The sequence below is a fragment of the Microcoleus sp. Pol1C5 genome, assembly GCF_036701115.1.
Taxonomy (GTDB): Bacteria; Cyanobacteriota; Cyanobacteriia; order Cyanobacteriales; family Microcoleaceae; genus Microcoleus.
The window spans coordinates 1-57,671 of record NZ_JAUBQE010000008.1 but is presented as its reverse complement, the minus strand read 5'-3'; the positions used below and the strand labels follow the sequence as shown (position 1 = coordinate 57,671).

39 protein-coding genes and 1 pseudogene (1 of these 40 running past the window's edge) are annotated in these 57,671 nt (G+C 46.2%); 19 read left to right on the top strand and 21 right to left on the bottom strand.

Annotated elements, in window-relative coordinates; all coding sequences use genetic code 11:
• Both QUA23_RS06645 and QUA23_RS06640 read right to left on the bottom strand, forming a co-directional pair.
• Nucleotides 1-394: the beginning of a cyanophycinase gene (locus QUA23_RS06645; protein WP_333075232.1), read on the bottom strand. The gene continues 452 nt to the left of window position 1, outside the view; the window shows 394 of its 846 coding nt (coding positions 1-394); it begins with the start codon at nt 392-394; its stop codon lies beyond the left edge, outside the window.
• A 537-nt stretch (nt 395-931) separates the two neighbouring features.
• On the bottom strand, nt 932-1,129 hold the full coding sequence (locus tag QUA23_RS06640; protein WP_333070153.1) for a hypothetical protein: 198 nt from the start codon (nt 1,127-1,129) through the stop codon (nt 932-934).
• Nucleotides 1,130-1,495: 366 nt separating this feature from the next.
• Between QUA23_RS06640 and QUA23_RS06635 the strand changes: the two genes are divergently transcribed.
• The 5 genes from QUA23_RS06635 to coaBC all read left to right on the top strand — a co-directional run bounded on the left by QUA23_RS06635 (nt 1,496) and on the right by coaBC (nt 8,631).
• Nucleotides 1,496-3,406 (top strand): ATP-binding protein, encoded by a 1,911-nt coding sequence (locus QUA23_RS06635; RefSeq protein ID WP_333075230.1) that lies wholly within the window; start codon nt 1,496-1,498, stop codon nt 3,404-3,406.
• 377 nt (nt 3,407-3,783) lie between these two features.
• Nucleotides 3,784-5,892, top strand: a complete 2,109-nt coding sequence (locus QUA23_RS06630; RefSeq protein ID WP_333400751.1) for a CHASE domain-containing protein — start codon at nt 3,784-3,786, stop codon at nt 5,890-5,892.
• Nucleotides 5,893-6,258: 366 nt separating this feature from the next.
• Entirely contained in the window at nt 6,259-6,882 is a 624-nt protein-coding gene (locus QUA23_RS06625) for an alpha/beta hydrolase (RefSeq protein WP_333075226.1), read from the top strand.
• 45 nt (nt 6,883-6,927) lie between these two features.
• Nucleotides 6,928-7,140: a protein IsiD gene (gene isiD, locus QUA23_RS06620; RefSeq protein ID WP_006632739.1), complete on the top strand. Its 213-nt coding sequence runs from the start codon at nt 6,928-6,930 to the stop codon at nt 7,138-7,140.
• Nucleotides 7,141-7,431: 291 nt separating this feature from the next.
• Nucleotides 7,432-8,631, top strand: coding sequence for a bifunctional phosphopantothenoylcysteine decarboxylase/phosphopantothenate--cysteine ligase CoaBC (coaBC, locus tag QUA23_RS06615; protein WP_333075225.1), 1,200 nt, complete (start codon nt 7,432-7,434; stop codon nt 8,629-8,631).
• Nucleotides 8,632-8,647: 16 nt separating this feature from the next.
• On the opposite strand, the gene QUA23_RS06610 is transcribed toward coaBC, so the two are convergent.
• On the bottom strand, nt 8,648-9,043 hold the full coding sequence (locus QUA23_RS06610; protein ID WP_333075223.1) for a transcriptional regulator: 396 nt from the start codon (nt 9,041-9,043) through the stop codon (nt 8,648-8,650).
• Between the two features lie 464 nt (nt 9,044-9,507).
• Here QUA23_RS06610 and QUA23_RS06605 point away from each other — a divergent pair, with 464 nt between their 5' ends.
• Nucleotides 9,508-9,981 (top strand): hypothetical protein, encoded by a 474-nt coding sequence (locus QUA23_RS06605; RefSeq protein ID WP_333075221.1) that lies wholly within the window; start codon nt 9,508-9,510, stop codon nt 9,979-9,981.
• A gap of 101 nt (nt 9,982-10,082) precedes the next feature.
• Here QUA23_RS06605 and QUA23_RS06600 read toward each other — a convergent pair whose 3' ends face one another.
• From QUA23_RS06600 to QUA23_RS06575, 6 genes are all read right to left on the bottom strand, one after another.
• Nucleotides 10,083-11,120, bottom strand: coding sequence for an HNH endonuclease family protein (locus QUA23_RS06600; RefSeq protein WP_333075219.1), 1,038 nt, complete (start codon nt 11,118-11,120; stop codon nt 10,083-10,085).
• A gap of 138 nt (nt 11,121-11,258) precedes the next feature.
• Entirely contained in the window at nt 11,259-11,765 is a 507-nt protein-coding gene (locus tag QUA23_RS06595) for a DUF262 domain-containing protein (RefSeq protein ID WP_333075217.1), read from the bottom strand.
• Nucleotides 11,766-11,924: 159 nt separating this feature from the next.
• Entirely contained in the window at nt 11,925-12,995 is a 1,071-nt protein-coding gene (locus QUA23_RS06590; protein WP_333075215.1) for an aromatic ring-hydroxylating dioxygenase subunit alpha, read from the bottom strand.
• Nucleotides 12,995-13,681: a methyltransferase domain-containing protein gene (locus tag QUA23_RS06585; RefSeq protein WP_333075213.1), complete on the bottom strand. Its 687-nt coding sequence runs from the start codon at nt 13,679-13,681 to the stop codon at nt 12,995-12,997. The genes QUA23_RS06590 and QUA23_RS06585 overlap by 1 nt, the downstream gene beginning before the upstream one ends.
• A 292-nt stretch (nt 13,682-13,973) precedes the next feature.
• Nucleotides 13,974-15,926: an FAD-dependent oxidoreductase gene (locus QUA23_RS06580; RefSeq protein ID WP_333075318.1), complete on the bottom strand. Its 1,953-nt coding sequence runs from the start codon at nt 15,924-15,926 to the stop codon at nt 13,974-13,976.
• A 594-nt stretch (nt 15,927-16,520) separates the two neighbouring features.
• A complete protein-coding gene (locus QUA23_RS06575) occupies nt 16,521-16,703 on the bottom strand; it encodes a hypothetical protein (protein ID WP_333075212.1) in 183 nt (60 codons plus the stop codon).
• 250 nt (nt 16,704-16,953) lie between these two features.
• Between QUA23_RS06575 and QUA23_RS06570 the strand changes: the two genes are divergently transcribed.
• Nucleotides 16,954-18,525: a CHAT domain-containing protein gene (locus QUA23_RS06570; protein WP_333400749.1), complete on the top strand. Its 1,572-nt coding sequence runs from the start codon at nt 16,954-16,956 to the stop codon at nt 18,523-18,525.
• A 128-nt stretch (nt 18,526-18,653) separates the two neighbouring features.
• Nucleotides 18,654-20,807, top strand: a complete 2,154-nt coding sequence (locus QUA23_RS06565) for a hypothetical protein (RefSeq protein WP_333075209.1) — start codon at nt 18,654-18,656, stop codon at nt 20,805-20,807.
• A 144-nt stretch (nt 20,808-20,951) separates the two neighbouring features.
• Here QUA23_RS06565 and QUA23_RS06560 read toward each other — a convergent pair whose 3' ends face one another.
• Together QUA23_RS06560 and QUA23_RS06555 are read right to left on the bottom strand one after the other, a co-directional pair.
• Nucleotides 20,952-21,896 (bottom strand): hypothetical protein, encoded by a 945-nt coding sequence (locus QUA23_RS06560; protein WP_333075207.1) that lies wholly within the window; start codon nt 21,894-21,896, stop codon nt 20,952-20,954.
• A 78-nt stretch (nt 21,897-21,974) separates the two neighbouring features.
• On the bottom strand, nt 21,975-22,148 hold the full coding sequence (locus QUA23_RS06555; protein WP_333075206.1) for a hypothetical protein: 174 nt from the start codon (nt 22,146-22,148) through the stop codon (nt 21,975-21,977).
• A gap of 747 nt (nt 22,149-22,895) precedes the next feature.
• Between QUA23_RS06555 and QUA23_RS06550 the strand changes: the two genes are divergently transcribed.
• Nucleotides 22,896-24,962 (top strand): iron uptake porin, encoded by a 2,067-nt coding sequence (locus QUA23_RS06550; RefSeq protein WP_333075204.1) that lies wholly within the window; start codon nt 22,896-22,898, stop codon nt 24,960-24,962.
• A gap of 163 nt (nt 24,963-25,125) precedes the next feature.
• Here the strand turns inward: QUA23_RS06550 and QUA23_RS06545 are convergent, their stop codons facing one another.
• Nucleotides 25,126-26,379, bottom strand: coding sequence for an FIST N-terminal domain-containing protein (locus QUA23_RS06545; RefSeq protein WP_333075203.1), 1,254 nt, complete (start codon nt 26,377-26,379; stop codon nt 25,126-25,128).
• Between the two features lie 740 nt (nt 26,380-27,119).
• On the opposite strand from QUA23_RS06545, the gene QUA23_RS06540 reads away from it, so the two are divergent.
• The 5 genes from QUA23_RS06540 to QUA23_RS06520 all read left to right on the top strand — a co-directional run bounded on the left by QUA23_RS06540 (nt 27,120) and on the right by QUA23_RS06520 (nt 31,393).
• Nucleotides 27,120-27,356 carry a Calvin cycle protein CP12 gene (locus QUA23_RS06540; RefSeq protein ID WP_190662788.1) on the top strand — a complete coding sequence of 79 codons (237 nt, stop codon included), beginning with the start codon at nt 27,120-27,122 and terminating at the stop codon, nt 27,354-27,356.
• Between the two features lie 402 nt (nt 27,357-27,758).
• Complete coding sequence (locus QUA23_RS06535) at nt 27,759-28,379, top strand: DUF3177 family protein (protein WP_333075202.1); 621 nt, start codon at nt 27,759-27,761, stop codon at nt 28,377-28,379.
• Nucleotides 28,380-28,668: 289 nt separating this feature from the next.
• Nucleotides 28,669-30,102, top strand: coding sequence for a hypothetical protein (locus tag QUA23_RS06530; RefSeq protein ID WP_333075201.1), 1,434 nt, complete (start codon nt 28,669-28,671; stop codon nt 30,100-30,102).
• Nucleotides 30,103-30,617: 515 nt separating this feature from the next.
• Nucleotides 30,618-30,899: a peptidoglycan-binding domain-containing protein gene (locus QUA23_RS06525; RefSeq protein WP_190663498.1), complete on the top strand. Its 282-nt coding sequence runs from the start codon at nt 30,618-30,620 to the stop codon at nt 30,897-30,899.
• 221 nt (nt 30,900-31,120) lie between these two features.
• The gene (locus QUA23_RS06520; protein WP_333075199.1) at nt 31,121-31,393 is read left to right on the top strand and encodes a peptidoglycan-binding domain-containing protein; all 273 of its coding nucleotides are present in this window, start codon (nt 31,121-31,123) and stop codon (nt 31,391-31,393) included.
• Between the two features lie 48 nt (nt 31,394-31,441).
• On the opposite strand, the gene QUA23_RS06515 is transcribed toward QUA23_RS06520, so the two are convergent.
• Both QUA23_RS06515 and QUA23_RS06510 read right to left on the bottom strand, forming a co-directional pair.
• On the bottom strand, nt 31,442-34,837 hold the full coding sequence (locus QUA23_RS06515; protein WP_333075198.1) for an ATP-binding protein: 3,396 nt from the start codon (nt 34,835-34,837) through the stop codon (nt 31,442-31,444).
• A 258-nt stretch (nt 34,838-35,095) separates the two neighbouring features.
• Nucleotides 35,096-35,401, bottom strand: a complete 306-nt coding sequence (locus QUA23_RS06510) for a hypothetical protein (protein WP_333075196.1) — start codon at nt 35,399-35,401, stop codon at nt 35,096-35,098.
• A 406-nt stretch (nt 35,402-35,807) separates the two neighbouring features.
• Here QUA23_RS06510 and QUA23_RS06505 point away from each other — a divergent pair, with 406 nt between their 5' ends.
• Nucleotides 35,808-36,107 (top strand): DUF7734 family protein, encoded by a 300-nt coding sequence (locus tag QUA23_RS06505; protein WP_333075195.1) that lies wholly within the window; start codon nt 35,808-35,810, stop codon nt 36,105-36,107.
• Between the two features lie 89 nt (nt 36,108-36,196).
• Here the strand turns inward: QUA23_RS06505 and atpC are convergent, their stop codons facing one another.
• From atpC to QUA23_RS06490, 3 genes are all read right to left on the bottom strand, one after another.
• Nucleotides 36,197-36,604, bottom strand: a complete 408-nt coding sequence (atpC, locus tag QUA23_RS06500; protein ID WP_006635885.1) for an ATP synthase F1 subunit epsilon — start codon at nt 36,602-36,604, stop codon at nt 36,197-36,199.
• A 183-nt stretch (nt 36,605-36,787) separates the two neighbouring features.
• Nucleotides 36,788-38,245 carry a F0F1 ATP synthase subunit beta gene (atpD, locus tag QUA23_RS06495; protein WP_006635884.1) on the bottom strand — a complete coding sequence of 486 codons (1,458 nt, stop codon included), beginning with the start codon at nt 38,243-38,245 and terminating at the stop codon, nt 36,788-36,790.
• Between the two features lie 138 nt (nt 38,246-38,383).
• On the bottom strand, nt 38,384-39,184 hold the full coding sequence (locus QUA23_RS06490) for a PEP-CTERM sorting domain-containing protein (RefSeq protein WP_333075193.1): 801 nt from the start codon (nt 39,182-39,184) through the stop codon (nt 38,384-38,386).
• 908 nt (nt 39,185-40,092) lie between these two features.
• Here QUA23_RS06490 and QUA23_RS06485 point away from each other — a divergent pair.
• A complete protein-coding gene (locus tag QUA23_RS06485; protein WP_333075192.1) occupies nt 40,093-49,569 on the top strand; it encodes a CHAT domain-containing protein in 9,477 nt (3,158 codons plus the stop codon).
• 285 nt (nt 49,570-49,854) lie between these two features.
• Here the strand turns inward: QUA23_RS06485 and QUA23_RS06480 are convergent, their stop codons facing one another.
• On the bottom strand, nt 49,855-50,268 hold the full coding sequence (locus QUA23_RS06480) for a hypothetical protein (protein ID WP_333075191.1): 414 nt from the start codon (nt 50,266-50,268) through the stop codon (nt 49,855-49,857).
• A 12-nt stretch (nt 50,269-50,280) separates the two neighbouring features.
• Between QUA23_RS06480 and QUA23_RS06475 the strand changes: the two genes are divergently transcribed.
• A complete protein-coding gene (locus QUA23_RS06475; RefSeq protein ID WP_333110326.1) occupies nt 50,281-50,523 on the top strand; it encodes a hypothetical protein in 243 nt (80 codons plus the stop codon).
• Nucleotides 50,524-50,647: 124 nt separating this feature from the next.
• On the opposite strand, the gene ligA is transcribed toward QUA23_RS06475, so the two are convergent.
• The 3 genes from ligA to QUA23_RS06460 all read right to left on the bottom strand — a co-directional run bounded on the left by ligA (nt 50,648) and on the right by QUA23_RS06460 (nt 55,094).
• The gene (ligA, locus tag QUA23_RS06470; RefSeq protein ID WP_333075189.1) at nt 50,648-52,672 is read right to left on the bottom strand and encodes an NAD-dependent DNA ligase LigA; all 2,025 of its coding nucleotides are present in this window, start codon (nt 52,670-52,672) and stop codon (nt 50,648-50,650) included.
• Nucleotides 52,673-52,913: 241 nt separating this feature from the next.
• The gene (locus QUA23_RS06465; protein WP_333075188.1) at nt 52,914-53,978 is read right to left on the bottom strand and encodes a vWA domain-containing protein; all 1,065 of its coding nucleotides are present in this window, start codon (nt 53,976-53,978) and stop codon (nt 52,914-52,916) included.
• Nucleotides 53,979-54,113: 135 nt separating this feature from the next.
• Nucleotides 54,114-55,094, bottom strand: coding sequence for an Npun_R2479 family HD domain-containing metalloprotein (locus QUA23_RS06460; protein ID WP_333075316.1), 981 nt, complete (start codon nt 55,092-55,094; stop codon nt 54,114-54,116).
• A gap of 474 nt (nt 55,095-55,568) precedes the next feature.
• Between QUA23_RS06460 and QUA23_RS06455 the strand changes: the two genes are divergently transcribed.
• Nucleotides 55,569-57,314: an alpha/beta hydrolase gene (locus QUA23_RS06455; RefSeq protein WP_333075315.1), complete on the top strand. Its 1,746-nt coding sequence runs from the start codon at nt 55,569-55,571 to the stop codon at nt 57,312-57,314.
• A 196-nt stretch (nt 57,315-57,510) separates the two neighbouring features.
• Nucleotides 57,511-57,671, top strand: a pseudogene (locus QUA23_RS06450) (photosystem II q(b) protein); the annotation flags it as partial.

Genomic DNA, 57,671 nt, shown 5'->3' with positions numbered 1-57,671 from the left:
TGGTGCCGCCAATGATAATCCCTTCAGAGTAGCGTTTGTGCATAGCTGCGTCGAGTTGGGTGTCTTTCAAGCAGCTAATAATCCGCGCTTGATCTCCGCCGGTAAAGAATATGCCCGTGGCTTGTTCGATCGCTTCTAAATGCTCTGGATCGCTGGCATCTTCGGGTCTCTGGGTGTCAACAACTCGCACGTCTTCAGCGCCAAGTCGCTCAAACACTCGGATGTAATTATCTCCCACTTCTCCCGGTAGGCTTGTTGCAGCGGTCATTACTACAATGCGGGCTTTAGTGCCTCCGGCGCAGCGCAAGAATTCCCGCAAAATTTTGCAGTCCCCCTCTTTGTCTTCGGCGCCACCAATAATTAGCAACTTCCCCTGAACTTCGTTGCTCGCCATATTATCTCCACTTTTAATTTATTAAATTTCACTAAAACACAAAATTCCTTTTTCCGAAAACTGCCAAAAGGTATATATAAATACAAAAAAATTTCAGACTGCTACCCCTCCAGGACGCACACAGCAAGGGTGATATGGGTGTTTACTCTTGCTCGTGGCTGTAACGATGTTTTTGTTCAACAGTCCAGGAGGTACTAGGCTAAAGAAACCCGAAATAGAAACGAAAATTCTGCGTGTGAACCGAAAACCTTAACTGAGAAACCCCGGTTTTTGAGAAAGCTTTTGCGTCCGGGACTGGTAAAAAAACCGGTTTCTGCGTCTAGGACTATCTATTTAGCTCATCCTCGACGATCGACAAAACAAACTTATCCCCCCCTAACAGGAGATAGGAGGGGTCAAGAAATGAGCTTAAATTACAGGGTTGACGCGCGCGAGGTGATCAATCCGGTTTCTGCTCCGATTCTTCGCTAATCCTCCTCTGATTGCTCGTAGAAATCGGGTTGATGAGCGTAAGTCTTCAATTGGTCCGATCGCCCCTTAGTGCGATCGCTCGATCAAATTGCTCAATATGGTACTCGCCCGTTCTAAAGGTAGGTGTCTGGGTTTGCCGTTCCAGACAATCTGATATTCGTTGCTGTTTTGACCATCGCCGTAGCCAGAAATTAGCTTCCGGTGAAATGCTTCCTCAGCTAATTGGTGAACTTTGTCCCTGAGAGCAGTTTGTGCGATCTTCATAATTTGCTGCCTCTTAAATTTTCTTTCACTGTCATAAACAATTATAAGTACAGAGTGTACCTCTCAAAAGTTATAGCTTTTTTGGGGAGGGGGGAAAGAAGTAGTCATTAGTCATAAGTGCTTAGTCATCAATGCTTAGTCATCAATGCTTAGTCAGATCTTGAAGGAACAAGAAATATTTTCCCACTCTCACCCTCCCACCCTCTGCCCATCTGCCCTACTATCCCACTCGCCCTCTCTGGCAATACTAAAGACAGAATTGCTCGGAGTATTTGTCTGACTGCTGGAATATCTATGCCCGCAGGTAGTATCCCATACCCCGACTATAAAGTTACCGTAAAAATTTAACTCAAAGGAGGTTAGAAAATGCTGCAAGAAAAAAGCACCGAAACAGCCCGCGTCAATGCTCGAAAAACCGATGTTTTTGATGTTTTCAACTTCAAACACTATATGGGGCCAAACCCTTATTTAGACACCGCCGCTTTAGTTTTCGATTTAGCGGTAACGGGGGCGAGCGAACCTTTGCCGATCGCACATTACCATAAAATTATTAGCGATCGCTACCCGCAACTGCTGCACGAAACTTTCTCGAACCATGCCCAACTGTTCGGGCGTACCGCCTCAGAAGTAGCAAAACTCGACATGGGTTTGCACTTCCAAGAGTGGAACGTCAAGCCATGTTCTCACTTTCACAGAATCAGCATAGAAGCACTTCACGCCCGCACCGGCAGAGCAGTAGTGTACGCAGTTTGGGATTGGTTTGAAGCCATCAATCAAAATCAAGACTTTCCCTTGGAAGCACAAATAGGCGCGCTGCAGAATATGTTCCGGCAGTCAGTCTACGGAGGCCCGACAGTTTATTCGTTAATGCGATCGGCATCCCAAAAAGGCATTCCCGCATTTTATTTGTGGGATGAAGGACTAATGCAATATGGGTACGGCAAAAAACTTGTTCGCGGCTCTGCAACTACCTTTGATTCTGACAGCCACTTAGACTCAGATTTTACCACGCGCAAAGACGATTGTAAAGCTTTTCTCGCTACATTAGGATTCCCTGTTCCCAAAGGCGATATTGTCTCCACAGAAAACGGAGCTCTGGCAGTTGCTAGAGAAATTGGCTACCCAGTTGCTATCAAACCAGTAGTCGGTCATAAAGGAATTGGCGTAACAGCAGATGTCCGAGATGGTGAGGAATTGCAGGCAGCTTTTAAAAGAGCAGTTAAGGCAATTCCCGAAACAGACCCGGTGCGAGTAATTGTGGAAAACAGCATCAAAGGATCTGATTTTAGGCTGCTGTGCGTTGACGGCAAGTTTGTGTCTGCAACTGAACGCCGGCCCGCGTCGGTAACAGGTGATGGCGACTCAACAATTCGCGAATTGATCCGCCGTGAAAACCGCAAACCAGAACGTTTGGATACGCCAACTTCGGCAATGAGCAAAATTCAGTCCGACGAAGCGATGGAAATGTATCTGGAAGAACAAGGGCTGTCATTGGAGAGTGTGCTAGAGCGCGATCGCACTGTGTATCTACGCAAAGTCGCTAATCTTTCCGCAGGCGGTGTCAGCATCGACGCTACCCGCACTATTCACCCGGATAACATTGTTTTGGCTCAAGATATCGCCCTACATTTTCGGTTAACTTGTTTGGGGATTGATGTGGTAACAGAAACTCTCGCCAAATCTTGGAAAACAGGCAATTTTGGGATTATCGAGATCAATGCCGCGCCGGGAATTTTTATGCACCTCAACCCCGCTGTCGGCGAAGGGGTTGATGTGCCTTCCCATATTATCGAAACTTTCTTTGACTCCGGAAAATCCGCCAGGATTCCGATTATTACTTTCAACAGAATTTCGGTACACGACCTACAAGAAACTATCGACCATATTCTGTTGCAGCATCCCGATTGGACAATCGGTGCTGTTTGTCGCGGTGGACTTTTTGTTAACCGTTCTGAAAAAGTTTTGAATAAGAATTACCATCTGAACTTGCAAAGTTTGCTCCGGAATCCCAAGCTCGATTTGTTAATAGCTGAATATCCCGAAGATATTTTGGAAGCTGAGGGAATGTTTTATCGGGGCAGCAATATGGTGGTGCTGGACAATCCCGGAGAAACTGAGATGATGTTGGTCAGAGAAAGCACTGATGACGATACTGTTGTGGTGAGGGAAGGAAGTAGTATTTCTATTCGCCGCCAGGGGTTGATCGAACAGTATACTCTGGGGGATGATGAACCGTTTACACGGGTTTATTTGAAGGAAATAGGGACTGTTTTGTAAGCTGTTCCAAATTTAAGTTGGCTTTGTGGGGCGGGTATTGAGTACCCGCCCCACCAGATTAAGGTTTTTTGTCGTTCCCCGGTTCTTGCGGGGCAGGAACTTGGGAGCACCCAGATTTGAATTCGCTTCGCTACACTTAGTTGCAATGGGTGGCAATTCCTCAGTCGTGGATGCACTATTCCTAAGAAACCCGGTTTCTTGCCAGATTTCTCGTTACCACACCAATATTTTCGTAGAAATAGGGTTTCTGAGGGTGAGCCCTATTCCTGCGATCGTAAATTTTTAGAGAATTTAGTTTCTGGGCGGTCTCTTGTGTTATCAAGGAATTTCACCAGTCTTTAAACTAATTGCACTCCGGTGGCAGAAGGTGTGGAAATATGAATGTTGGGAGTCATTGGTTTAATTCGCTGACGGAAAGTTTACTGTCGCACCGTCGGTACATTCCACCAGCGCTTACTCTTTGGATAGGTACGAGCTTGTCATTGGCAGCCTCCGCCCTTGTGTGGCATTCGGAAAACCAACGAATGCAAGTTCAATTTGATGAGCAAGCCGATCGCCTGAATGTGACTTTGCAGCAAAGCATCAATAACAATTTAGAAGTTCTTTACTCACTTCAAGCATTCTACAACGCATCTACTGAAGTTAGCAGACAAGATTTTAAGCAATTCCTTCAACCTGCACTTTCCCGACATTCTGCCATCTATTCTGTTAACTGGAGTGTGCGCGTGCCTGCTGCCCAAAAAGCAGCTTACGAAGCCGCAATTCGAGCCGAAGGTTTTCCGGCATTTCAAATTTACGAGCGAACTCGTGACCAAAAGCCGATCGAAGCAAAAGTGCGATCGGAATACTTTCCAATTATTTACAGAGAAGCACTAGAAGAAGATAACAAAGCGATCGGTTTTGATGTTGCCTCCAGCCCCGAGCGCAAAGCAGCTTTAGAGAAGTCGGTGAATACCGGGAAAATAGCTGCTTCCGCTCGGATTACATTAGTCACCAACGATCGACCGGGATTGCAAGTATTTCTGCCAGTACCCCGTCGCACAACTTCTCTAGATAACTCGGTCAAGAACCGCGAAAATCTCATGGGAGTTATTGGGGGTCTGTTTCAAATCACCCATATGGTCGATTCCTCTTTAGAATCGCTAAATTTAGACAACATTAATTTTTACCTCTATGATAACTCTGCTATAGAGAAAGAACGCTTTCTGGTGCGCTACGACTCACAAGCTAAGCAGTTGATAGATAACCCAAAACTAGAAAAGCCAGAGTTAACTAATGTTCGGGGGAAAATCTGTCAAAATCCTAGTGCTTGCACTCGCTTATTGAACGTAGCAGACCGCCAGTGGATGCTGCTAGTTTTGCCCGGGAAGGAGTACAACGGTCTGATGACGCATCAGGGTTCCCTGGCTATTTGTGCGATCGGGCTATTGATGGCTGGCAGCTTGACGATTTACCTGTTGATGTCTCTAGAACGTACCGCCAAAGTAGAACAGCAAGTGTACGATCGCACAATTCAACTAAAAGAGCGCACGGCTGAACTAGAAACAGCACTAAAAAAGCAGGAAACTCAATTTAAACTAATCCAAACTGAAAAAATGTCCAGCTTGGGACAGTTGGTGGCTGGAGTTGCCCACGAAATTAACAATCCTGTCAACTTCATCTCTGGGAACCTGATCCATACAGGCGAATATACTCGAAACTTGCTGGAACTTGTGGAAATATACCAGCAGCAATATCCGAACCCAACGCCAGAAGTGCAAGCCAAACAAAAAGAGATCGAATTGGAGTTTATCATTGAAGACTTGCCTAAAATCCTAAAATCTATGAATTTGGGAGCTGAACGCATCCGCCAGATCGTGCTTTCTCTGCGGAATTTTTCGCGATTGGATGAAGCTGAAATGAAGTCTGTTGACATTCACCAAGGCATTGACAGCACCTTGATGATTTTGGATAGTCGGCTGAAACCCCAAGCTAATTTTCCGGGCATTCAAGTCATCAAAGAATACGGAAATTTGCCCTTAGTGGAGTGTTTAGCGGGACAATTAAATCAGGTATTTATGAATATTTTGATAAATGCTATTGATGTTTTATATGACGCACAAAATCAAAAAAAGCTGCTGGGGCCAAGTTTTTCAAATTCGCCATTTTTACCTACAATTCGGATTCGCACTGAACTTTTAAGTTCTAATTATGTATGCGTGCGAATCTCTGACAATGGAACGGGCATGACGGAAAATGTCAAAAAACGTTTGTTTGAGCCGTTTTTCACTACCAAGCCTGTAGGCAAAGGTACTGGCTTGGGATTGTCGATCGGCTATCAAATAGTGGACAAACATCAAGGTTCGCTCAGGTGCGTATCGGCTCCGGGAGAGGGAACTGAATTCTGGATTGAGGTGCCGGTGCGGCAACAGTCCGAGCAATCTGTTTCTCAGGTTTCACCTGCGGTAGGTGTTAGTTGGAATGAGCGGGAGAAATCTCGCTTCTAGCTGAGTCTTACTGGGAGCATCTCAAGGAAAGCAGCCCAGCTAGAAATTGGAGTTTGGAGGCAGGAGGCAGGAGGCAGGAGGAAAGAGGAAGAAGAAAGGAGGAAGAAGGAAGGAGCCAGAAAAAGTGTTTTTACAAATACGAGATGCTCCCTAATTCCTGTTTAGAAAAGGTGAAGTATCCGCACTCTAATTGGGAAAGGTGCGGATTTCGCACTCTATTTTCAACTGTTAACTGTTAACTGTTATAGTTATTGGCAAGCGCGTGCTAATTTCCAGTGAAATATTGCCGAAAACAAATATATGGGGTTTTACCCGTCGTGACAATTTATAATTGTAGCAAGGCCAGATTACCAATTATTAACTACGATGTCTTTACAATCTATTAGCATTCCGCCCACAACCGATCGCAAACCTGTCGCTTTAATTGTCGCTTTGCATGGATGGGGTGCTAATGCTCGGGATTTGACTCCCTTAGCACCAGCTTTCAATTTGCCGGATTATCAGTTTGTGTTTCCCGATGCCCCCTTTCCCCATCCGCAAGTAAGCAGCGGCAAAGCGTGGTATAACCTTCAAAGCAAAGACGCTCAGGGATTGGTAGAAAGCCGGCAATTGCTGAGGGAATTTTTGCTGTCTTTGGAAAGCAGCACGGGCGTGCCTTTGTCTCGCACGATTTTAGGTGGCTTTTCTCAAGGCGGAGCGATGACTCTAGATGTGGGATTGACTTTGCCCGTAGCCGGCTTAATTTGTCTGAGCGGTTATTTACATCCGATTTCGCCAGTTGCTGGGAGTGCTTTGCCACCTGTTTTAATCGTGCACGGTACTCAAGATACTATTGTGCCTGTTAGTGCTGCTGTGCGATCGCGCGAGAGTTTGACGGCTTGGGGAGCTGCGGTGCAGTATCAAGAATTTAACATGGGACACGAGATTCTGCCGGAAGTTATAGATGTAATGCGAAGTTTTGTTGTAGAAACTGTGTCGAAATCTGATTAAAGGTTTAGTATATAGTATGGCGGAAGTCTCGGGCAGGGGAAAAAAATGAAAACTTTAACCAAAGCATCGCGCGATATTGCTGTACTTACTTCTCAGGACGTGGCAGAATTGGCTGTCCGTTTGGAAGTTGACGATTATACAGATCCTTTTGAGGGATTGAATGATTGGCATTTGTTGCGATCGCTTGCCTTTCAGCGGCCGGAACTGGTTGAACCTTATCTCCACCTTCTGGATATGGAAGCCTACGACGAAGCATAGACTTAAAAAATCTAGCTCAAAAATTTCGACGGAATTGAGAAAGAAGTTAGCAGCATATTTTGTTGCGGATTAAACAGATGAATTAGGGATTTTAGCCTGTTTTTATCTTAATTTCTTTCTTGATTCTTTTTTATGGCTGAAGGAAGAAGGAAGAAGGAAGAAGGAAGAAAGAATGAGGAAGAAGGAAGAAGGAAGAAAGAATGAGGAGATGCGATCGGGCAATTCTTCGCACTGGTTTCAGGAATTCATCAAGTTCTCATAACCTCGAAGGTTGCTGTATTACCAAAAATCATGAAAGGCAGACGAATTTTAATCGGCGTTACTGGCGGGATTGCGGCTTACAAAGTTTGCGAAGTAGTTTCAACTTTAGCGAAAGCTGGAGCGGAAGTTAAAGTTATTCTTACTGATGCGGCAGGGGAGTTTGTAACGCCTTTGACTTTTGCTACTCTGTGCCGCCATCCTGCTTTTACGGACAAAGATTTTTGGCAACCAAGTCACGGCCGCCCCCTGCACATTCAACTGGGAGAATGGGCGGAAGTTTTTGTGATTGCTCCTTTGACAGCTAATACTTTGGCTAAGTTGGCGGGGGGTTTTGCTGATAATTTGTTGACTAATACTGTCTTAGCTTCTACTTGCCCTATTTTGCTGGCACCGGCGATGAATACGGATATGTGGGAACAGCCGGCGGTGCAGCGGAATTGGCGGGAAGTATTGAGTTATCGGCGCTATCATGCTGCGAATCCGGGGGCGGGTATGCTGGCGTGCGATCGCGCGGGTGTCGGCCGCATGGCAGAACCTTATGAGATTTTGCCTCATATTGAATCGCTGTTGTATGCGAAGGGCGATCGAGATTTAGCGGGCATTCGGGTGTTGATCAGTGCGGGAGGAACGCGGGAACACCTCGATCCGGTGCGGTTTATCGGCAATCCTTCCACTGGCAAAATGGGTATAGCTTTGGCGCAAGCTGCACAGCACCGCGGCGCGACAGTGACGCTGGTACACAGTATAACTGGCGAATTGCCGCTCTCAGGTGTGCGGGCGATCGCAGTTACGAGTGCACAAGAAATGCGGCAGGCGATGCTGCAATGCTTTCACGAAGCGGATTTGACGGTGATGGCTGCGGCGGTAGCGGATGTGAAGCCGGCTGAGTACAGTAGTGAGAAATTGCCGAAGCGATCGCTCCCGAATTGTTTACCGTTGGCACCAGTAGCCGATATTGTGGCAGAGTTGGGAATTTTGAAACAGCCGCACCAAAAATTAATCGGGTTTGCAGCACAAACTGGCGATATTGTCAAGCCAGCTTTGGAGAAATTGCGGACAAAGAAACTGGATGTAATTGCCGCAAACCCGATCGATCAAATAGGTGCCGGTTTCGGCAGCAATACCAATCAAGCAATATTAATTAATGCCGCCGGCAAGCAAGTAGAAATAGCACCTTGCAGCAAGCTAGAAATGGCTCACCGATTGTTAGATTTTGTGATGAACGGGTGAGGGCGCGATTTACTCATTAACTGGGATTAATTACTACTGGTTCGGGCGATAATTCTGATTCCCCACAATCTGTTGATTCCGAGTCAGCCGACAACTCAGTCTCTGCGACAGTAATTTCTAGTTTAAATCCTAATGCTTCGAGCAATTCTACCAAACTATAGATTTCCGAACCTTCACTTTCACTCAGCATCTTGTCGAGTTTTTCGTGATGCTGTTTTGCTGACTCCGAAAGAGTATTCATCTTGATTCGAGCCTCAATCACCTTTTGGATGGCATTTCTCAAAAGGGCGGGTTCAGGGTTTTTTTCTTCCAAAATAGCGCCGATAAAACCAGCAGCTTCTTCCGGCTCGTGGAGAGATTCAATTAGGTACTCGCGGTCGCTATCACTTGTCGGTGCTTTCACGTTTTTCATAATCTGTCCAGTATTTTATAGCTTATCGAATGTTATATTCTTGGGTGCTTTTATCCCCAGCAATGAGGATTACCACAATTGTCAAGCCGACTTGGCCGAAGTAGAGGCGGTAGCGCGGGCCATAATTAATTCTGAGTTCAAAAACTCATTGTCCCGCTGAGTTGAAATCTCCGAGATTACCTTGCTCAACTTCGGTCAAGCCTAGATTTGATTCTAACTCTAACATTCCGCGGAGGGCATCAAGCCACTGGCTGAATAGTGCCCTACCCACTGCTGTAGTGTAAGGTCGAATTTCCCTGGGTTGTACTTCGATGATTTTATCGTACTTGATTAACAATTTCTATAGAAAGGGCGATCGACAGTGCATTAAGTGGACAAATCATACTTAAGACAGAGGCATTTGCTCGACAAAATAGTAAACCTTGTTTGAGGAAACAAAGTTTAAATCAAACAGGGCATTGTGAATGAATTGTAAATCGATCGCAACAACCAATCTACTATTCGGCAGCCTGATAATTAGCCTCGGATTGCAATCACTTCCAGCAGCAGCGCAATCAGTCACCGACGCGCAAGTTTCCGCCCTTGTAGAAGCAATGCGACAAGCCGCACCGCCACAAACTGCAAATGACGGAATGTACAGTCAGTGGCAAGTTTTACCTGGCAATATTTCCCGCTGGGCAAAATTCTGTACCAAACAAGATTTAACACCCCAACAATTTGAAGCCGACGCGACAAAAGCAAAATCAATTGTTACCTGTATCGTGGGCGATTTGCTGCGCGACGAATACAAAGCTAGCAGCAACAATGAATTAACCGCTGTACGCCGCGCCGCTTGCTGGTGGATGACAGGGGACTCCGCAGCTTGCAAAAGTGGCGCAACTGCTACTTATGCGGATAAGGTTGTCAGCGTTTACCAGCAGCAGCGGCCTAAAAAGTAAGGTTTTTGCTGCGGGATTTAGCTTTTTTTGACCGCAGATGGACGCAGATGGTTTTGTGCTGATGGACAGATAATAGGAATTGGATATCAAATTCAATTATCCTATAAGCGCCAAAGATTCTTGAGAACATTAATCAGCTCTTTCTGTCGTCGAGCGATTACTTCTGGCGTCCATTCCTGTTCCCGCAGCACTTGGGTAGTAAGCACAAAGGGTGAAACGCCCGTTTTAGTAGTGAAATACTTCTGCTTTTTTACCTCAAAATCATAATTTTGGGCTAGACTGTTTTTCGCACAAGATAGCAAAACTAAGTTGCCAAGACGATGCACATATTGCTCGCGCTCTTGCTGACTAGGAAACGACTTCATCCACTCACTATTAGGCCCTGGATTTTGGGGAAGTACGTGCTCGACAGTAATGTTGGAGAAGTTGTAAGATGCTTCACCTTCTGACAGAGCAGCATCTAAGCGCAGCAAAACATAACGACGAATTTTTTGAATTAGGTAAAGGTCACTATCGAGGACTCTAAGGATATTGTTTGACTCTTCAGGAGTAAACTGGAGCGGTGAATTGGAATTGAATAAATCTTCCTCTTGCTCAATAGCAGTAAGCAATTTGCTGTAACGTTCAATGCGCTCATTGATATTGGCGCGGACAATCATTAAACCTGCAGCTAGGCGGTCTAAATCTATAAAGAAACGCACCAAATTATCGGGGTTATTACGGTTGCGCGATAGGTAGAAAATGGCAGGTGGTATCCAGTCGAAATTATCAATTCTGTCTAAATATTTAAAGAGTTGATTTATTTCTTCTGCACGCCAAACGCTTTCATACCTTAAGTTCTGAATTTCCCAAAAAGCCTTAGCATACGGATCTAAAATTTCATCAATGAATTGCTGAGGCCCAGCCGCAGGATTGATGTTTTCCTGAAAATCTTTAAGGACGCTCTTGTTGAGTTTTTTCTTTTCCTTAATCATGCGAATATGAGAAAACAAATCTTTGAATAAGTCGCGTCCCAGCTCCTCCTCGGTATCTTCCCACTTTTTAGTATATTTTTCTTGTTGGCTTTCCGGTATTTTTCCGATAATGTCAGCTTTCAAGATATCAGTTAGAGAGAGATCCAATCCCCTATTGTTCAACACAGAAAATATCCGATATGCAGAGTCAAAGTCAGGCGTAGAAACCACTACCAAGAAGCACTGAGTAATGATGAACTGGGCAAGGCGTATACAGCACTGTTCGCCTATCGCCTGCAAACGTTGCAAGAATAAATGTGCATTTTATTGAATCAGCTTCTGACTATCCATCAGCTCAGCACTGTTCAATTCCTTGAGCTTGTTAATACCACCTTCATTTTGAATATATGCCTTGAAAAAGTCTGCATCTCGCTCGCGCAAAGTCAGACGGTAACGATTAGGAGTACCCGCAATTAAACTGCCTTTTTGGTATAGAAAAGTCGTCAAGTCATTGGCGTGTTCTTTTGGCAATGATGCCCTGAGAGCAGCTAGTAGTATCGTGAGCGTGGTTAGACGTTGCTGACCATCTACAATTTCAGCGGCTGGTTGCTCCGATTTAATCAAAACAATGCTGCCTAGAAAGTAGGGGTTGAGTTCATCAATCGTCTCGTTACCTTCTCCCAAGAATGTTAGCAAGTCTTCCAGCAGTTCCCCAGCTTCCTCCTTTGTCCAAGCATAGGGACGCTGGTAGAGGGGAATGGTGAACACAAAGTCATCGCTAAAGATTTTCTTAATGGGGTGTTCCTCACCCTTGATGCTGACACGGTTCATGCTTGGTTCCTGTGTTAGGTGTGGTTGGTAATTGCTTCCCGAAAGTCAATTTTCCCTGTTGCTAGAATACCATGCTCAAGCTTGGAAAGGCGAACTCTCAACTTAGCCTGTGGAGGCTGGTTTCATTCGTCCCGCCGCAGGTTTCAATCCGATCCTGAATTACCCATTTTCTGCCTGACTTCTCATCAACTTTTGCACGCTGGTTAAAGCCCGATTTAATTCATAATTCTTTCTTTCTGAATTCTGCAAAAAAGCCTGCTGTTCTTCTTCAATCATTAACACATCCTGCCGCACCAAACCATCTAATAACTTTTGAGCAGCACCGAAACAACTATCTTTGATCAACTTGCGAAACCATACAGGCAATTTGTGCAGCCGCCAAAACGCATTTAATGAGGTAAAATGAATTAAATAAGCCCGAGTTGCTGTCTCGCTAACCGGACAAACCAAGCAGTAAATCTTAAAGTCGCTCCCCAAAGTTGAAACCCAGTGCGGGTAAACATAACTCACCTCTAGCGGTTCCGGGTGCAGTCGGCGCAGAGATTTAAAAAACAACTGAGAAATTGACCAAATTTTATCTATTTTGTAATAACTTTGTGCCTGATAGCGAGCAGTTACTTGATGCTCGTTTTCTTCTAAAGTATCTAACACTGGATTTGCCCAAGCTTGCCAATCATCGTGCAAGTGTCCGTGGTACATATCCATCAAGTTTTCAATTAAAAATGAATAGTGTGCCTGACAGTCGATGACTGAAACTGTGGCAATATAATTTAGATGTTCCCACTCTGGCAATTCCAATAAATCTATTTTTTCGGCTTGGGTTTCGTCGCCGGGAAACAGCCAGATAAAGCCGTTTTTTTCCTGGATTGGGTAGGAGCGAATTTGGCAGTTAGGTAGCTTTTGATTTTCTGCTAAATAATCGACTTCGGCGCATTCTCCCCTTGCATTTAACCGCCATCCGTGGTAAGCACATTCGATCAAATCGCCTTTAACTTTGCCGTGGCTGAGTTTAACTTGCCGGTGCGGACATCTATCTTCTAAAGCGTTGATTTTACCTGCACTGTCGCGGAAAAGTACGATCGCCCGATTCCAGATTTTTGCAGCGACAGGCTGAGTTTGCACCTCGGTGCTACGGGCGATGGCATACCAGCGATCGAGATTAATGCCTAACTGGCGGATGTGAGTTTTTTCTCCCCTTGCAGATACCGATTTTATCGCGTTGTTTTGCATTACAAATGTTCCCAAATTACGCCCATAAAACAACCCAATTTTACAAAATAACAGCCCGGAAAGCAACGACCGTAAATTTTTCTAAATCTCCGTTCTGACAAATACCTGTCGCTAGCTAAATGTTTCAACCAACTTGGCGACAGTCTAAATCTTAATAATCTTAAAGCATTGCGAAATCCGTAGGTGGAACAGTCGGGTCTAAAATCTCTCGCCGCACCTAATATGTAGCCTATTGTCGCAGGTGTTTCGACTTCCGATATATTATCTAAAAAGACGATTTTTCCGTGCGGATTTAACAATTTTTTAATTGCAGCGAGGGAGGCAGGGAGGTTGGGCAGGTGGTGAAAAGTAGTAGCACTAACTATTAAATCAAATTTGCGATCGAGTGCTAATTGACTAGCATCCATTTGGATGTATTCGATATTTGGTGCTGAGCGTTTTTGACGGGCGATGTCCAGCATTTTTGCTGACAAATCGACGGCGACAACATTATCGTAATACTGGGCTAATTCAAAAGCAAGAATTCCCGAACCGCAGCCAATATCTAATACTGCACCTTTGCTTGTCGATAGATTTTTAGTAAAGAAATCGTTCTGGCTTTGCAAGGTGGCGACGAAATCGTATTCTGTTGCAAAAGCATCAAACATTACAGATTTATTGCGAATTTTGCAGTTACTCTTCAGCATCTATTATTGCTTTATACTCATTCAATAATATTTTAACCGTATATCCACCCCCCTCAACGCAGATATTTTTTTGTTCGCAAGCTCTGCCTTTTCTCTTTAGGTAAACCACACCCACAAACCATAACTGATTTTAACAAAAGAATATAACTGTAGGAAACCTCCAAGCCCTTATTAAATCAGTCATTCTCATTGCGTAAAATCTAAAATCTAAAATCCTATGGCTGGGGGCGGGTTTCACCGAGGAGAGCAGCCGATAATTGATGATTTATAAAACCCGCCCCCGCTGCCAACCTTAGATTTTTAACACGCCTTCGGGATTTACCGTCAAGAGCGATCGCCTCTGCAAACCCTCCTGATATAAAATAGCATTAGCTGCCAACAAACCGCTGCTAACAGCCCTTTCCATTAAACCGCAAGGAAACGGCATTTTTACCCAATCTCCCGCAAACAAAAGATTGGGAACATCGCAGCAAGTTTCTGGTCGTTCTGCATAGCTACCGGGCGGGTATCCAGAGAAATTCTTTTGATTTACCAATTCCCGGTGCAGGATATTTGCCTCTTTTAATTCCGGTACAATTTCGTACAATTCTTGCTCAAAAGTAGCCAGTAAAACTTCCTGGTTCGAAAATTCCTTCTCCTTGTAACAATAAGCGTGCAGTTCCACTACACTACCGCCAGTTTTCTGATTCCACTCGATGAACTGATCCTGAATTCGGTGGTAAAGCGTAATGCTGTCAGTCAGTTTGTAGCCGGAAAGCGAACTGAAATTGCTGTGTTCCCATGGAAATTCGCGATCGAACCAAAAACGGCCCACCGCAAACGGATCGGCTATTTTCAAGCTCTCGATCCGGCTGTACACTTGCGGATTCACTTCACCGCTAGCCAAACTAAACAAATGCTGCATCCCCGGAACATCAGCCGCAAAAACATAGTAATCAGCCTTCAATGTTTCTCCCAAATTTGGAGGCTGCGATTGGTTAACCACTGCTGTTAACTGTATTTCATCTGCTTTTTCATCGACTACCTTAAATCGAGGCAAATCCCGCTGAGCAGGCCCGCTGACAACTCGTCCTTCGGCATCAAAAACAGCCCCGTGACAAGGACAGTGAAATTTACCGTCGTTCTGTTTCTGAACAGTGCAACCTTGGTGAGTACAGCTCAGAGAAATTGCCTCTTTTCCCGACGGCGTCGCGGCAAATACGCTGTCCCCAGCGCCGAAATATTCGGTAGATTTGCTGTCAGTTAACAGTGCATTTCGCTTCACCCAAAAAGGTATTTTACTTTGCACGTCTCCCGATTGGTAAGTCAAAGAATCAATCTGACCCTTTTCCCAGCGAATCTGACTGACTGCGACATCTGTCAATACTTTGCCACCTTTGCTTTCAATGGCTCTGGCAATAGGCTGCACCAAACTCGTGCCCATATCTTGCCGCGTGCCGTTGAAGGCCAAACCCTCTGGATTTCCGAAAAAGTAAAAGTGGAAAAATTGCATTAATTCTCCCGCGCTCAATTCGTCGGGAGCATTGAGGCTGGATTTGGCAAAAGGCAGAAAATACAAGTCATAAAGTCCGCGCGGGAATTCACCTTTTACCCAGTCGGCAACGGATATATTGTCTAGTCTCTCAAAACTTTTTTGAGTCTGAAAACCGCCGATTTCCCGAAATACTTGCCAGTGAGCGGGTTTTGTCAGATTGATTCCCCACTTAAGCCGATTGGGAGAAGATATCCCCAAGTCAACTATATTCCAGGGAAAAGCTGAATGGTTGGGACGAAAAACTTCGGGTTTGTATTTGCCGTCTCGAAACAGAACGGCGTAGGATTCTAAAGATACAAAGTTATCAGTAATTTCTAGTTCTTCAACCACACTTTTGAGGTTGTAGTATTGCGGAAAAAAACCGTGGAAACCGTGTTCCATCATAAAAGTTTCGTTCCCGACTTGAATCGGCCAACTAGCAATTTTGCCACCGAGTTGGGGCGATTTTTCGAGCAATGTTACGGCGAAACCTCGCTGGGAGAGTTCGTAAGCACAGGCGAGCCCGGCCAAGCCTGCCCCCACAACTGCAACGGTTTTGCGGTTATTCAGCATTCGTGGCAAGTCAAGAGAATCTTGCACAAAAATGGTGGGCTCTGGCTTGGAAAATCGAGAGTAGCCCAGCAGCCCGCCGGCGGCACCAACTCCGAGGAATTTGAGGGCGGTGCGTCGAGAAACTGGTTGGGATAGCGGTGAATTGGTTGATTGACTCATCAGCGGTACGCGGTAACGGGCTTTAAACACAAATACGCCATAAGGCATATATCATAGACTGAAAGCAGGATGTGTGAAGAAATACTAAGACACATTCCTCAGTCCGATCGCGATCGCACCGTGTCAATCGATTTTAGATTTTAGATTTTAGATTTTAGATTTTAGATTTTAGAATTGAAGCCTTGACTTCACGGATAAATTCGGGGGGCAAGTTTCATCGGATACAGGTTTTTTATTTCTCCACGGATGAATCCGGGGGCTTGTATCCTGGATGCTTTCGGTCAAGTGCGATCGCACACAATGTATAGTGGAAGGAGGCAGGCTTTAGTTATCTAGCAGAGAACCAAGAATCAAAAAGGAAAAAGCGATCGACCCCAGAGCGTAAAATCCTCTAAATAATTAAGTGTTTTTATTTATGTTGCTCAACTCTTGGCAACCGCCGCCAATGATGCTAAAAAACTAAGAGATTTTCAGGCAAAATCTTAGGCAAAAGGCAGTCTCGACTAATTGTACGAAATAACTGGAAATATCTCCGAGGCTAAACAATTAATCAGTCGATGTTTAAGTAAGTTGGCGCGAAAAGACTTAACTATGTTAAAACCAGTAAATACAGAGAATATATCTACTGAAATCACTCAATATAGGGTCGATCGGTTCATGATATTCCTCATTCAAAAACAAGAGCAAACCCGATTCAACTTGAGAAGTGCGGATGTGCCGCAAAAAGTCAAAGACGCCCGTAGAGGTAATGCCGGTTAAACTCACATCTTGCACCATTCTTAAGAACGGGCTCTGGGGCCCATTCCACAAGATATCAATTTTTTGTGGAACAGGCGGGAAAGTCTGTTCATAAAAGGATTATTGAGAATGGTGCAACATCTCAGTTAAATGCACTTGGCTGCTAGGTAAAAAACAGGACTTACTTGAAGAAACCGGGTTTTTGTGTAAGTCTTGTTTATGCAAAACCCCTGCATAATTTACAAACTTTTACATAAATCGCAAATTTCTTGGTGCGGGCACTCAGTTAGTGCTGGTGCCCACACCCTACGGTAGATATTTGCGGTTGGTCTTGAATGCTATAATCGTGCGGCGATCGCCAGCACAGTCAAAATTCCCACCCACATCCCAATTTTTGCCAACTGCTGCCGCCAACGGCGCCCTTAACCGCCCCAAAATCATGCACTACCAATCCCAGCAGCAACGCCAAAAACACACGACTCAGAAAAAAATTAAAAAAGCTATTTTTTACTGTTTGATAGCAATATTTTTCTGCTGGAGTACCGCGAACCTCGCTACAATTGCCCAAAACACAGGCCAGGGCGGGCTTAACGGGCAAGAAATGAGAAATTTACTCGATCGGGGCAACCTCACCGAAGCCGTAACCAGAATCGAAGAAAGCTGGGAAGAAGACTATCAAACATACTTTGAACAAGACTTTGGAACCCGTGCAAAAACCGCCGAAGCAATATCAAAAACTCTCTCCCGCCTAGCAGTTCAAACAAAGAAAAAACCTGCTTTAATTTACGCTATCCCCCGCACCGACCAACTAGAATTAATCTTAATATTGCCCGATCGCCCGCCTATTCACCGCAGCGTCCCGGAAGCCAAACAAGAAAAACTGCTCTCAGTAGTCAAAGAATTCAGCAGCGAAATCACCAACCCCGTAAAACTCAACACCACCACCTATCTAGAACCAGCCCAACAACTCTACAAATGGATAGTTGCACCCCTAGAAACAGATTTGCAAACAGCAAAAATTGAAACCTTGCTGTTCTGCGTCGGCGAAGGTTTGCGAACCGTACCCCTAGCAGCAATGCACGACGGACAGCAATTTCTGATCCAAAAATACAGCCTTGCCCGCATCCCCGCATTCAAACTCACAGACAGCAATTACACCGACCTCAGAAACGTGCAAGTTCTAGCAATGGGCGCATCAGATTTCGCAGAAACGGCGAACAAAGAACCGCTACCAGCAGTGCCGTTAGAATTGGGCGCGATCGCCCGACAGTGGCCCGGTCAATCCTTTCTCAACCAAGACTTCACCATAGTAAACTTGCAATCCCAGCGACTGCAACAAAAATACGGAATCATCCACCTTGCAACCCACGCCGAATTCCGCCCCGGAACCCCAAATAACTCCTACATTCAATTTTGGGACACGCAACTTAGACTAGATCAAATGAGAGAGTTAAAATGGAACAATCCCCCTCTTGAACTGTTAGTATTAAGCGCCTGTAGAACCGCCTTGGGAGACAAAGAAGCAGAACTCGGATTTGCAGGTTTAGCGCTGCAATCGGGAGCAAAATCAGCCCTCGCCAGCCTGTGGTACGTCAGCGATGCGGGGACCCTCGCCCTGATGACAGAGTTTTACCAGCAGTTAAAAATCAGCAGACCACAAGACCCTCCAATCATTAAAGCTGAAGCTCTCAGGCAAGCACAAATTGGTGCGATCGAAGGCAAAGTGACGATCGAACGCGGTCAACTGCGAAGTTCCCGGGGCGAAACTCCCTTGCCCCCGTCTATCTCGAAACTCGACAGCAAAGATTTGTCCCATCCTTACTACTGGGCAGCTTTCAGCATTATCGGCAGTCCTTGGTAAGTGGGCCTCTTGACCGAGAGTGATGATAGGCTATAAAACATAAAGTAATTCAATGCCTGTAGCTGTCGCTCAACAGCCCGCTGCCAAGCTGTGACGAATCAAGCGGGAGCCTTCAAGGGGAAACTAAAATGAAAAAATTAGAATTTTTGCTACAAAAAGAAGGCGATCGCGCCTGGTTGCCCCTAGAAACCTCCGACGTGGAAATTCTAGAAGGTAAATACCGTGTTGTTGCTCGCATTCAGCACCCCAACACCGACATCGAAATTCGCGTTACCCATACCTCCTTCGACCCAGGGGCGCAGCGGAAAGTCCAAAGCCGATCGGCCCGCACCAACCCCGAAGGATTAGTCGTGATCATTCCCTACACCAGGCTCAAACCCGGACTGTGGGAACTCTCCTGCTTGCCAGATCCCAAGGCAACACCATTAAAACCTTGGCAGTACGGCGTTCAGTTGGAAGTATTGCCCGCAGAATCTGAAACCTCCGAACCCCTACCGCCGATCGACCAAACCGAACCTGCTGCTTCCACCGCAGCGCCACAAATCGCAGCACCGGTCGATCGCGCAGCCTCACAAATTGCAGCACCGGTCGATCGCGCAGCCCCACAAATTGCAGCACCGGTCGATCGCGCAGCCCCACAAATTGCAGCACCTATCGATCGCCCCGCACCAACCCAAATCGCAGCAGCCGATTCAGCACCCCAGCAAACCAAAATTTACCAATTCCCAATTCCCCAAACCCCCGAACCCAAACCGGGCGTCAAACTCGAACTCGTCCTCGATCGAGAAACCTTCGTCACCCAACTCGGTCGCCCCTTAATCATTTCCGGTAAAATCGGCATTCCCCAACCCCCCCAGCAAAGCAGAAAAACAGCAACTCTCATCCCCGAATCCGAAGCGCTAGAACTCAAACAACTCATCGGTTCAGCACAACTGCAAATTTACCTGCGCGACCCCCAAACCTCAAAAATTCTCGCAGAAATCCAGCAGCCAATGCCAGAACAAGTTCCCCCCTGCATCTTTGCCTGCGTCACCTACATCCCAACCGAATGCAAAAGTCGCCTCATTTTAGGAGAAGCAATTCTTAGCAGCGGCGACGTCACCCTAGCCACCAAACTATTCACAATTACAGCTCGTTTAGAGCACCTTCTACAGGAAATTAAAGACAATTTCATCGAAGAAAAGCATCAAGCCGAACCCTCCCCAACAGCATCAAAACAGCCTGGAAGCGCCAAAAATATATCCTTCCTCAAGCTAGTAGAAAAATCCTTAGACCCTCCATCCCCCGCCGAATCCCCAAGCAAGGAAGCCCTACCCCCTCTACTGGCTTCGCGTCACACCCCAAGTGCAGGCGGTCTAGAACTGCCCGCATTCGGTAACAAACTACCCGACAGCAGCCGATCGCAATTGCTGTCGGAAATCTCCAATTCGCCTCGCACAGCCGCAGAGTCGATCGACCTACAAACCAAACCCTCAGACATCCCAACTCCCCCTCAAACAGCGGAAACCGGAGCGATCGACCAAAAGCCAGAAAACAACGTCGAATTAGAAAAAAAAGCCCCAGAAACCCAGCCAGCACCCACAAAACAGGCATTTCAAACCTTAAACGTCGAAAGGCGATTTTGGTCGCGACTGAGTTCCTTAGCCAGCAACGGCGAATCCCCCGACTGGCTCAAAGCAACCACCCTGTCACCAACTCCAACAGCCCCCGCAAATAGCAGCGACGAAATTGCCGTTGTGGAAGAAAGCAGCGCAACCCAGCAGCAACCAGAAACCAGCGCAACAATTTCCGACCCCAAATCCACTAGCCCAGAAGCCAGAGAATTTGTGGTTTTTGACGAACCCCCGCAACCGAAAAAAGTTGGTCAAAAAACCACAACTGTCGCAGCAGAAGTAACTCCCCCGACTCCCTACGTTTTGCCAGAAGACGAGTTAGTACCGATGCCCATTTTGGAATTGCCGCGCGCCGAAATCCTCGCGGGCCAGGCTGTAAAAGTGCAAGTGCAACTGCCGGAATTAATGCCCCGGATTTATGTGAAAGTTTGGGTGTACGATCGACAAACCTACCTGATTCTTGATGGGCCGCGCTGGATTACCGAATTTAAAGCTAACGGCTTGGGAAATGTTCGAGCAAGTGTGGAGTTAGAGATTCCCTACGGCTGCATGGAAGTCGAATTTGAGGCGATCGCCGTCGAAATGCAAACTCAGCGGGAAAGCCACAAAGTAAGCGTTCACCGCCAAGTTTTGCCCCCAGCCGGGCCAACTTTACCCCTTGATGGGTAAGCCAAAATCCGCGTGCATCCCGGTTCATCGGCTGACATCTGCGGTTAAAAAAAGCCTGTTGACAAAAGACTATTAAAAAATCTGGATTGGGGGGCGAGAACTCGAGGAAGATTCCCGGTTTCTCGCCCGCGCGCAACTCTGAATCTACTTAGCAGTCAACTGCCGAAACTTCTTCTTAAACTTATTTTTATACACGTAGATCGATCGCTGTAAATCCTCAACTTGCAGCGACATCTCGGCCGCCAAACCCGTGCGGTTCCAAACATCCTCCTGACACTTGCGGCGACAAAAATTCATCGGTTCCGAGTAAACTTTCCCACTCGATAAAGTTGGCTTCGGCCCGCACCAGTGAATGACCGTCGCCTGAGTTGGATCGCCCGCAGGCCCCCTTGACTCAACCGGAAACCGCTTTCTGAGCAAATCCTGGTCAAAATCCGGCACCAACAACTGCATATCCACATTCTGCACCCGCAGTTTGCCCTCTTGAGCCGCGCGGAAGACCATCAGGTTAAAAAAGCCCATGTCTCCATACTTAAATATCTCTGGATGTTCATCATTAAAATCCAGAATCTTTCTATACTCCTCTAAGCTAAAAACACCTCGCTTCCCAAAGAATGTGCCTGGACAGACATAGCGAGAGCGATAGTCTTGCCAACGAAAATCTGGAAAATACTTTTCGACTCCCGGAATGTCAAAGAAAAATTCCGTGATATCCGCATCTGAGTAATCGTTACAAGGCTGGTCAATAATAAAGTCGAAGTCTTGAAAATTAGCCAATTTGAGGACATCTCCCCAAATAATTGTATCTGCATCCATCACGAGAAAATTTTGCCACGGACTTTCCCAAAAGGGAATCATATGACTTTTTCCCCAACCAAAGCTTCTTTCTCTCAGAAGTGGCTCAGAGACGGTATCGTGATTAATGACGCGCACTCCGTAAACTTTTTCTAGAGGACTCACGGAAAACGTACCGTCAATCAACAGGCAGATGGGAACATCTCCCAGGAAATATCGGATGCTAGCACAGCAACCCTTTGCAAACAAATAATCTTGGTCGCAACAAGCAATAATAACACCAAAATCTTCCATAAAACCTCACTTTTTCACTAATACCAGTTACCCAAAATCATCCAAGTGTAGGCAAGCTCCAAACATTGATGTCATCAGTTACTCCCACTTCTTTAAGCGAAAATGGTATAACTTGCTCACCCCCAGCGTTTGGTTTTTTTGTTCTGACAGCAGCTCTATTTTAGACTTCTGCATTTTCGCCAGCTTAACACTAAACTCCTGCGATCGTCCGTAGGTAAAAACATCGTTAAAACCGCTAGGAATCTTGGGCATAGTTGGTCTGTCAAGCAAGTGAGCTTTCCCTGGGCCAACAGCGGGTCAAGCACCACCAGTTGCAGTCGTACTCAAACAACAACAAAGTTGTGTTAAAATAGCGGGAAATTAAACCCGCCGACGGTTAGTCTCAAAAAAGGCGATCGTCCTGGCAAGTCCCGACGGCAGCGGGCATCAAAAAAACCAAATTGGTCAAGCCTGAACTTTGGTTTAGATCGGGTCTATCTACCAGCCTTTAAGTTTCAGTTCCCCACTCATGGCGGGAAAATAGCCCCTGCCGGGTCGCGAGGTTTAAAGTTAGGTTAAAAAGCTTGACATTATAGGATATAAAGCTGTATAAGGGATGCGACAAGCAGCCACAATCCTACCTAATAACTGTCTGTTAAGTCTGGCGTAACCGAGGACTCTGGGCAGTTGTCAGTTAGAGGCAGATTGTGGTCGAGCCCATAGAACCAGTAGTCGATCGCCCGCAGAGCAACTCAAGCAAGTCGGGCGATCGAGAGATGAAATTAGCACGAGATGGTATAATCAACTGTAATGTAATGTGGGCTTGACCTGAATTGATGCCTGGGCGGTATAAGGGCTCAGCCCCCTAAGTTCAAGCAGAAGTAGACACGCCTACTGTGAATCAACAGTTATGGATATGTTCTATTTTGGCATTTATTGTCAACAGGCAAGCAACCACAAAAATTAGCAGTTGGGAATTGCTGCTCGTCGAGTTGAATAGAGTGTGAAGGTGTGAGGAAAATGAACAGAACTTTTTGGAATTTACTGCTAGTATCCCCGGCAATTCTGGGGCTATCATCAGTCATGAGTACCGCTGCGATCGCCGCAGAAGTGACCGCAACCGCTGAAGCCAACCAGCTAGCTACAGCTCAGTCATCTGAGTCAAAAATTGCAGAAATAGTTGCAGAAATAGTTGCAGAACCAGTTGCAGCAGCCCCTGCTGCCCCAGAAAACCTGGCTTTAAACAGCAGCGTCGAAGCGGCCCAAACCCCGGTCGTTAACGAAGCAGACGCTGAAAAACTCGCCTCAATCAAACCAGAAACCAGCAGCGAAGCAGCAGTGCAAACAACACTGCAAACAACGGGGAGCGACATCGACTTAGCAGCCCCAATCGCTCCGACCAGCGCCGCAGCAACAACTGAACCCCTAGCAGCAGCAGGCACAGCCGAATCCTCGCCCCAAGCATCAGACTTGGCAGTGCAAAGCAGCCACACAGACGCCCCTGGGACAATTGAAGTGCCAGCAGTCGCCAGCACCCCAGCTACTACCCCAGCTACTAAGGTAGAAATTGCTCAGACACCAGCCGCCGGAATGGGCGGTCCCATCGTCCCTGTCGCTCCCCAAGCGCTGCCGGCCCAACCGTCCGGAACCATGTCCCAGGTGACATCAGTCACTCAGCTCTCCGACGTGCGACCGACAGATTGGGCATTCCAAGCCCTGCAATCCCTAGTCGAACGCTACAGTTGTATCGTAGGTTATCCCGACGGCACCTACCGCGGCAACCGCGCCCTGACTCGCTACGAATTTGCAGCCGGCGTCAACGCTTGCTTAGACCAGATCACCCAGCTAATTGGGTCAACAGGTAACTTAGTTACCCGAGACGACTTAGCTATCCTGCAACGCCTGCAAGAAGAATTTGCAGCCGAACTTGCTACCCTGCGCGGACGAGTAGACGGCCTAGAAGCTCGCACCGCAGAACTCGAAGCCAACCAGTTCTCCACCACCACCAAATTGGCTGGAGAAGCAATTTTTGCTGTCAGCGACAGCTTCGTCGCAGATGGTTTCGACTTTGACGACGACCAAGACGACACGGTGACCAACCTCGGCTACCGGGTGCGGTTGAACTTCAACACCAGCTTCACCGGTCGAGACTTGCTCAGAACCCGCTTGCAAGCCCTCAACGTCGCCAACTACAGTGAAGCCAATGGTACTAACATGGCTCGCCTAGCTTTTGATGGAGCTGAGAACAGCAATTTCACACTAGACGAGTTGTACTATCGGTTCCCGATGGGTAAAGCTACAGTCTTTGTCGGTCCTAAAGGACTTGACCTAGATGAAATTGCAGACCAGGCTTCTACCTTTGGTAACTCTACGAGTAACGGTTCACTTTCCAGATTTGGAGTACGCAACCCGGCCGTATTCCGCGGCCCGCAGGGAGCAGGCGCAAGTGTGAGTTTCAACTTGGGCAGCTTCCGAGCTACCGCAGGCTATCTCGCAGGCGACGGCGATGCTCCCAACCCCGCAGACGGCAGGGGCGTTTTCAACGGTTCTTTCAGCGCTCTGGGTCAGATCGGCTTTTTTAGCAGACCGTTTGACTTGGGCTTGACTTACACTCGGAAATACAATCGGGCAGGCGATGTTAACCTCATGGGCGGCGTCGGCAGTTTCTTGGCTAACCGGCCCTTCGATCAATCACCCACCGCATCAGATAACTATGGCGTGCAAGTTAACTTCAAACCCAGCAGTCGCTTTCAGATTGGCGGTTGGTACGGTTATACGAAGGCTGAACAACTGCGGGGTGGCAACAATGACGCTACCATCCAGAATGGTGCTATCACTGTGGCCCTGGGAGATTTTGCCCGACAAGGCAACGTCCTAGGCTTCGTCTTTGGTGTACCGCCAAAAGTTACCGAGAGCGATGTCGCCAGAAATCGCAACACCTCTTATCACTTAGAGGGTTTCTATCGCTTCCAAGTCAATGACTTTATTTCGGTGACACCGGGCGTTTACGTGATTCTGAATCCGGAACACAACAACAACAACGAGGATATCTGGGTCGGACTCCTCCGTACTACCTTTAGTTTCTAAGGTTTCCAGACATCTAGTTACAGCTAAAAGCGGCAGGCGACTGCCGCTTTTATTTATTGGTCATCAGTGGCTAGATTTTAGATTTTAGATTTTAGATTTTAGATTTTAGATTGTCAACAGTTAACACTCATCAGTCAACAGTTAACACTCATCAGTTCACCAATTATGAATTTTGGCGGCAAATCCCGAATACGGATGTGTAGCCGTGCAGAAATGTGCTGCCGCCGACGGGGCCGATTTCGCCGTTGCAGAAAAAGCCGCTCAGGGGGATATTTTTGAGGTATCGGCCAAACAGTCGGGAGTCAAAGTTCGACTGGCCGTAAAGCCCTTCGCCGCGCCCCAGACAAGAGAACATTAAGGCGCCGGCGCTAGATGTACCGCTGTACTCGGCAGCCCGCTGATAGCGATCGAGCAGCATTTCTAGGTCTTCTGCGGAGGTGCGGGCGTCCCGCAGGTGAAATTGGATGCGCTGTCCGGGACGGACTCGATCGCCGATCGCAATTGCCCCCACTTTCGGATCTACTCCCAACAGATTGCGGATTAAAAAATCTCCCGGCTCTAATGTCAGCTTGAATTCATCGCTGACTAAGCCTACAAATAACGAGTGCTGAGCTAATTCTCGGTCTTCTTCGCTCAAAGTTTGAACTAACTCTCGCAAGGCCTCTAAGGGCGATCGCTCGATGCCCCCGCTGCCAGTATCGTCGGTTTGTTCTTCGAGTTTCAGCAAAATATTGCGTTCTCCTTCCGTCACCCGATAAGGATGCCCGATCGGCCTGCAGCCTTGAGCTACGATCGTTTCCAAAACTATATTGCCGCTCAAAGCTACCCCAACCGTCCCTTCTCGGTAAAGCTGATAGTCGCAAAACAGCGCCGCGCCTCGGCCCGCACCGTCCCCCCCGGCGAGTCCCCCTACCTTGGCCGCACCCGGATAGGCATAATCGAGCCCTTGTAGCAAATCGTTAATTTTTGCCGAAAAGGGGTCCGCCAAGATGATGAACTGTGGTTCTTCCTGGGCCGGCACGCCCAAGAGATCCACCCAAGTATCCGGGGGGCTGTCTAAGTCCGGCAGTTCTTCTGCACCGACGTGAAAAGTTCTGACATTGACTCCCGGCAAGCGCGCCAGACTGAGGCTGACTGCGGGTGCTCCCTCGACTTCTTCGGTGAGGCCGCCCCGGTTCGTGCCGATGACTCCTCCCCCGCCACAACCTAGGATCGCGGGTACGGGCAGCAGTTCTCGGAGTAAAGGCATCAGCCGAGAATACTCGCTGGCAAAGGCAGATGAGATAAATATCAGCGCTAAATCGGCCGGGCCTTCTAGGTCGCGATCGGCTTGTTCTATAACTTCTTTGAGCGCTGATTCCAAAGACGGACGGGTTGATAAAGCGCTGACCCACTGCATTTGGTTTTGGGTGTACATAAGGCAAACTTCTCTATAAAACTATCTCTATACATTACGCTAACCGGAACTGGCCACTGGGGAGACCCTATTCTTCGGCGATCGATTCCCCCTCGATTGCCGTTCTTGTGTTAACATAAGTTAACATGAGTGTCCCACGAATCTGTTTAGTGTTAAATGCCGTATTCAGCTAAATCTTAAAAGATAAAGCTCAATACAGTTTGACACACCAACATCGTGTAATGTTTTCATCAAAAGTAAGGTCAGCTCGACCTACATTGATGCCTGTGGACCCTTCCCCCGCCCACGGGGTAGAGTAAAGCAGGAAGTAAAGACGGGCTGCGATCGCAGTTATGGATGGTTTCTCTCTGGGCTGCTGCAACAGCAGCGCATCTCAAGCTATTATTAGCTGGGGTCGCCAGACCGAAACAACAAATCCAACCCAAACTAACATCCAAAAAGAAAACCTTTCTTACTTAATAAGGTCAACGACCCAGGTCTAAAGACACTGGGCTTCTAGCCTAAGACTTAAACCACTCTTGACTAGCCTAAGACTTTAGAGGTCTACGTTTTTTGAGTGATGATACCAAGCGGCTGCTTAGCTAGTCCCTTGCTCTGTCGTTAACGGTTAAACATCTTTATTTGGGTTAAGGATGTGCCGTTAGCCGAACCAGCTCACTAAATTCAGGGGCGTGCTAACATTACCTAGAAATAGGTCGGGGACCACCATATTCTCCTACACATTCATACCAACAAGCTTTATGACAACAACACCCGCAGGCAACATCCAAGAAAAAATTGAAGAAGAACTAGAAAGCGCTCGTACAGTCTGTGACCTCAAGGGCGCCACTTCCGGGGAATGCGCGGCGGCGTGGGACGCAGTTGAAGAACTGCAAGCAGAAGCTTCCCACCAAAAGCAAGTCAAACCTAAGAATTCTTTTGAAAAATTTTGCGACGACAATCCTGACGCTGCTGAGTGCCGCATCTACGAGGAATAAACGAGCCATTTAGCTCTATCCCTGCCCTCCCGCGCCGAAATCTAACTTTTGGCGCGGGAGAATTTTATTTGAGGGGTTGAGCCTTGAAATAGTGGCGAGATTTGGCCTCTATCCCAATGGTTCACATCAGCCAGCTTCTCTCCACTCGCCGAACCAAGGGAGACAATAATTTGCTCTGGCGTCCCCCTTTGGTTCGGGGGATGGGAAGGCGAGATTCGAGGAATAAACAGTTTTAATCCCAGCATATTGCCGTCTATCGTGTATCAAGTACGTTTTAAAGCGCGCCAAGCACCTTAGAAAAGGTAGTAGTAACTAAAACATTAAGACCGTGTTCTGGTTGCTGATTTTTTAGCATTTTTGTAGTAAAATTTGTGACAAATAAGTGAGTATATTTTCCCAAAGATGTTGAGTCTTTTATTGGCAGCCACCGGGCCTTGGTTTCAACCGCTAGTCTGGATGGATTATCGGTTGTCTGTGTTATTAACAATTTCTATCCCGCTGGTAGTGCTGATTTGGGCTGTTGTGGCAAAAGCTGAGGCGATCGTCCGTTTGTCGATTATTTATTGGCGGGTGGCGAGTTTGCTGGCAATTACACTTTACCTGATGATGGCTGCGCTGCCTGTGAGCTTTGTATCGTCGGTGATTGGGAGGGCCTTAATTCCTGCTAGTCTGTGGTTTTGGGAGGATTTAAACGAAGAAATTGCCGATCGACCGCAGTCGCCCCTGAAACTGGCTTTTACAGCTTGGAGGTGGGCGATTACTGTTTACAGCGGTTTGGGCGCTCTAGCTCAACTTCCCTTCTTAAGCTGTGCTTTTAAATCTCAAATTCAGGTAATTGACGAACCCTTTTGCCGCATTTGGTTAGACCCACCTTGGCTCTACAAACAAATGTTTCACCCTACGGTAACCCCTCAGTTTTTGGGATTGTTGGGTCTGATAGGTTTAGTAATCTATGTAATTTACTTGTCATACTTTGTGCTAATTAGGTTAGGAAAACAGGGGAGGTCAGCTACCGGAAATTAAGTGTAGTTTAAGTTAGTATTTCCCTCCTAAATTGCAGCTAAAGTATTCCACAAAAAGCTCATAAATCTCAAATAAAAATAGCCTGGGCGCATCTAGGACAAAATCAAACTAACAGCAGGGTGGCTGACGTGACCCCCCAAAAACGGATACAAGCCGTGGAATCCAGTCGTGGAGATATAAAAATTTTAGACTAAGGTTCCAGCTTCCAGATTCATCTGTCGAGAAAATCTAAAATCTAAAATCTAAAATCTAAAATCGACTGACAGCAATGTTATGGGGAAAGACTGTGATGGATAGCAAACAAGCCTACTTACAGTGCTTAGAAAGGCTGATTTGGGCGCTCGATCGCCTGGAAGCAAAAGTCGAACCAAGTGAACTCGCTCGGATTTCCGAACTGATTGTTCAGCCGATGGTGGGGCCCTGGCGGTTTTTTCACACTCCCGAACATATTTTTGAGGTGGGGGGAGATGAAGACGCGATCGAGGTTTTGGCAGCTTTATTTCACGATACCGTCTACGTCCAAGTCGATCGCAGCATTAACTTTAACGTCAGCTACTACATCACTCCTGTTGCAAAAGAGGTTAACAAACAGCTACAAATTAGGGATCAATCGGAACTGCCCGCGGATGCTATCTTCGAGATGGTAATGCTGGTATTCAATTTTGTACCGGGCGAAGTCCTCAATCCTTTCGCCGGACAAAACGAATTTCTCAGCGCTGTCGTAGCAGCAAAAGCTCTAGAACCATTTCTCAAACGCGAGCAATTGCTTCAAATTGCAGGCTGCATTGAAGCAACAATTCCGTTTCGCGCGCCCGATCCAGGATTAACGGTAAGCCAGCGCCTTTATAACCGCTTGCAAGCAATAAATAGCCGATTTAACCTCAGTTTGAATGATGAGGAAATGCGGGAAACGGTCAAAAAAGCTGTGCGAATCTCTAACCGGGATGTGATGAGTTTTGCTCACCATAGTTCAGCCCATTTTTTGGCAAATACCTGGAATTTACTGCCGGAAACCAATCACAATCTCATCTGCTGCGGTTTTTACACGATTCGCGACTACCGAGTTGCTTTGCTCAAGATGGAAGGTTTTCTGAATTATCTCAAGCCAGAAATAATTTTCCGGCAGTTTGAGGGATATCCAGACGATCGCACCTATCAGCGCTGGGAAACGACTGCTAAGTACAATCTCGAAATTGCGAAGCTTTATTTGGGGTGCAAACTGTCTGCCCTAGCCCTACTAGAAGCTCTTTCTTCGGATTTGGGGATTGAGGTTTCTCTGGCGATGATGATGGGAGGAATTCCCGATCGAGTTCCTAACTGCGTGCGCCTGGAAAGCTTTTTTCCAGAAATAGAGAAACCTTACCAACCTAAAATTAGTTTAGAAACGGAAGTATTGAATTTATTAGAAAATGGGCGGGCTAAAAGCACCTCTAATACCGATTTGGAGAGTTCGCCCCTGACAACGTTTGTGGTAAAATTTGTTGGCTTTGACGAAATGCGCTATCAGTGCGATCGAGCAAAGGAATTTTTTCAAGAAAATCTAAATGCCGAGGACTTTATTTCCGACTTTAACCCTATAGTTACAGAAATTGTCATTGATTCAATTCTCAAGTTGTTTGACAGCCGGAAATCTACTATTTACCGATACTACGATATCACTTCTCAGTTAAAGTCGCAACCCCAGAGAAATTTTCTCGATCGCCCTTTCCGATCAAATAGTTAATTAGCTTTAAATACAGTATTTTTGCCTTCTCTATATAAAATACCCTTACTCAGCTTATATAAGAGTGCAGCGATTACACCGTGACAGGATTGATTGACTCGCTTTCTTTACCTCAATCTGCCTATCCATCCCGACACCAACAGCCGTACAGGTAAGTAGGTATACGGAATTAAACCGCATAATGTAACACTATGTAAACAGCTTTAAGTCAGCCAGTAGAGAGCCTTTGGAGACTTTGCCCTCGTTTACATAGGGGCGTTTTTTGGCGCCGACTTACTTATGGTCTGGGGCTGATGGCAAAGATGCTAAAAGTTGATAAAAAATCGAAATTCGCTGCTGTTTGCCTTTGACAATTATTTTATACAAAACGGATTTGATAGCTGCCTGTCACTCATCTGAGCTACCCCAGATAAGCGTCACTATAAAAAGCGACTGTTAAAGCACTTCCCCCCACAGCTACAACTGGGGAATAGCAAGTTCAAACGACTTGCAAACCACTAATCCCCAATCAAACCATGCAAACCACAAATTCAATTTACGCTCAATTGCCTCTTTGCTCTTCACTGCCCACACTGAAACGAAATAATAGCACCACTGCCAATCAAAACGTGCGCTATCTCCAACAATCCTTAGTTAAAAACGGATATCCCGTCGCAACTGATGGATTCTTCGGCCCAAAAACCGAACAAGCAGTCATCAAATTTCAAAAGGAAAATAAGATTGCTGTTGATGGCATTGTCGGCCCTCAAACTTGGAGTCTATTAGGCGCTTGTTATACAGGTGAACCCGGATGTTAAATCCAAGTTAACTAATCCTAGGCGCACGGGTAGCAAGAAACTGGGTTTTTTCACAGCAATACTTCCTTTACGCCCCCATAAACGCTAAAAAATCTGGTGATTGATCGAAACCGAAACCTCGTTTATGCCCGTCAAAAATGCCTTCAGGACTATTAATTAACATCTTTTCCCCGCTGCCCTACTTTTAAACAGCTTGCAAACAACCAATGGAGACTCAAACTATGCAAACCACAAACGCAATTCACATGGAATTACCTCCCTGCCGTTATTTTCCCCTACTCAAACGCAACGATGGCGTCACCCAAAATGAGGACGTTCGCTACCTCCAGCGGCTCTTGCACACCAGCGGATTTTCTGTAAATACTGATGGAGGATTTGGCCCGAAAACCGAACAAGCAGTCCTCAATTTTCAAAAGCAACAAAAAATCGTTGCGGATGGCATTGTCGGCCCCAAAACTTGGAATAAATTAGGAGTTTGTACAACTATATTTTAAAGTTGGTGCAAGCATCTTTTAAAGAGATTAGGGCGGGCAGTGCGCGCCCTATTTCTCCGTCGAAGTTTCCACTCCGCACCACCCCTCCGGGGCTCCGTACATTCGATACTTGCGAGCTCGTTTGAAATACAGCATTGCTACCCGATCGTCCGGATTGATTTGTAAAATGTTTTGAAATACTTTTTGGGCTGCAACAAATTTTTGCTCGTAGTAAAAATTGAGAGCTTCTTGAAAAATCTCCGCAGTTTGCTGCTTAAGTACAATGCTTTCCTCTGTTTCTGTCTCGTAAATTTCAAAAACCGACACAGCATTTGTCTTTCCTTTCACCATTACTCGATCGACAAATCTGTACTTATATTTTTCTGGATCGTCTAGGCGATCGATAATTGCACCGCTAACTAGAATGCCCGCGCCGTAAACCTTAGTCAATCCTTCTAAACGAGACGCGAGATTCACCGCATCAGCAATCACCGTACTTTCCATCCGTTCTCGCTCGCCAATTGTACCCAACATCAAATTGCCCGCGTGTAAACCGACGCCGATCGCGATCGAAAACAAGCCATTTTTTTCTCGCTGCTGGTTGTAGATATTCACTTCTTTTTGCATATCAATTGCTGCTCGCACACCATCCTCTGGAGATGTAGGAAACAGTGCCATGACTGCATCACCAATGTATTTATCAATAAATCCGTTATTTTTCCTGATGGCAGGGCTAACCCTTCCCAAATAAGTATTAATAAATGCAAAGTTTTCAGGTGGTGTCATCTGTTCGGAAAGCGCCGTAAACGAACGAATATCAGCAAACAGCACGGTCATATCTCTTTCCTGATTTTCGCCTAATTTTACTTCAATAATACTCGGCTTTTCCAGCAAGTTTAGAAAATCGTGTGGCACAAACCTACCGTAGGCTGCATTCAGTTTTGCTAGGCGAATTTGCGTGTTAATTCTCGCCAACAATTCCTTTTTTATAAAAGGTTTAGTTACATAATCATTTGCTTCTAAGTTAAAAGCTTCTACCAAGTCAGTAGTTTGATTTTTAGCCGTTAGCATCAGAATCGGCATTTCTAAAGGCGAGTATTTTTTGCGAACTTCTCGACACACTTCATAGCCCGTCATCTGCGGCATCATTACGTCGAGTAAAATTAAGTCTGGCTTAAATCCTGATTCTATTAGATTTAAAGCTTCTAAGCCGTTGCTCGCTTGAGTTATCTCATAGTTTGCTAGAGAAAGACTGTTGATAATGACCTGAATATTAATGGGTTCATCATCAACCACCAAAACTTTGAGTTTTTCACTTTCTAGGAAGTCGCTATTGTCTGATAGCTGAGAATTTATTATAGAGGATTTGCCCGCGAATTCAGGAGTGATTAAAATGGGAGAACCCTCGGTTAAACGCGGCTGTATGCTACTAAAATCTGGCTGACTCTCAGATACGGGCAAAGTAAAGATGAATTGGGAACCGACGCCTACAGTTGAAGATACCCCTATTTGCCCTCCGTGCAATTCAACTAATTGCTTGGCAACCGTTAACCCTAAACCAGTGCCGCCATATTCTCTAGCAGTAGAACCGTCAGCTTGTTCAAAGGATTCAAAAATTCGGTCTAATTTATCTTCGGGGATGCCAATGCCCGTATCAGATACAGTAATGGCTAATTGGGAATTAGACGGTGATTGTGCGCTGCCCGTTACCAATTCTGCGGAAATTTCTATTCGGCCACTTTCGGTAAATTTAATCGCATTGCCGATTAAGTTGTAAAGTATTTGCTGCAAGCGATTCTCGTCGGCTGCTATTGGCGGCAATTCAGGAGCAACTGAGTTAATCAATTGCAAGTTTTTTTTGCCTACTAATGGCTGAGATAAAGTGACAATTACAGAGACTATTTCTCGAAGACCGACGGACTTAATTTGCAGTTCTATAGTTTTGTGTTTGAGCTGAGAAAAATCTAAAAGATCGTTAATTAAAGAAGACAATCTTTTGCCCGATGAGGAAATCAAAGCTAAGTTAAAATTTGTCGATTCTGGCAGTTGTCCGGTAGCACCGTCTATTAAAGATTCTGCAATCCCAATAATGCCGTTGAGGGGAGTGCGGAGTTCGTGGGAAGTATTGGCTAAGAATTCGTCTTTCAGTTTGTCGAGTCGCTGCAATTCGGTATTTTTAGTTTCTAAGGCAGTAAATGATGCTTGCAATTGTGCTGCCATGCTGTTAAAAGCAGCGGCAAGTACGCCCAACTCGTCGGAACGATCGAGCTTTACAGTTTGGTCAAATTGTCCTTCAGACAAAGCTATTGCTGCATTTTTTAATTTTATAAGAGGTTGGATAATCCAGCGAGAAGTGAGAAGTCCTAACACACTTGCCATGCCCAAAGCTGCCAGACATAGCAACACTGTAGTTCGGTTGCCGGCCTGAATTTGTTCCATAAAGTCTGCTTCGGGAACGACAACGACAATCAGCAAATCTAAACCCTTGTCGTCTTGGAAGGGCAGGACTTTTAAAAATTTCTGCTGGCCGTTGATCTCAACATTTATTTGCTGCGATTTTGTAATTTGGTGCAAGTTGTGAAAGTGATTTTCTAAATATTTAGCTGTAGTTTGCGTTACTGGGTCGCTGCTTTCTGTAACTTTAAATACTTCTTTTTTACCGTTTTTGGTGCGGAAAGGTTTTTCGGGTGTGGAAGTTGCCAGCAGCGTGCCGTTTCTTTCGATAATAAAAGTTTGACCAGATTTGCCTATTTTGAGGCTGTTTAAAAATTGACCTATACTGTCGAGACGCAACGCAGCAATTAATACTCCTTCTAGCTGTTTCTGGCTGTTGTAAACTGGTTGCAGGGCGCTGAGAATCAATGTGGGTTCTAGGAAGGATATATAAACTGAACTCCAAGTTGGTTTGGTTTCTAGAGCCGCATAGGCGTAGGAAGGGTGCTGCCGGATGTCGAATTTTTTGACGGAGGCTGCTACTGTGGTGCGATCGCCCGTATCATTAGTATTGTAAGAATAAAAATCAAAATTTGTAGAAGGGCCCGATGCGTTAATCAATAAAGTGCCGTTCGACATCTTTTCGCCGGTGCGATATTCTCCATCTTGATTAGCGATCGACGTAAAATTGATATAAGGATATAATTGCACTTGTCGCCACAGATACTTTTCCCAAGCTGACAAGTCTTTCATGTTCACAAAACCCAGTTTCACCGCATCCAGCTTGCTTTGATTGATTTGGTGCGGAGTTTCCAGATAAGTTCTCAAATTTTGCTCGATGCGATTGCTCACCTCCCCCATCAATTGATCGGCAAGGTCATTTACTGCTCTTTGAGAGTTCCTAAATGATAAATACCCCACAATACCCACCGCTGCGAATACTTGCAAGACAAACGGAACTATGAGTACGGTTTGCAGCGTTGCTTTTTTTGAAAGTTTTGCCACTAAGTGCTTGAGAGAAAGAGTGGACATAACATTACTTTAGGTTGAAAAACCCAGTTAATACTTGGAGCGAAGGCTGAGCGGTGGTAAAAATTATAAACCATTTTGTATTTAAACACAACTTACCCAAGGAAGACCCGCTCTAGTTTCTACAATCCTTAATCTTATACCAAATTATTAAAAGTCAAAGCGAACCCTACGGACACGGCATTTCCGTGTCCTACTCCCCGCGCTGGACAAGGCATTGCCCTATCCCTACCGATATTCACATACAATATATATGTATCACTACTTTTCATCCAAAGCTTCTATCCCCGACCATCCTTCAGGCACTCCATACATTCCATTCTTTAGAGAGCGCTGGCAGTAAATTGCTGCTAACCTATTTTGAGGATTTCTTTGGCAAATCTTACTGAATAATTTTTGCGCTTCAGTAAAATTTTGCTCGAAATAAAGCTCCAGACCTTTCTGAAATTCAGCAGCAGTTTCCTGTTTTATTTCAATGCTTTGTTCTGTTTCTGGATCGTAAATTTCAAACACCGACACGGCAGATTTTTTGCCTTTTACTGTGACTCGATCGACAAATCGGCACATATATTTTTCTCGATAGCCCAAACGCTCTAAAATTGAACCACTAACTATAATTCCCGCCTAGTAAACAGTTATTTATTAGCTTTGAGTTGCCACTTGCCAGAGCTGATCTCAAGCAAAAAACTAGCATAAATAGCAGCTTATATCCCAAGCCAAACGCTGTTTAATAAAAATTCAACGGGACAACGATAATTGAAACCCAATCTTTCTGTGGCTCATAGAATATCCGACAAGTATGTTTGGCCGCATCAAAACATTGCAGATGTTTTTTACAGGATTTATATTATGTCCGCTTACTTCCTGCTGTTAAAAAAGGTCGAATTAAAAATAAAAAATTAGCTATCTGTCGCTGAAATTAGCGGCAAAATTAAGCTATATTGTAGCAGATTTCAGGAAAGTGAGATTTGCTATGGCTGACTCTATTGCTCGTCGTTTGGAACAATACACGGTAAAACGATCGCACGAAGTTTTAATCGTCAAGGCCGAAATAGACGGCGAATTCGATGAAATTGCTATTTTTAAAGGCTTTTCTAGCTCCCTGACGCGATCGACCGCTTTCGATCCAGATGTTCCTGTTTTGCCGGAGGAAGCCAAAATTGTCAGTGTCGATCGCGTGGAGAGTCCCTACAATCCAAATAACCCCCGCTATCTTCAGCAGGGGTTATCTTGGGAAACAATGCAATCTCTATTGTCCGAGGCGGGAGTTTAGCAAAACATTAGGGACACAACGCGAGCAAAAGAGTAGGGACACAACATTGTTGTGTCCCTACTACAAAAGCCGTGTTCCTATCCTTAGAGCTAGAGCGTGCCGCCGGCAGCTTGGAAACGAGCTCTCGCGCGTTTGATTGCTTGCTTAGCTTGAATTTGCTCTTGCAAAGTGCCGCTAGTAGCCTTTTCCAAACGAGCTTCTGCTTCGGTGTAAGCAGTACGAGCAGCTTCTTTATCAATGGTTTCGCCTTTTTCAGCGCCGTTGACAAGAATAGTAACTTTGTTTTCTTGGATTTCTGCAAAGCCACCCATCAGAGCAATAGACACCCATTCCTTGCCGGGACGGACGCGCATCACTCCGGTATCCAAAGCTGTCAACATTGGAGCGTGACCGCTCAAGATACCCAGTTGGCCTGTGGTGCTCGGCAGAATTACTTCTTCAGCATTAGAATCCCAAACAGTTTTGTCTGGGGCCACTACGCGCACAGTTAATGTCATAAATTGTCAGTTGTCGGTTGTCAGTTGTCAGTTGTCAGTTGTCAGTTGTCAGTTGTCAGTTGTCAGTTATCAGTTGTCAGTTGTCAGTTGTCAGTTGTTACCAATAACCAATAACTAATAACAAATAACTAATAACTACTGACTCATGACGACTGACTACTGACTACTGACTCATGACTAAAATTACTTGGCGTCAGCTTTCATTTTTTCAGCTTTGGCGATCGCCTCGTTGATATCGCCCACCAAATAGAAAGCTTGTTCCGGTAATTCATCAAGTTCGCCAGCCAAAATCATCTGGAAGCCCTTAATGGTGTCTGCCAGCTTGACGTACTTGCCGGGGGAACCAGTGAACACTTCAGCCACAAAGAACGGTTGAGACAAGAACCGTTCAATTTTGCGAGCGCGAGAAACGGTCAAGCGGTCATCTTCAGACAGCTCGTCCAAGCCCAAAATTGCAATAATGTCTTGCAATTCCTTGTAGCGTTGCAGAGTAGACTGCACCTGACGAGCAACACCATAGTGCTCTTCGCCGACAACGCTAACTTGCAACATCGTAGACGTAGAATCCAGGGGGTCAACCGCAGGATAAATCCCCTTCGCAGCCAAACCGCGAGACAACACAGTTGTAGCGTCCAAGTGAGCAAAAGTCGTAGCCGGTGCGGGGTCAGTCAAGTCATCCGCAGGTACGTACACAGCTTGAACCGAAGTAATCGAACCTTCGGTAGTCGAAGTAATCCGTTCTTGCAAGTCGCCCATGTCTGTACCGAGAGTCGGCTGATATCCCACAGCCGAAGGCATCCGACCCAACAGAGCCGATACCTCAGAACCCGCTTGCACGAACCGGAAGATATTGTCAATGAACAGCAGCACGTCTTGCTTGCTGACATCACGGAAGTATTCGGCCATCGCCAGAGCCGACAGGCCCACGCGCATCCGAGCACCAGGCGGCTCGTTCATTTGACCGTAAACCAAAGCAATTTTTGACTTGCTGCGGTCTTCTTCGTCAATAACCCCCGACTCGATCATTTCTTTGTAGAGGTCATTACCTTCGCGGGTGCGCTCGCCCACACCACCGAACACGGACACGCCACCGTGAGCCTTGGCGATGTTGTTCACGAGTTCCATCATAATCACGGTTTTGCCGACGCCTGCGCCGCCGAACAAACCGATTTTGCCACCGCGACGGTAGGGCGCGAGCAGGTCAATCACCTTGATACCAGTTTCAAACACCGAAGGCTTGGTTTCCAGTTCGGTGAAAGCCGGCGGGTTGCGGTGGATGGGCATACTTTCGGAAGTATTAACCGGGCCGAGGTTGTCTACGGGTTGACCGATGACGTTAAAAATCCGGCCCAGAGTTGGGATTCCGACGGGAACTTGGATCGCTTCCCCGGTATCTACTACTTCCATGCCACGCACCAAGCCGTCGGTGGTACTCATGGAAACGGCGCGCACTTGGCTGTCTCCGAGCAGTTGTTGAACTTCGCAGGTAACGGCAACGTCTTGACCTGCTTCGTTTTTGCCGGAAATTGTGAGAGCGTTATAGATTTGGGGCAGTTTGCCGCCTGGGAATTTTACGTCTACAACTGGCCCGATGATTTGGGTGATGTAGCCTACGTTCGTTTTTTCTGCGGTGGATACCATGAATAGTGCCTTTGTTAGGATGCTATTTTTCCCGTTATGGAAAAAGTCTTAACATTTAGAAATGCTATTTCTCAGAGTACCACTGAACAGACGCACTATTTAGATTTGTATGGGGCTGGTTAATAGTCATTTTTATGGTTACTGCCCTCGCTTTTTTTTCCTGCGAGCTGCAGCGAAAGCCCCGATCCCCAGCATAGTCCCGAACACTGTGAGAGGTTCGGGGACTGGTTCGGGGACTAACTCAGCCGACACGGTGAAGTCTTTGAAGTCAAGCTCGGTTCCTGGTTTGGCATCGTCGAAGGAGATTTGTGTGCCATTAGCAAGTTGGGCCTTTGTGAGCGATGAAAATTGCTCTGGGCCTTTACCGCCGTTGATGTTTGCAAATGAGTCGCTGGAATTGTAGTTGAGCATAAAGTCACCAAACACAGCAAGCTGACATCCCGCCACCAGACATTCCTCTCTTCGGAATTGGGTGCCGGCGGCCCACCAGTTGGGGCTGTTCATGAAGGTACTCGACGAGACGTATTGCTCGAAAGGTCTGCCGCTACCTGTGTCGCTCCACAGCAGCAGGGCATAAATTTGATCCTGCAAAAATGTGAAGGTTTGGGTGATGGAGCCGTTTTCGGAGGTGACTGCGTTCCCGAAGGTTGCTTCCCAGTTGTTGGCAGAGCCGTTATCTGAGGGTTGAGTCTCGTAAAACAGTCTGGCGATGTTGGTGTAGCCATTGTTTTGTGGGTCAGCTTGAGCCACCCACAAGCTTGACTGGTAAGGGCTGACAGAGTTGTTGAATCTAAAGTTGATCTTTGTATCTTGATCGAACTGGATGCCGCCAGTGCCAAACATGAAAGCTCGGACGGGCGTGCAGATGCTGAACAACATTGTGGTTGCCAAGCTGACGACTGTAAAAGATGTTTTTTTGACTAGCGTTAAGGTAGTCATAACCCTGATTCCTCCAGTATTGTTAGGTAGTAAGGCACAAAATGCACTAAATGCCATGTTCCCGTGACGCGAATCGACGATCGCGAGCCTGCTATATTTAGGACGATCGTCAAACCTAAAGAAGACGCTCCACACCAGTGAATCTACATATAGATCTCACTTAAGGGTGTTTTGGAGTAAATGAGTGCTTCTTCTAAGAGTTTTCACTGACACCAGATTGACACAGTTTAATCTGTCAGAGCAAGATTTTCATCCTGCCTAGACTTCCAACCTACTACATTTACTTTGTTTCGGTAACGGTCTAAAGTTGAGTGCAAGACTTGCAAATATTGGCTTTCATCAAAAATACATAAAAATTTTACTCGACCTTTATAAAGTTTTGGTAAAGTTCATCTATAAAATATAAAGTTTTTGAGAGAAAGTCGGCTGTTCGGTTCGTTTTCCTGAAAGCGGGCTGCAAGCTGCTTTGCCTATGCAGAAAGCAGCGGCGGCGACCGCGAGTAGGGACTTGAGCGAGTTTTTTGCCACTCTAAGCAAGCTGTATAACAGGCGATCGATACTTACGTAGTTTTGACTAAAATTCCAATTTTTTTAAACCCCTAACCCTCGCATTCTGTGCCATATTTTTCCCCACAGTCCCGGACGAATAAACCTGGTTTTTTTAAGGTAATTGGGTCAGGGAAGCAGTGAAAGTCGAAACAATAAACTAAGTTTCATTTCCCGCGCCTGACTTGTAGTAAAAAAACTGTTCCTACGTAAATTCTAGTAATTAAACACATACATTTCCTGGTCCCATCCTAATTATTCGGCAACCCAAAATAGGTGGCTCATATTGACATGAGTAATTTTTATGAGTAAAAATAGGATAAAGAAATACGATCGCACTTTAAGCAAAATCTTTAAACACAATGACAGCCAACAGACTACATTTGCTCGGATGGTTATTCATTGTTAGCTGGCTGAGTGCAGCGGCGGGTTCGGCAAACGCGCAACCCATCGCCCCTGCAGCGGACGGCACTAACACAGTTGTTACTCCCAACGGCAACCGCTACGACATTTCCGGGGGGGCATTCAGCGGAGATGGGGCTAATCTTTTTCACAGTTTTACTCAGTTTGGCCTCAGCGAGGCTCAAACGGCTAACTTTCTGATCAATCCCAATATTCAAAATATTTTAGGAAGAATTACTGGAGGTAATCCTTCTTTAATAAATGGCTTAATTCAAGTTACGGGTGGCAATTCTAATTTATTTTTAATGAATCCGGCAGGCATGATTTTCGGGCCGAATGCGAGTCTGAACGTGCCGGGATCTTTTAATGCTACTACGGCGACAGGGATTGGTTTTGGGAACAATCAGTGGTTTAGTGCGATCGGCAATAATAATTGGGCAACATTAATCGGGACACCGAATAGTTTTGCGTTTACAAATTTGCAAGGGGGAAGCATTGTTAATGCAGGCAATCTGACGGTGACACCCGGTCAAAGTTTAAGTTTGATTGGCGGTACGGTTGTCAATAATGGTCAGGTAAATGCGCCTAGCGGCAATATTCTGATCAGCGCCGTACCGGGTAACAATTTGGTGCGGATTAGTCAAGCTGGAAATTTATTGAGCTTGGATATTCAGCCGACAGTTAACCAAAGTTCTCTGCCGAACAATTGGACGCAGCCCGTGTTATCTTTGCCGGAGTTGCTGACTGGAAAAGGTGTGGCACAGGCGACGGGTTTGACGGTAAATCCTAATGGCGAAGTTGTGTTGACAGGGAATGTTGCTGTGCCGGTAACTGCGGGAACTGCGATCGCCTCTGGCACTCTCAATGTCTCTGGCAACACTGGCGGTACTGTAAATATTTTAGGCGACAAAGTAGGAGTTATTGCAGGCAAGATCGATGCTTCTGGGATTAACGGTGGCGGTAATGTACTGATTGGCGGAGATTATCAGGGTTTGGGGACTGTGCCCAATGCTTCGCGGACTTTTGTCAGCAGCGATTCGACAATTAATGCTGATGCTGTTAGTAACGGGAATGGCGGGCGAGTGATAGTTTGGGCTGATGAAACTACTCGCTTTAATGGGAATATTACGGCGAGAGGTGGCTTGTTTTCTGGGAATGGCGGCTTTGTGGAAGTTTCGGGAAAGCAATCGCTGGATTTTCAAGGATTAGTTGATTTGCGATCGACCTTTGGGATTGCTGGAACCTTATTGTTAGATCCTACTGATATTACTATTAGTACAGGTGCGGATACAGGCGGCACTTTAGCAGGGGGAGCATTTACGCCCTCTGCTGCTACTTCTACAATTAATAATGGGACGCTGCAAACACAGCTAGGTTTGGGAAATGTGACTATTTCCACTGCGTCGGCTTCTCCGAACCAAGGCGATATTACAGTCAGCGCTCCGATTTCTTGGGCTAATAGTAATTCCCTAACTCTGAATGCTAATAATAATATTAACATTAATAATACCAATATCAGCACTCAGGGAGGGAATATTACTCTGAATGCGGATACTGATAATCTAAACGGTGGTGCTGTCCGTATCCTAGGTTCGACGATCGATACTAATGGTGGTAATTTCTTGGGTAATGGTCAGGGGAATCTTGGGTTGGGGCCGGGAATCGAGTTCAAGAACAGCACACTTAATGCCGGGGGTGGAAACATTGACCTGAATGGTATTGGAGGAAAGGCGACAGCAAACAATCATGGTATTTTGATTTCGGGTGCTAGCACACTACAAACTATTGGCAGCGGGAATATTACTCTCAATGGTACTAGCGGAACCAACCCATTCATCCCCACCCCCCATGAAGGTATTGTTGTTACAGGCGCGTCTAAGGTGACTTCAGCTAATGGAAATATCACCCTGACTGGCACAGGTAACGGAACTGGAAGCGACAACAACGGGATTAACATTAATACTACCAGCACAGTGGAATCGATCGGAACAGGAAGTATTACTTTCAACGGTACTGGCGGGAACGGGACGGATGGTAATCAAGGGATATCTATTAGCACCAGCACAGTGCAATCGGCAGGGACAGGGACTATTACTCTCAACGGTACTGGCGGGAACGGGACATTTAATAATCCAGGGATATCTATTGCCAACAACAGTACAGTGCGGGGTGGGGGAAATATAAACCTGACTGGTAACGGTGCTGGGACTTTAACCCAAAACACCGGCGTTAAAATAATCAACTCTACAGTGGAGTCAACGGCGGGGAACGGGACTGTCACCATCACCGGGACGGGGGGAAATGGGACGGGCAGCAATGAAGGGATAACTATTGATAATCCTAGTACAGTGCGATCGCAGAATGGAGATATCGCCCTAACTGGAACAGGTCAGGGAAGCGCGGGCAACAACATGGGCATTTCGGTGGAAGGGCTGGTGGAGTCCACAGGCACCGGGAATCTGACTCTCAGCGGTGTTGGGGGCAATGGGACTGATAGCAATCAAGGGATACGACTTGTGGACGGCACAGTGAAAGCGCTCTCTGGAAATGTCAGTCTGACTGGTACAGGCGGTGGGGCAGGGGCTTTGAACGAAGGCATATATATAGATGTTGGTGCTACAGTCCAAACCGCAGGCTTGGGAAAGGTGACGTTGACGGGTACGGGCAGTGCAGGGACGGGCACTAATTCCGGGATCTGGCTCAACGACGGCACCGTACGATCGGAGAATGGAGATATTGTTTTAACCGGTACCGCTGTAGGGACAGCATTTAGCAGCTACGGTATTAACTTAAACACCAGCATACCGCCGGTAACGGTGCAAGCTACGGGAACGGGTAATATTAGCCTCACGGGAAGTGCTAACAACAATTCCATTCCAATTAACCTCACTGGCGGTGTAATTGATGCGGCTTTAGGTGGCAATGTCACTTTGACGGGCGATGAAATTCAACTGTTAGGGACGACTCAAGTCAATGGCAAGGGCACTATTACTTTACAGCCGCTGACACCGAGTTTAGGTATTCTGATAGGCGGTACTCAGAACAACCCTGACGTTCCTCCTTTGAATCTGATTCAGGCGGAACTCAACACGTTAAAAGGGTTTTCGCAAATGGCGATTGGGCGGACGGATGGGACGGGGGCGATCGCAATTGACCCCCCTGGTGTTACTTTTAATTTCCCCGTCACAATGCAAGCTCCCACCATAGCAGTCGATGGAAACATTACAGGTAAAAATAACGCTTCAATTACTTTTAAGGCTCCAACGACTAACTTAAACGCAAATATTCTCACCAACGAACAGAATATTACCTTTGGTGAGCAAGTCACTCTCGGTACGGGTTCTAATGTCACTCTCAATACTGGGTTAACAGATGCAGGCGACATTAATTTTGGGGGAACGGTTGACGGCGATGGCAACCTAGTTTTGACTGCGGGAACAGGCGTTATTAATGTCAACGGGCTAATAGGGGAACCAAAATCTTTACGTTCCCTGACAACAATCAATTCTTTCGATGTTAAGAATCCGATCGATTTTTCAATTAAAACTACAGGCAATCTTACCGTTGGTAGTATGAGAAATCCCGGACGGGCGATCGCCCTTACCAGCACTAATGGCGATATTGATACGACGGCTGGGGCAATTGATACCACATCCAGTACCGGAAATGGAGGCTTAATTACACTCAGTGGCAACAATATTAATGCTAGCAATCTTAACTCCAGTTCTACTGCTGGCAATGGCGGAAAAATCACACTCACGGGTCAAACCGGCAACATTTTTGCATACTCAGGAGTAATTAATTCTAGCTCTAGTTCCGGTGAAGGTGGAGATATCGCGATCGCCACTCCCAATGAAGTTGGGATAAATAGCATTGATGCTAATGGATTGCCCGGTACTGGAAATATTAGCATTATCAGCAATGAGATTGGCTTTTCGGGAGCAGGTTCCGCGCAGGGTAAAGGCACTTTTTCTATTCAGCCGTTTTCGCCGAATGTCGGAATTCGCTTCCAGGCTGGACTTCCTTTCGATCCGCAGGCGATCGATATAGGAGCACCTTTTTTATCCTCATTGCGTAATGGCTTTAGTGCCATTGTTTTCGGAGGGAACACTACTACAGGCAATATCACTGTAGAGAATTTGCCAGTATATTTTGCAGATCCTGTGACTTTCAATACTCAAGGCACTATTTCTGTAAATCCCAACCAATCGATTTCGGGAACTGATAATGCTTCAATTACTCTGAATGCTACAACTAATAACCTGAATGGCAATATTACCACCCAATCTCAAGATATTACAATTAACGGCAATACTTTAGTTGGAGATAGCATCTTAGTCAGCAATGGCAATTCAGGAGGTGGCAATATTCTGTTTAACAATAACATTGATGGCCCTGGCAATCTCACGTTAGAAACAGGTACTGGAAAAATTGAGGTTAAAGGTTTGATCGGCGACGCGACAGTATTAGGAAATCTCACCGTCAAAAGTGCTGGTACAACTACCTTTAATGCTGTCAAGGCTACCAGTTTCACCACCAATGCTGGCGGTACAACCGAACTTAAGGGCGATGTCACTACAACCGGCCCTCAAACTTATGGAGATGCAGTTACAATTGCCAACAATCCGATTCTCGCAGGCAGCGAAATTACTTTTAACGATACTGTTAACGGCAGCAGCGATTTGACTGTGAAGGCGGTTAGCGGTAATCTGACATTCAATGGTGCAGTTGGTGTTGCAAGTGCGATCGGCAATTTAACGGCTAACTCTACAGGAATAACCGCATTTAATCAAACAGTCAATGCCGCGAGTTTGACTACAGATGCTGGCGGCACAACTCAAGTCAAGGGAAATGTCACTACAATCAGCAGTCAAACCTACGGAGATGCAGTTACAATTGCCAACAATCCGATTATTTCAGGTGACAGCATTACTTTTAATAATACTGTAGACGGCACCAGCGATTTGACGGCGAAGGCGGTTGGCGGTAATCTGACATTCAATGGTGCAGTTGGGAATCCAACAAATGCGATCGGCAATTTAACAGCTAACTCTACAGGAACAACCGCATTTAATCAAACAGTCAATGCCGCGAGTTTGACTACAGATATTGGTGGCACAACTCAAATCAAGGGAAATGTCACTACAATAGGCAGTCAAACCTACGGAGACGCAGTTACAATTGCCAACAATCCGATTATTTCAGGTGACAGCATTACTTTCAATAATACTGTTGATGGTACCAGCGATTTGACGGCGAAGGCGGCTAGCGGTAATCTTACCTTCAAAAGTGCGATCGGCGAAACAACTCCTCTCACTAATTTAACTGCCAACAGCAAGATATCTTTAGGTGGCAATGTCACTACAACCGGCAGTCAAACTTATGCAGATGCTGTCACTGTTGCCAAAAACTCGATTCTTTCAGGCAGCGACATTACTTTTAACAATACAGTTGACGTAGCTGGCAATCTGGGTATTGCGGCTGATAATGTCAATCTAAAAGGAACTGTAACAACCACCAATGACGGCACACTCACAGTCACCAATAAGGTAAATCTCAATATTGAGAATAACCTGAATTTAGACGGTGCATTTATTCAAAATGGCGCTGGAACTGTTGCGGTTAGCGGAAATATAGTCACAACTAATGATAACATTAGTTTTAGCGGCCCGGTGACATTAAAAGCTCCTGTAAATTTTACACTCGGAGATGCAACTATTGCTTTCGGTTCTAGTTTATCGGCAGGTAGTAACCCGCTGACATTAACGGCAGGTGAAATAGATTTTTCTGGGAATGTTTCTGGTACTGGCGCGTTAACGCTGCAACCCGCAACAGCCGGACAAAATATTGTGGTTGGCGGAATTGATAACAATACTAGCGCTTTAGATTTGACTGCATCGGAACTTAATTTGATTCAAAATGGATTTAGCTCGATCGCCATCGGGCGATCGGATAGCAGCGCCAATATTAGTATTCCCTATAATCTCACATTTTTAGACCCAGTAAATATTCAAACGGGAACTGGTACGATCGCACTTGATGGAACTATCACCGGACTTGACAGCAGCAGTGTTGCTCTCCAAGGTTCAAGCATTAATTTGAACTATGGCATCAATACAACTAAAAATATAGATTTGACTGGCAACGTTCAACTAGGAAACCAGGTTAATCTCAAAAGCAGCGTTGGTAGTATTAATATAAAAGGTGCAATCGACGGCAATCATCTGTTGGGCTTAGATGCCGCGGATGGTAATGTGCTGCTGCAAGGAAATATCGGCGAAACAACGCCATTGTCTGTTTTGAATGTTACTTCAGCGAATGCGGAATTTATCGGAAATGTTAAAAGCAATTCTGGTTTTAACGTTACGGCTTTAAATACTAAATTAGGTGGGAATGTTACGACGAATAACGGCAACATTAATATTAGCAATGCTTTGGTTTTGACAAAGGATGCGGTATTTAGTACCGCAGGGGGAAATATTGCTTTGGGGGCGATCGACAGTGACAGCATTAATGCCCGCAACTTAACTCTAGCCTCCGGTAGCGGCAGCATCACTTTCAACGGTTCGGTGGGTGCCACCAGCAAATTAGGAAATCTTGCGATCGACAATGCTGGCAATGTGACAGGAAACTCGACAATTAACGCGCAACAATTGACAGCACTAAACACGGAAAAAGTCAACTTATCGGGAGATGTCACCGCCGCCAAAGTCGATATTACTGCCAAGGGCGATATAAGTGTTAAAAATGTTACTACTAATGGCGGAGAAATTCTCTTTACAAGCGGTAACAATTTCACCGCAGGCAATTTGAATACATCGGGCAACAGTGGCGGAAACATAACGGTTAAGGCGATAACTTCAATTACGGCCGCACAAATTAACTCTAGCGGTATAGTCGGAAATGCCGGCAATGTGTTTTTAGATCCGATCGGCGATATTCAAGTAGAGTTTATCAATGCCCAAGGCGGTAGTGGTGGCATCGGTGGCGATGTCACAGCAATAACAGGCAATTTTTTCCGGGCTACGGGTGCTTTTTCCACACCACTTTCCCCGACGGGATTTGCTAGCATTTCTACTGCTGGCGGCACAGGTAGCGGAAATATCGCAATTACACACGCTGGGGGAGATGGAGGGACGCCGATTCAACCGTTTGTGGTGGGGGATGCTGCTAGCAACGGTACGGCGGGTGCAATTACAACGGGACAATCTACCATTACATCGCAGTCGTTTCCGCGTTCTAGTAGTGTTGGTAATATTGCATTTTCGACTGATGACGCGATCGACCCGACGCCAACACTTCCACAAACAATTCCACCAACAATTCCGCCAACAACGGAAACCGTTCCGCCAACAATTCCACCAACAATTTCACCAACAATTCCGCCAACCGTTCCGCCAACAATTCCACCAACAATTCCGCCAACAACGGAAAACGTTCCGCCAACCGTTCCGCCAACCGTTCCGCCAACCGTTCCGCCAACAATTCCGCCAACCGTTCCGCCAACAATTCCGCCAACCGTTCCGCCAACAATTCCGCCAACCGTTCCGCCAACAATACCCCTGACAACGGAAACCGTTCCACAAACAATTCCGCCGACAATTCCCCTGACAACGGAAACCGTTCCACAAACAATTCCGCCAACAATTCCGCTGACAACGGAAACCGTTCCACAAACAATTCCGCCGACAATTCCCCTGACAACCGGAACAAATCAGCAGGTAACGGAAGCAATTCAGCAGGAAAATCAGCAAGTAACGGTCGTCAATCAGCCGAGAATTCAGCAGGAAAATCAGCAGGTAACGGTCATCAATCAGCCAAGAATTCAGCAGGAAAATCAGCAAACGGTCATCAATCAGCCGAGAATTCAACAGGAAAATCAGCAGGTAACGTCAGCCCTAGAATCTGTACAAGAGTCCTTAAACCCGATCGCACCCGTCCCCACACCAGCAACACCAGCATCGCCCGCAGCCACAGCAAAACCGGCACGGCAACCATCAACCCTAGATGCAGGAGACTTGCAACGCCGTGGCAAAAATTCATCGCTAGACAAGCCCGGTAGTGTAGCCGATCGAATTTTAACCATCGATCGCACTATCACCAGTAAATTACCTAGCGATTTAGTACCACCCTCACCAGCATCCAAACAAGGATCGACAGTCAACCCTACTCCTAATTTAGTTCTGGGATATCTTCCCTCTCCCGATCGACTTTTTGAAGTCAACGACATACAGAATATAGTCTGGGGAATTGAAGAAATGAGGAATCAAGAATTTGGAGAATACTTGGGGGTAAAACCCAACCTTCCAGAGGAGAATGTCTTGATTTCGACCTTTCAACAAACTTTAAAAAATATTGAACAGCAAATCGGCAAGCGGTCTGGTATTATCTACATAGTCTCGCGAGAAGATCGACTGGAACTAATTTTAGTTCCTCCCGTCGGGCGACCGATTCACTACAGCGTTCCAGAAGCCAATAGAGCAGCTTTATTCCCCACCGTCCAGGAGTTTCGCAATGAAATCACGAATCCCGCAAAACGCACTACTACCACTTATCTAGCCACCGCCCAGCAATTATATAAATGGGCGATCGCACCCCTAGAAAAAGACTTAGAAAACTTAGGAATTAAAACTTTATTACTGTCAGTCGATCCCGGATTGCGGAGCCTGCCCTTTGCCGCTTTACACGACGGTAAAGGGTTCTTGATTGAAAAATACAGTTTCAGCCTAATTCCAAGTTTTAGTTCGACTAATACCGATTATAAAGCTGTTAGAGCCGCCACCGTGCTCGCAATGGGAAGGTCAGAATTTGTTGACCAACAGCCCTTGCCCAGTGTGCCGATCGAATTGCAGGCGATTTCGGCTCAGTGGCAGAGCCCATCTTTCCTCAATTCCACTTTCACTTTAGATAATCTCAACTCAGCACACGCCAAGGGAGGATTTCGGATCGTTCACCTAGCAACTCACGCTGAATTCCAGCCGGGAAAACCAAGCAATTCCTACATTCAACTATGGAATTCCAAATTGCAGCTCGATCGCATGGAGAGTTTGAATTGGCGCAATCCGCAGGTAGACTTGTTAGTATTGAGTGCTTGTAGAACTGCTTTGGGCGATCGGGAAGCTGAATTAGGTTTTGGAGGTTTAGCAGTCAAATCCGGCGCAAAATCTGCTTTAGGGAGTTTGTGGTATGTTGACGATGGAGGCACTTTGGGGCTGATGAGCGAATTTTACCACCAGTTGCGAGGAGCCACAACTAAGGCAGAAACTCTGCAACTTGCTCAAGAGGCGATGATTGCTCGTAAAGTTCGGCTCGCAAACGGGCAGTTAGTTACAACAGCGGGCAACTTGAATTTACCGACTAACCTACAACAAGAAAACCAAAATTTTTCTCATCCTTACTACTGGAGCAGTTTCACTCTAATTGGAAGTCCTTGGTAAGCTGCCATACTTTAGCTCGTGTTGGGTAAAATCAACCATTCTAGGTTGAAATGAGAACTAAAGTCCCAGCGATTTTTATGAGGACTAAAGTCCTCAATACGAAGAGGTTTTATGATGGGTTATTACTGGCAATTAATTAAATTTTAGATTTTAAATACAACCCCACAGATGAATCTGGGGGCTTGAACTAACGTCCAAACTTTTTTTCTCACCGCGACTCCTGTGGGGATTGTATCCGTATTTCAGTCAGAGCAAGTCAAAAATTATCAGAAACCCGGAGATGCTCTATCTAGGGTTGGTCTGTCTAGGATTTGGGGCAGCAGTTCCGTAATTGACTCGACAGCCGATATTGAACAAACTCGAACTGCACTCAAGAGGGACAATCTGCTGGTCGAGGAGGGCGCTGCAACTGACATACTCGTCGTTATTAGTATCTCTTACCATACATTCGATTGGGTTAGCTCCCGATCGCGCCGACCAACTCTTCATACCTACGACTGCAATCATATGCTGCCAGTAGAATGCAAATAACGACACTGCAAACAGTACAGCAACTCCTAATCCTACTTTCAATTTCCAACTATTTAGGACATTTCCAAAACTATTTTTCACGTTTTCCACCCCAGAAATTGAGCTTTCGGTAGTTATTTCTGGAGTTGTCAAGTTTGTTTGTGTTTGTTCTGCTGGAATTTCAGACATAATGTATCTCCTATGATTGCTGGGATTTGGCTAAGCTGGCAATTGCCATCGCTATTGCAAACTTTATCAAATTTTAGCAAAACTAGCCTGTACCGACAACCGATTCGGGCAGCACCGCCGGGGAAGTGTGTATATTCAGCAAGTGCGAACCTCTTCGTTGGCGTAGCCCCCGTAGGGGCGGGCTTCGCTAACGCGATTTCTATGCCTTTTGAGGTATTGCCCAATTCACGATCGGCTATTTTGCACCGACGATAATAGAATTGTTGGGGATTTTATTTGAAAACGGCTGAAGTTAATCACCGCTTTTTTTGCCAACAGCAGAGAGCGCAGAGGGCGCACAGAAAGAGAAAAGAGAGATATATTGATTTTTGACAATCCTTTATGGTGTCGATAGCAGTTCTAATAATTCAGCTTCCGAAAGTAGTTCTATCCCCAAAGATTGAGCCTTTTCCAACTTAGAACCCGCATCTTCTCCCACAACCACATAATCTGTTTTAGCACTCACAGAACTTGTGACTTTACCTCCTGCTTTTTGAATCAAATCTTTAGCTTCATCTCGTTTCAAAGTGGGCAAAGTTCCAGTCAGTACAAAAGTTTTGCCTGCCAGTTGTAAATTTGTGCTAGCTAAATTTTGATTTTTTACTTCTGACTGCAATTGCAAGCCTGCAGTTTTCAACCGTGCAATTAAACTTTGATTTGCCGGAACTCGAAACCACTGATAAACAGCTTGAGCAATTTCCGGGCCGATGCCGTAAACCCCCTCAATCGAGGCCGCCGATACCGCTGCTAACTCTTCGACATTTGCAAACCTTTCTGTCAGCAATTGAGCGTTGACGCTACCGACGTGGCGGATGCCCAAGCCGTAAAGTACCCGCGAATAAGGTTGATTTTTCGATTGGGCGATCGCACTTACCAACTTTTCTGCTAACTTTTTACCCATGCGTTCCAAACTCATCAATCTTTCCGCAGTCAAATCGTACAAATCCGCCGCAGAATGCACCAGATTGCTATCAACCATCTGCTGCACCAACTTTTCCCCAACACCGTTAATATCCAGAGCATCCCGGCTGCAAAAATGAATCAGCGAACCCCTCAAAATTGCCGGACAAGATGTATTGATGCAGCGAGTAACGGCCTCCCCTTTTTCCCGAACCACAGGCTGTTCGCATTCGGGACAGCAACTAGGCATTTGGAAAAGTTTAGCATTTTGGGGGCGCAGTTCCGGCAAAACTCGCACAACTTCTGGTATAATTTCCCCAGCTTTTCTAACAATTACAGTATCGCCAATGTGGAGATTTAGGTCGGAAAGTCGATCGCTGTTGTGGAGAGAAGCCCGCGAAACCGTCGTTCCAGCCAACTGCACCGGTTTGAGTTCCGCTACAGGAGTCAGAGCCCCTGTTCTCCCTACTTGCACGGTGACAGCTTCTACTATTGTAGGCACTTCGGCTGCGGGATACTTCAGTGCGATCGCCCAGCGTGGAAACCTCTGAGTAAAACCCAATTGTTTTTGCAGCAAAACCGAATTAATTTTAACAACAACTCCATCAGTCATGTAAGGCAAATTTCGCCGTTCCGTATCCCAATATTCGTAATACTCCCGAACCTCATCCAAAGAATAGCAAATTTTGCGATTGGGATTTACCTTAAGCCCCATTCTTCGCAACAATTCCAACGAATCCCACTGCGTTTTCTCCTCGTTACCCTCATCTAAATGCAGAGTATAAGCAAAGAAATCCAACCGTCGCTTATCCACAATTTTAGAATCCAACTGCCGCAGCGTACCCGCCGCAGCATTGCGAGGATTAGCAAACAATTGTTCCCCAGCTTTTTCCCGTTCCCGATTAATTTCCTCAAACACAGCTAAAGACAAAAAAGCCTCTCCCCGCACTTCCACAATAGGCAGCGGATTATCTAAATTGAGCTTTAAAGGAATCGAGCGAATAGTCTTAACATTTTGAGTAATTTCCTCTCCCGCAATGCCGTCTCCGCGCGTCGCACCGCGAACTAAAACCCCATTTTCATAGGTTAATGCTAAAGCAGAACCGTCAATTTTTAACTCGCAAACATATTCAGCAGTTAATGGCTGATTCTCCCCTGCTACCTTTTGCCAGCGTTCCTGCCATTTAGCAAACTCCTCAAAATTAAAAGCATTTTCCAAACTGTAGAGAGGAATATTGTGTTTGACGCTAAAAAATTGAGTAGCAGGCTGTTCTCCCACGCGCTGAGTCGGGCTTTCTGCAGTAATTAATTCCGGATAATCTGATTCTAATTCTTGCAACTGGCGATAAAGTCGATCGTACACTTCATCTGGCATGATCGGCGCATCGAGAACATAATAAGCATAGCTAGCTTCCTGTAGCTGCTGCCTCAACTGTTGAATTTGCTGCTCTATTTCGGGTTGCATATTAATAATTTGAAAGTGTATAGCGGTTCTCAAAAAAGTGAGGTATCCCCTATGCCCACGGAGGCCTATGCCCTATGCCCACGGAGGCCTATGCCCTATGCCCTATGCCCAGTCGTACCTCATCTTTCTGAGAAAGGCTATATATTTGTTTAACCGCAGAGCAATAACATAAACACAGATAAGAGAGATGTTAGCATTATCTGCATTGATCTGCGGTTGTTGTTTGGACATTTAAGATTAATTAACGATCCCAATCTTCAACTTCATAAAGGAAACGAGTTCCCCCTATCAGCTTGCGATTGGCAGAGGTACTTTGCACAAAAACCGCATACTTTTCTAGATTGCTCGGTTTGATGCGGACTGTCTCGCCCATTGGCAAACCCAACATTTCTCGCGCTGCTTCTCCTTCAAACAAATCCCCTGTCGAACGGTCCATCAGCACAATTTCTTTCTTACCTTGGATAGTTTCTGTTTTAGTAAATTCATAAAACCCGCGCCCGGTTTTAAAAGTCAAACCATTCTCCAGAACAAAAGCTTTAATTGAAATCTCGCTGTCAACTTCTAGAATCTGAAATCTCCCCGGTTTTACGGCTCGCAATTCTGCTGATTCGTAAACAGCAACACCTTCCCGGTTCAGCATGGTATTAAACATCTTGTTTAATCCGCGACTCATGCGACCTTGACTGACAACTTCTTGTTCGTAAGCTTGCAGTTGTTCGTTAGATGACTGTTGGTAACAAACTGCTAAAAATAAATCTGTAATGTATGAAAATTGGTCTAGATTGAGGTGAAAACCGCCCGACTTTTCGGCTAGTTCTTTATAGAATAAAGTAGCGTGCTGGCGGTTGAGAGCTTGGATGCCGTAAACGGTAATTCCCATCTGTGTTAACTTATCTACTTCCTGACGCCAGTTCAGTTTTTGAGGAGTTTGAGCGGGTGCGTGCGGGATGTCGTCGCCAATGAGTACCAATGTTTTGGAATTAGTTGGAGTCCAAGAAAGTGACTGAGCTTCGTGCAAGACTAATTCATAACATTCTGGAGCATCGCCACCGCCAGTTGGCTCTACATTTTGAACAAAATTGCAAATTGTGCCGACATCGCCTGACAAATCGAGGTGTTTAGTTACGTAAGTGCTGCCAGCATCGCAATAGTCCCCGTGAGCTATAATGCCAATGCGAATGCCCGGAATTTCATCTAGCAGTCTTGTTACGGTCTCTTTAATTTTCCGACGAACTTGCGTCAAACAAGGGTACATACTGCCAGTAGTATCAAAGCTAAAAACGACTTCAATGTTGTTGTTTGCCATGACATAACTCTCCTTAACACACATCGATTTATTAGCTCTATTATAGCTAAAAAAAAGACGAGTCAGCAACTCGATTAAAAAAATCTCCTAATTCTGGCTCGCTTGATTTGCTTCAGCAGAAGGCTGGTTAATTCATCACAAATTCAAATCGAAAAAGTCGCTAAATTTCTTGTTTTCCCCGGACATAGAAGGTTGAAGGTTATCACTATCTTTTTCGCCGTTCAAGTTGCCAGCGGCGCGGGATTTGATGAATTCTTGAGCGTTTGTCTTGTTGAAAGCGATCGGTTCAGCGTGTTCAACCTGAAATACGTTGGCATAGAGATTGGCAATAATCTGTTTGCCTCCCTGGGTCAATTCCAAGTAGTTCAAAGCTGCTGGAATGTAAGGAAAAACTCCATTCCAATAAAACTTGGCGTAATTTTGCCGCAAATCTCCCGGAGACTTGTATCCCAAGATTTTATTAGTGCCGACTTCCTCAAATTCGTAGAACAGGGCACTTATTTTTCGCAGGTAATTTGGGTCGCTCAACTGACCGATCAAATCGGCAGCTCTAGCGAGTCCAGAATAATTGTTTCTGTCTTGATGAGTTTCGCTAGCAGGAACTGGAAAGCGCGTCAATTCAATATTGCGCTTGATTTGTTCGGCATCAATTAATGTGTGGCCGCCGAAGCGTTCGTCAATTACGAGTTTTCCTCGATCGACATGATAAGGAGTTAAACTGGCAGAAGTTGCGCCGATCGGCACCGAAACCATACCCCCGTCAATACCCGTAGCGTAGAGTCCCACAGCTTCTTGGTCTTGGCGGCAAACACCTTTGACGTAGCCGATATCGTGGCACAGCAGCGAAATCAGGTAGTGCAGCCAATCTTCCGGCGACACTCCCCCTTCGCGAATATGCTTGCCCCGGAGAATCTCTTGTCCCACCAAAGCCACGAGCATTGTATGTTCCACATTGTGGTACAGAGCATCGCAGTTAGCGATATTTTCCAGAGCCATAGTCCCTGCCCAGGCGATAATTTCAGGGTAGTCAGGCTTGTACTTGCCGTAGGTGCGACGGTAGCCGGCCTGCAGCTCTTGCACAAAAGCGTCAATCAGGATAGCAGTTGCATTGAACATCATAAATTCTCTCACTCAGGCTGTACTTACAAACTTGATCGAAAATATCTTGCATAATAATGGGACTTAAACATTTTCGAGCCGCTTTAGGCTCCCCAACCCCTCGCTGGCAATAGAAAGAGGTCGATCGCCTAAAAATGCCTGAAACCTTTGGTATAAATAGATTCATGCCCATTCGAGCTAAAAGTTTTTCTCTATTTGGGTTGGAAGCTATTTTGGCTTCAGTTTTTGTCTAAGTCCCGATAGCTGAAAAAATAATCAATGGGCATTCCAACAGGTTTGACCCCTCGGCGTTGAATTTTAAATTTCAGCTAGTCTTGTCAAATCAGAAAATTGCTCTCAAGGCTATGCTTCCCAAGATAACCTAATTTCCGAAGCATCCGAACCAACAGAGCGATTTTCGGCATTAAAAAGTGGCGAAACAATTTACATCGTTTCACCGACTAATGATTAGAAGTCCTAGGTGTGAAAGTTATGAACTGTCTGTTTCGGAGTCTCTCCACTGCTACCCTTCGCACTCGGCGGTCGATCGCCCCAAAATACCTAGGATTGTTTGCATTCACGGCTGTTTGCACCGCCGCACCGGCAATGGGTGCCGAGCGAATTTACGTAACTTACGGGCCGCTAGAAGAATCAGTTCCCATAGAATCTCTGGCACTCTTCGCCAAAGAAGGGAAAATAGACTCAAACTTGGACGGCTTCGCTCAGTACATCAAAGAATCTCAGCTAGCTGAGATTCGCAGCGCCCTGCAAGCGAAAGCTGAAATCAGCCACGTGACGATCGCCCAATTCCTCTACACGCCTCAAGGAGAAGTGCTGCTCAAACGCTTGGGCCGAGTAATTCAAACCAAAGCTAGGCAGCCCGGATTTTATGCCATCCGAGCCGCCCTGATTTTAGCAGCCTCAGATGCAGAAGGTCTGACAATTCTCAACGTGCTGCGGAAATTCCCCACTTATGGCATCAGGATTGACATCGCTCGCGGCTTGGGTATCGCCAACGAGCTGACATCCCTGATCAACCGTTCCAATCAGACGATCGCCGGAGTCGCCCAGTTGTCGGAAGCACAAGCAGCCTCTGAACCCGCCATACCGCCCGCCGAAATGCAGCAGCCCCAGCTACCAGGCCCCTATACTTGGAAAAAATCATCGGTAACTCTGACGAGTCCAAATCGCCCTCGCACGTTTGATATGGATATTTACCTGCCGCAGGGCAGCCCCCAACCGGCTCCTGTAGTAGTAATTTCCCACGGTTTAGGTTCCGATCGCATTTCCTTTCAATATTTAGCCAAACACCTAGCCTCCTACGGCTTTGCCGTCGCCGTCCCCGAACACCCCGGCAGCAACGCCCAACAAATCCAAAACTTAGTAACAGGCAGAGCCAGCGAAGTAGCAGAGCCAGCAGAATTTGTCAACCGCCCCCTCGACATCAAAGACCTGCTCGATTATTTAACCAAACTTTCTACAACCGATCCGACCTACCAAGGGCAGCTCGACTTGCAGCGAGTCGGCGTCATCGGCCAGTCTTTCGGGGGCTATACGGCTTTAGCATTAGGCGGGGCGGAGATTAATTTTGCACAGCTAGACAAAGATTGCGGACTCGAAAACGATACTTGGAACCTCTCCCTACTGTTGCAGTGCCGTGCCCGCGGACTAGAGCGCAACCAGTACAATTTCGACGACCCGCGCATCAAAGCTGCGATCGCCATCAACCCGATCGTCAGCAGCATTCTGGGAGAAACAAACCTCAGCAAAATCCAAATCCCAGTCATGGTAATCGCAGGCAGCGCCGATACCGTCGCCCCCGCTTTGCTCGAACAAATTCAACCGTTCACATGGCTGACATCGCTCAACAAATATCTGGTATTGATGATAAACGGGACTCACTTCTCAACGATCGAGGAATCCCCTCAAAGCCTCTTTCTGCCACCAGTAGAGGCGATCGGGCCCGAACCAGCTTTAGCCCGCCGCTACCTCAGCGGACTCAGCCTAGCTTTCATGGAAAGCTATTTGAACAACAAATCCAATTTCCGCCCGTATTTGGAGCCATCCTACGCTTTAAGCATCTCCAGAGACACCCTTGGACTGAGAATTTTGCGATCGCTCACCCCGCAACAACTCCAGCAGTTCAGGCTTTCTCCACCTCCTCGCATCCCCGCCTCTCCCCCTGTCCTCGCTCCTGTTTCCCTACCTTCTCCACCTCCCATAGCTCCTGTTCGTTAGGGTTGAGGTGCGCCTAAGAACACCCTGGCATATCTTTTCGCGCGGGGGCGATCGTCCCTGTCTCTCCTTTCATCAGCTTTCCTAATCACACTCATCAGTTTAACTGTCGCTCAACCCCTTTACAAACCTTAACAACACCGTTAATAATATAAACATCATCCGAACATTGACAACCAAATACAGCAATCATAAAACCATGACAACAACCTTACAGCAGCGCGAAAGCGCCAACGTCTGGGAACGCTTTTGTGAGTGGGTAACATCAACCGACAACCGCATCTATGTAGGTTGGTTCGGCGTCTTGATGATTCCTACCCTCCTGAGCGCCACCATCTGCTACATCATCGCCTTCATCGC

Bases quoted from the DNA above. Each gene is read 5' to 3' on its own strand.
- QUA23_RS06640 (WP_333070153.1), bottom strand. From the start codon at position 1,129: ATGAAGATCGCACAAACTGCTCTCAGGGACAAAGTTCACCAATTAGCT.
- QUA23_RS06635 (WP_333075230.1), top strand. From the start codon at position 1,496: ATGCTGCAAGAAAAAAGCACCGAAACAGCCCGCGTCAATGCTCGAAAA.
- QUA23_RS06630 (WP_333400751.1), top strand. From the start codon at position 3,784: ATGAATGTTGGGAGTCATTGGTTTAATTCGCTGACGGAAAGTTTACTG.
- QUA23_RS06625 (WP_333075226.1), top strand. From the start codon at position 6,259: ATGTCTTTACAATCTATTAGCATTCCGCCCACAACCGATCGCAAACCT.
- isiD (WP_006632739.1), top strand. From the start codon at position 6,928: ATGAAAACTTTAACCAAAGCATCGCGCGATATTGCTGTACTTACTTCT.
- coaBC (WP_333075225.1), top strand. From the start codon at position 7,432: ATGAAAGGCAGACGAATTTTAATCGGCGTTACTGGCGGGATTGCGGCT.
- QUA23_RS06610 (WP_333075223.1), bottom strand. From the start codon at position 9,043: ATGAAAAACGTGAAAGCACCGACAAGTGATAGCGACCGCGAGTACCTA.
- QUA23_RS06605 (WP_333075221.1), top strand. From the start codon at position 9,508: ATGAATTGTAAATCGATCGCAACAACCAATCTACTATTCGGCAGCCTG.
- QUA23_RS06595 (WP_333075217.1), bottom strand. From the start codon at position 11,765: ATGAACCGTGTCAGCATCAAGGGTGAGGAACACCCCATTAAGAAAATC.
- QUA23_RS06590 (WP_333075215.1), bottom strand. From the start codon at position 12,995: ATGCAAAACAACGCGATAAAATCGGTATCTGCAAGGGGAGAAAAAACT.
- QUA23_RS06585 (WP_333075213.1), bottom strand. From the start codon at position 13,681: ATGCTGAAGAGTAACTGCAAAATTCGCAATAAATCTGTAATGTTTGAT.
- QUA23_RS06580 (WP_333075318.1), bottom strand. From the start codon at position 15,926: ATGAGTCAATCAACCAATTCACCGCTATCCCAACCAGTTTCTCGACGC.
- QUA23_RS06575 (WP_333075212.1), bottom strand. From the start codon at position 16,703: ATGGTGCAAGATGTGAGTTTAACCGGCATTACCTCTACGGGCGTCTTT.
- QUA23_RS06565 (WP_333075209.1), top strand. From the start codon at position 18,654: ATGAAAAAATTAGAATTTTTGCTACAAAAAGAAGGCGATCGCGCCTGG.
- QUA23_RS06560 (WP_333075207.1), bottom strand. From the start codon at position 21,896: ATGGAAGATTTTGGTGTTATTATTGCTTGTTGCGACCAAGATTATTTG.
- QUA23_RS06555 (WP_333075206.1), bottom strand. From the start codon at position 22,148: ATGCCCAAGATTCCTAGCGGTTTTAACGATGTTTTTACCTACGGACGA.
- QUA23_RS06550 (WP_333075204.1), top strand. From the start codon at position 22,896: ATGAACAGAACTTTTTGGAATTTACTGCTAGTATCCCCGGCAATTCTG.
- QUA23_RS06545 (WP_333075203.1), bottom strand. From the start codon at position 26,379: ATGTACACCCAAAACCAAATGCAGTGGGTCAGCGCTTTATCAACCCGT.
- QUA23_RS06540 (WP_190662788.1), top strand. From the start codon at position 27,120: ATGACAACAACACCCGCAGGCAACATCCAAGAAAAAATTGAAGAAGAA.
- QUA23_RS06535 (WP_333075202.1), top strand. From the start codon at position 27,759: ATGTTGAGTCTTTTATTGGCAGCCACCGGGCCTTGGTTTCAACCGCTA.
- QUA23_RS06530 (WP_333075201.1), top strand. From the start codon at position 28,669: ATGGATAGCAAACAAGCCTACTTACAGTGCTTAGAAAGGCTGATTTGG.
- QUA23_RS06525 (WP_190663498.1), top strand. From the start codon at position 30,618: ATGCAAACCACAAATTCAATTTACGCTCAATTGCCTCTTTGCTCTTCA.
- QUA23_RS06520 (WP_333075199.1), top strand. From the start codon at position 31,121: ATGCAAACCACAAACGCAATTCACATGGAATTACCTCCCTGCCGTTAT.
- QUA23_RS06515 (WP_333075198.1), bottom strand. From the start codon at position 34,837: ATGTCCACTCTTTCTCTCAAGCACTTAGTGGCAAAACTTTCAAAAAAA.
- QUA23_RS06510 (WP_333075196.1), bottom strand. From the start codon at position 35,401: ATGTGCCGATTTGTCGATCGAGTCACAGTAAAAGGCAAAAAATCTGCC.
- QUA23_RS06505 (WP_333075195.1), top strand. From the start codon at position 35,808: ATGGCTGACTCTATTGCTCGTCGTTTGGAACAATACACGGTAAAACGA.
- atpC (WP_006635885.1), bottom strand. From the start codon at position 36,604: ATGACATTAACTGTGCGCGTAGTGGCCCCAGACAAAACTGTTTGGGAT.
- atpD (WP_006635884.1), bottom strand. From the start codon at position 38,245: ATGGTATCCACCGCAGAAAAAACGAACGTAGGCTACATCACCCAAATC.
- QUA23_RS06490 (WP_333075193.1), bottom strand. From the start codon at position 39,184: ATGACTACCTTAACGCTAGTCAAAAAAACATCTTTTACAGTCGTCAGC.
- QUA23_RS06485 (WP_333075192.1), top strand. From the start codon at position 40,093: ATGACAGCCAACAGACTACATTTGCTCGGATGGTTATTCATTGTTAGC.
- QUA23_RS06480 (WP_333075191.1), bottom strand. From the start codon at position 50,268: ATGTCTGAAATTCCAGCAGAACAAACACAAACAAACTTGACAACTCCA.
- QUA23_RS06475 (WP_333110326.1), top strand. From the start codon at position 50,281: ATGATTGCTGGGATTTGGCTAAGCTGGCAATTGCCATCGCTATTGCAA.
- ligA (WP_333075189.1), bottom strand. From the start codon at position 52,672: ATGCAACCCGAAATAGAGCAGCAAATTCAACAGTTGAGGCAGCAGCTA.
- QUA23_RS06465 (WP_333075188.1), bottom strand. From the start codon at position 53,978: ATGGCAAACAACAACATTGAAGTCGTTTTTAGCTTTGATACTACTGGC.
- QUA23_RS06460 (WP_333075316.1), bottom strand. From the start codon at position 55,094: ATGTTCAATGCAACTGCTATCCTGATTGACGCTTTTGTGCAAGAGCTG.
- QUA23_RS06455 (WP_333075315.1), top strand. From the start codon at position 55,569: ATGAACTGTCTGTTTCGGAGTCTCTCCACTGCTACCCTTCGCACTCGG.